The organism is Streptomyces aculeolatus (assembly GCF_020400605.1).
GTDB classification, from domain to species: domain Bacteria; phylum Actinomycetota; class Actinomycetes; order Streptomycetales; family Streptomycetaceae; genus Streptomyces; species Streptomyces aculeolatus.
The window spans coordinates 1-57164 of the sequence record NZ_JAINRD010000015.1; the positions used below are offsets into that span (position 1 = coordinate 1).

Here is a 57164-nt window from a genome sequence, read left to right on the forward strand (position 1 = left end):
TCGTCGCACTCCGGAACCGAACCGGCCCCGTGGCAACCCGAAGAACTTTACGGATCCATGACGTCCTTGTCAAGCACCGTCGCGTGGACTCCGGTCATGGTCGGTTGTCCCCGCTCCCTCCAGCGTAACTCCGCGATACGGTGTGACGCATGACAGCACGTGCGCGTACCCAGCAGTGGTGGGCCGCCTGACGGCGGCCGACCTCGGGGGCGTGCGTGCGCACGACTTCAACGGCCGCCGGTTCGGCGGCCGTTTCGCGTGGCTCTCCTCCTCGCCGGCCGTCGATGCGGCGGTCCTCGGCAGCGGATGAGAGGGACGACGATGACGACGTACGGATCGCGGGGCTCGCGGGTACGGATCTTCAGCGGGGTGAAGCCCACCGGGCACCTGACGCTCGGGAACTACCTGGGTGCCGTGCGGCGCTGGGTCGAGGTGGACCAGCATCAGGCCGACGCGCTGTTCTGCGTCGTCGACCTGCATGCCATGACCGTGTCGTACGAGCCCGCGCGGCTGCGGCGGCTCAGTCGGCAGGCCGCGCAGCTGCTGCTGGCCGCCGGGCTCGACCCCGAGGTGTGCACCGTCTACGTGCAGAGTCACGTGGACGAGCACGCGCGGCTGTCGTACCTGCTGGAGTGCACCGCCGCGGACGGCGAGATGCGGCGGATGATCCAGTACAAGGAGAAGGCCGCGCGGGAGCGGGCCAAGGGCGGGAGCGTGCGGCTGTCGCTGCTGACGTACCCCGTGCTCATGGCCGCCGACATCCTCGCCTTCGACGCCGACGAGGTGCCCGTCGGCGACGACCAGGCGCAGCACGTGGAGCTGGCGCGGGACCTGGCGCAGCGGTTCAACCAGCGCTACGGGCGGGTGTTCACCGTGCCGCGCGTCACCCGTCCGTCCGTCGCCGCGCGGGTGATGAACCTCCAGGACCCCGCCGCCAAGATGGGCAAGTCCGACGACGGGCCGTCGGCCCAGGCCGGCATCGTGCATCTCCTCGACGAGCCCGACACCGTGCGGCGGAAGGTGATGCGGGCCGTGACGGACAGCGGGAGCGAGGTGGCCTACGACCGGGAGGCGCAGCCCGGGGTGGCGAACCTGCTGGAGATCCTGGCCGGGTGCAGCGGGCGGAAGCCGGCGGAGCTGGCCGGCGAATACACGTCGTACGGGCAGCTCAAGCGCGATACGGCAGAGGCCGTGGTGGAGGCGCTGCGGCCGGTGCGGGAGCGGCACGCGGAGCTGAGTGCCGACCCGGCGTACGTCGAGGACGTGCTGCGGCGCGGGGCGGAGCGGGCCCGGGGGATGGCGCGGCCGCGGGTGGACGCGGCGTACGAGGCGGCCGGGCTGCTGCCCGCCTTCGGCGCGGTCAGTTCGCCGGGCGGATCGTGACGCTGCCGTCCGCGGTGGCGGCCTCGATGCGGTGCGGGCTGGCCGGGTCGCGGGGGACGGAGACGTCGGTGCTGCCGTCGCGTACGTCGGTGCTCACCCGGTACGGCGCCTTCGGCAGCTCCAGCGTCAGGCCGCCGTCGCGGGACTCGGCGGTGACCTGGTCCGGGGTTTCGGTGAAGCCCAGGTGGAGGCTGCCGTCGCCGAGTGAGGCGGTGACGCGGGCGGCGGTGAGGTCCGTGGCGCGGACGGAGCCGTCGCGGGCGTCGACGTCGACGGGGCCGGCTGCGCCGTCGATGCGTACGGAGCCGTCGCGGGCCTCGATGTTCAGGGGGCCGCCGGCGTCCGCGACCTCGACCGCGCCGTCGATGCTGGTGATGTCGAGGCGGGTGTCGAAGCCGGTCGCCTCGATGCGGCCGTCGCTGCTGTCGACCTTGACGTCGAGGTCCCGCGGGACCTCGACGCGGTAGCGGGAGTCGCAGCTCACGATGACGCCGCTGCACTTGGTGCGGAAGCGGAGGGTGTCACCCTCGACCGACCACTTGGTGCCGACGTCGCCGTTCCACTTCTCCGCCTTGAACCAGCGGGTGACGGCGATCTCCCCGCCCTCGCGGTCGACGGGCACCAGCTCCACGGCGGTGTCGTCGGCGTCGATCGTGAGAGTGGTGGCGTCGGCGCCTATCCGGAAGGTGCGGTTCTCGGCTTTGCCGTCGCCGACCGACTGGGTGCAGGCGGTCGCGGTGGCGGCGAGGGCCAGTGCGAGCGCGGGGAGGGCGAGGGTCGCGGGCTTCGGCTTCATGTCGTACGACGCTACGGACGCGGCGGCCCGCGCCCCATCCTGCGGGCCACCGGGCGCGGGTGGGGGTAACCCCCGGGTGGGCGGCGGTGCTTGCGGGGTGGGGTCAGGGGTCGGCGTCAACCTTGTCCTTGTGGGAGAGGCGGCCGTCGGTGAAGCAGAGGCGGTAGGACGGGTCGAGGGTGAAGGGGGTGGTGCGGTAGATGAGGCACTCGTCGGTGCCGGGCGGGTCGGCGGGGGCGGCGGCCGGGAGGGTGTTGACGTCGGCCTCGTAGGCGGGGAGGCGGGGCTCGACGGCGTCGCGCGACTGGCCGATGCGCAGCGTGTCGTACGTGTCCGCGTCGAGGACGGCGCGGTACGAGGTGTACAGGTCGGCGCCGAAGAGGAGCACGCCGAGGACGACGGTGCCGACGACCGGGACCCAGATCGCGTCGACGATGCCGCGGCGTACGCGGCGGCGCGCGGCGGCAAGTTCGCGCCGGGCCGCGTACTCGCGCGGCGGCGCGGGGGCGGCGCCGGGGGTGAGCGGGAGCCGGGCGGTGACGGCGAAACCGCCGTCCACAGGCTGTGCACGGAGCGTGCCGCCGGCGAGGCGGACGCGCTCGTCCAGGCCGACTAGCCCGTACCCGCCCGAGATTTGTGAGGCTTTCAGGGGTTTTGCGGCGCTGGCCGGTGGTGGCCCGTTGGCGACGGTGACCTCGGCGTGGTCGGTGTCCCGGCGGAGGCGGACGGTCACGGGGGCGCCCGGGGCGTGCTTCGCCGCGTTGGTCAGGGCCTCCTGGACGACGCGGTGGATCGCCCGGTCGGCCACCGGAGGCAGCGGAGCGGCTTCCGGCGGGGTGCGGGGCGCGTCCTCGCCGCGTACCAGCTCCACCTGCATCCCCGACGCCGCCGCGCGCTTGACCAGCTCCTCCACCCTGTCGTCCGCCGGGTGCACCGGCGCGCCCTCGCCGTCCTCCCGGAGCACGCCGATGACCTCGCGCAGCCGCTCGGTGGCGGTCGCCGCGGCCTCGCGCAGTTCGGCGGCCTCCTTGCGGGCGGCGGCGTCGAGGCCCGGGGAGACCTGGAGGGCCGCGGCGCGTACGGCGATGAGGGTCAGCTCGTGACCGAGGGAGTCGTGCATGTCGCCGGCGATACGGGAGCGCTCGCGCAGCCGGGTGCGGTCGGCGGCCAGCTCCTGCTCGCGCTCCAGCCGCTCGGCCAGCTCCCAGCCGGTGCTGATGAGCGCGGCGTGCTGGCGCGCGTACCGGCCGAGCAGCCACGGGAGCACCATCGCGAAGAGCACGGTGAGCACGAGGGTCGCCCAGCCGGAGAACGTCGCGTCGGGGACGGCGCGGGCGAGTACCAGGCCGGCCGCGGCGATCGCGCCGAAGAGCAGCAGCGCGCTGCGCGGGCGGTCCGTGCGGCGGCCGAGGAGGAAGGAGAGGGCGACCTGCGCGAGGACGAACTGGTTGGTGAACAGCTCGGGGGTCGCGGCCAGGGCCAGCCCGGCGGGGATCGCGGCGGCGAGCAGGGGCCGGGTGCGGCCGGCGGCGACGGCCAGGGCGAGGAGGGGGACGGCGGCGACGCGTATCCAGCGCAGGTCGACGCCGGCGGCCTGCTCGGCGCCGGGGAGGCCGCTCGCGGTGACGGCGGGGAGGGTGAGGACCAGCCAGAGGAGCAGGTCGGCGGCGCGCTCGCTGCGCAGGACGCGGCGGAGCGCCGGCGGGAGGGCGGGGCGGCGGCGCCCGGGGCGGTCGCCGCCGGAACGGTCGCCGTCGGGGCGGTCGCCCGCGGGGCCGGTTGTGCGGGGGCGGGCGGGGCGGAGGCGGTCGGGCAGCGTGCGACGCAGGGTGCCGGGCAGCCGGTCGGTGCCGGTCATGCGGCCACGGTACGGCGGGCGGGGGGCGCCGGGCACCTGACGAAAGTCATGGTGGGGTCCTGTCTTCCGTGCGCGGCGGAGGTGCGGGCCGCGTTCCTAGCGTGAGCCGCATGAATGACGCGATCATCCACGCCGTCGAGGGCGTGGTCAGTACTCCGTGGGTGTACCTGGCGCTCTTCGGCATCGCCGCGCTGGACGGCTTCTTCCCGGTGGTGCCGAGCGAGACGCTGGTGATCACGCTCGGGGTGTTCGCCGCGGCCGACGGACAGCCGGACGCGTTGCTGGTGGCGGTGGTGGCGGCCCTCGGGGCGCTGACGGGCGACCACATCTCGTACCTCATCGGCCGGCGCGCGGGGCCGCGGATCTTCGACCGGCTGCGGCCGGGGAGCCGGGCGCAGCGGGCGTACGAGCGGGTGGGGCGGATGCTGGCGGAGCGGGGCGGGCTGGTGCTCGTCGTGGCGCGCTACATCCCCGGCGGCCGGACGGCGGCCACGCTCACGACCGGGGCGACGGGCTTTCCGCGCCGGACGTTCACGCGCTACGCGATCCTCGCGGCGGTGACCTGGGCCGCGTACGGGACGACGCTCGGCTATGCCGGCGGCGCGGCCTTCGAGGACGAGCCGCTGCGGGGGGTGGCGCTGGGGCTGGGCCTCGCGTTCGGCATCACGCTGCTGCACGAAGGCGTACGGGCCCTGCGGATACGGCGGCGGGCGCGCGTGGACGCCGCGGCGGGCGTGCCGCACGGGACCGCGGCTCGGGTCGCCGACGACGCCGGGACCGCCGACGCGGACGGCACCGGGCGCGGCAGCGGCCGGGGTTACGCCGAGCCGTGCGCCGAGGGGTCCGCGTCCTCGGCGACCAGCCCCGCCTCGTAGGCGAGGATGGCGGCCTGGACCCGGTTCTTCAGCTCCAGGCGGGCCAGCACCTGGCTGACGTACGCCTTCACGGTGCCCTCCACCAGGTGCAGCCGCGCGGCTATCTCCGCGTTCGACAGCCCGGCGCCGACGAGCGCCAGCACCTCGCGCTCCCGCGGGGTGAGCGCCGCGGTCCGCTCGCGCGCCTCCTTCTCGCGGGTCAGCCGGCCGCCGCTGACCCGCTGGATGACGCGGCGGGCGACGTGCGGCGAGAGGTACGAGGCGCCGCCGGCGGCGGCGCGGACGGCGGCCATCAGCTCGTACGGATCACCGGACTTGAGCAGGAAGCCGGCGGCGCCGCTGTCGAGGGCGCCGGCGATGTACTCGTCCTCGGAGAACGTCGTGAGCATCACCACCGCCGTCTCCGGCGCCGCGCGGCGCAGCTCGGCGGCGGCGCCCAGGCCGTCGAGCACCGGCATGCGGATGTCGAGCAGGGCGACGTCGGGGCGGTGCCTCCGGGTCAGCTCGACCGCCTCGCGGCCGTCGCCGGCCTCGGCGACGACCTCGATGCCCTCCGCGGCGGTGAGGATGGCCCGCACGCCGCCGCGGACCATGGCCTCGTCGTCGGCGAGCAGGACGCGGATCGGTCCCCGTCCGGGCGGGGGCGGGTCGTGGGGCTGCGGTGTCATCGCCGGCTTCCCTACGCGCGCTTGCCGTCGGGCGCCGGACCCGTGCCCAGCTCCCTGCTGCGGTCGCGGGCCGCCTCGATCGCCGCGATCAGGGCCGCCCGTACGCCGTGGTTCTCCAGCTCACGGATCGCGTTGATCGTCGTCCCGGCCGGGGAGGTGACCGCCTCGCGCAGCTTGACCGGGTGCTCGCCGCTGTCGCGCAGCATGACCGCCGCGCCGATGGCGGCCTGCACGATGAGGTCGTGGGCCTTCTCGCGCGGCAGGCCCAGGAGGATCCCGGCGTCGGTCATGGCCTCGACGAGGAAGTAGAAATACGCCGGGCCGGAGCCGGACAGCGCCGTGGCCGCGTCCTGCTGCGCCTCGGGGACGCGCAGCGTCTTGCCCACGGGCTTGAAGATCTCCTCGGTCCGCACCAGGTGCTGCTCCACGGCGTGCTTCCCGGCGGAGATGACGCACATGCCCTCGTCCACGAGCACCGGCGTGTTCGGCATGACGCGCACCACGGGTGCGCCCTCCGGCAGCCGCTCCTCGAAGAAGGCCGTGGGGACGCCGGCGGCGGCGGAGACGACCAGGCGGTCCGCCGGCATGTGCGGCGCGAGGTCGTCCAGCAGCGTGCCCATGTCCTGCGGCTTGACCGTGAGGATGAGGGTGTCGGCGCGCTTGGCGGCGTCGCCGTTCGAGACGGGCTCGACGCCGTAGCGATTGCGGAGCTCTTCGGCGCGGTCCGGGCGGCGGGCGGTCACGAGCAGGTCGTCGGGCGACCAGCCGGCGCGGATCATGCCGGAGAGCAACGCCTCGCCGATCTTTCCGGCGCCGAGTACGGCGACTTTCTGGGTCATGCCGTCCATCCTCGCACCGCCGCCCGACACCCCGCGAAGTTATCCACAGGCCGGACCAGAGGCCGGACCGCGGGCCCGCGGCACCCCCGGCCGCGACCCCGGCCACGCCCGGCCGGACCCGGGGTGCGGCCGGGGCCCGCGGCCGCGGCGGTCTGCGGGCCCCGGCGGCTCAGGCCCGTACGCGATCCGCCTCCGGCAGCGCGGCCTCCCCCGCCCCGGGCGCCCCCGCCCGCCGGGTCTCGTGCCGGAACAGCGCGCCCGGCCACCACGTCCACCGGCCCAGGTCGAGCGCCAGCGCCGGCACCATGACCGTGCGGACCAGGAACGTGTCCAGCAGCACGCCCACCCCGACCAGCACGCCCATCTGCGCCATCGTCACCAGCGGCAGCCCGGCGAAGACCGAGAACGTCGCGGCGAGCACGATGCCGGCGGAGGTGATCACGCCGCCGGTCGACGTGAGCCCCGTCAGGACGCCCTTCGCGTGGCCGTGGAGCGCGACCTCCTCCCTGACCCGGGTCATGAGGAAGATGTTGTAGTCGATGCCGAGCGCGGTCAGGAAGACGAAGCCCATCAGGGGGATGGACCAGTCGACCGCGGCGAAGTCGAAGACGTGGTCGAAGAGCAGGTACGACGCGCCCAGCGCGGCCACGTTCGACAGCACCGCGGTGGCGAGCAGCAGCAGGGGCGCCACCAGCGCGCGGAGGAGCCCGATCAGCACCAGGAAGACCACCAGCAGCACGATCGGCACCACCACGCGCAGGTCGCGGTCCGCCGCCCGCTGGGTGTCCAGCGCCTCCGCCGTCGTGCCGCCGACCAGCGCGTCCGCGCCGTCGACGGCGCCCACGGCGGTGCGCAGGCCGTCGACGGTGTCCTTGGCCGCGTCGGAGTCGGGTTCGTCGTCGAGGGTGACGCGCAGGGCGGCGAGGCCGCCGGCCGTGTCGCCGTCCGCGACCCCCGCCACGCCGTCGACCTGCTCGACCGCCGCCCGTACGGCGTCCTTCGCGGCGGCGTTCGTGACGATGTCGGCCGGGTCGGAGGCCCCGGAGGGGTAGTGCGCGGAGATGCGTTCCTGGGCGACGACCGACTCGGGCTTGTCCTGGAACATCTCCGACTGCTTGAGACCGAAGTCCATGCCGACGACACCGAAGGCGAGCACGGCGGTCAGGCCGAGGGACATCAGCCACGACCAGCGCGGCCGGCGCGAGACCGCGCCGCCGATCCGGGACCACACCGTGCGGTGCCCGTGCACGGGGGTGCCGTGGCGCGGGACGAACGGCCAGAAGACCCAGCGGCCGACGATCACCAGCAGCGCCGGCAGCACCGTGACCAGCGCGAGGAACGCGCACACCGCGCCGACCGCGCCGACCAGGCCGAGCGAGCGGGAGGAGCTGATGTCGGCGAAGTACAGGCACGACAGGCCGGCCGCGATGGTGGCGGCGGAGGCGAGGATCGCGGGGAAGCAGCGGCGCAGCGCCAGCTGCATGGCCTCGTGGCGGTCCTCGTGGCGGTGCAGCTCCTCGCGGTAGCGGGCGATGAGCAGCAGCGCGTAGTCCGTACCGACGCCGAAGACGAGGACCATCAGGATGCCGGCCGACTGCGGGTCGACGGGCAGGGAGGCGTGCTTGGCCAGGAGGTACGTGCCGGCCTGGGTGAGGACGGCGGCGAAGCCGACGGCCAGCACGGGGAAGAGCCACAGCAGCGGGCTGCGGTACGTGATCAGCAGGAGAACGGTGACGACGGCCAGGGTCGCGAGCATCAGCGTCGCGTCGAGGGAGTCGAAGACGGCGACGGAGTCGGCGAGGGAGGCCGCCGGGCCGCCCACCTCCACGTCGACGCCGGGCGGCGCGCCGTCGGCGGCCACGCCGCGTACGGCCTCGATGGTGTCGCCGAGGCCGTCCTCGTCGGTGATCGGGACGATGGTCATCAGCGCGCCGCCGTCGTCGGACGCGACGGGCGGCGTCACGCGCTCGCCCGCGGCGACGTACGGCGCGAACGCCCGGACGTCCGCCGCCGCCTTCTGCCGGCCGGCCTCCGTCATGGCGCCGTCCGGCACGCTGTAGACGGCGACGGCGGGCATGACCTCGTCGTCGGGGTCGCCGCGGAACTTCTCCAGCTCCGTGTTCAGCTCGGCGGACTCCGCGCTGCGCGGCAGAAAGGCGTTCGGGCTGCTGTCCTCGACGTCGCCGAGCTTGCCGGCCAGCGGGCCGAGCGCGACGAGGAGGAGTATCCAGGCGGCCAGTACGAGCCATTTCGTCCGGCGTCCTCCGGGGGCAGCCACGAGCTGCTTGATCCGAGCGGACATGGGATGGTCTCCTTCAAGAGAAGTGAATCGGGCGCACGACCGGACCGCACCGCGGCCGCTGTGGTTTGCCGACCTGGCCGTGGCGCGGGAGTGTGCCGGGGATTGCTTCGTCCTCGTACGGGCCGGAAGTTGCCGCTTCCGGCCCGTACGCATACTGCTGCCGACCGTTGTCCGGCCGCTGCTACTCGATTTCGCGCATCATCTTCTCCATCGAGGTGATGGAGCGCCGCGCCTCGGTCAGCTCGTCGATGCTGCGGCGGTGCAGTTCGAGGTTGTCCTCCAGCAACTGCTGGTACTTGATGGCGAGTTGCCGGTACTGCTCTTCGCGGGCCGCGAGCATCTTCGCCCGCCAGGTGGCGGCGATCTGCCAGACCACCACGATCAGCAGCGCGAAGAACCCGGCGGCGCCCACCGCGCCGACCACGGCACCGACCGTGTCGGCACTGTCGGCGAGGTGCACCGTCTGCTCGTTCATGAGGCTTCCTCTTTCACCGTCTCGGACTTCCCGGTGCCTGTCCGGCCCTTCCCGGGGGGCTCGCCTGGGGGCTCGCCGTCACCGTCGCCGAGGGTGCGGGCGACCTCCTCGATCAGGCCGGGGGTCAGCTCGTACCGGAACGGGACCACCTCGTAGAACTTCATCGCCTTGCCGTCCTCGGACAGCTCCAGCGAGCCGGTGATGAGGCCCGCGGCCTCCAGCCGCTGCAGGTGCATGTGCAGCAGCGGGCGGCTCATGCCGATCTCGCGGGCCAGCCGGCTGACGTAGTTCCGGCCCTCGTGGAGCGCGGCGACGATCCGCAGGCGGTGCGGGTTGCCGAGTGCCGCGAGGACCTTGAGCAGTTCTTCTCCGGATGGGGCCGGAGCGGGCGTCCGTGCCATCTGCGGCCCCTTCGTGCGTCGGTGTGTAAGTCAAAGCTGACAGGTGTCCGAAGGACCTGTCAAAGAGTACTGACACATGTCCGGGTTGCCTGGGGGTGACCCCGGGCGGGCCTCAGGGTTTTCCCTGAGAGGCCTGGCGGGAGGCCAGGCCGAAGAGGGCGAGCGCCACGGCCTGCGCCGCCGCCGCGCCGACCGGGAGCGCGGCGCTGCCGAAGGCGTCGAGGAGGGCGCCGCCGACCGCGCCGCCGGCGGCGACGCCGAGGTAGACGGCGCTGCTGTTGAGCGCGAGGGCCTGGGCGCCGGCCGGTCCTGCGAGGCGCAGCAGCCGGGCGCTCGCGGCCGGCGGGATCCACCAGGCCGCCGCCGACCACAGCATCAGCAGCGGCACCACCAGCACCAGCGGCGCGGGGCGCAGCGGCCAGCAGGCCACGAGCCCGAGCATCACCAGCGCGAACGCCCCGCAGCCCATCAGCAGCGCGCGCTCCGCACCCCACCGGTCGGCGGCGGGACCGCCGAGCTGGCTGCCGACGATGCCGGAGACGCCGGCCAGCACGAAGATCACGCCGAGTCCCGTGGGGCCGAGGCCGGCGAGGTCGCGGAGGTAGACGGCGAGGTAGGTGACCACCATCAGGTTGCCGAGCACGGCCACGGCGGTGGCGGCGAGGCCGACGAGCAGCGCGGGGCGGGCGAGCGGGGCCAGCCGGTCGGCCAGCCGCAGGGCCTCGCCGCGGGGCGGCTCGGGCAGGGTCGCGTACAGGGCGGCGAGGGAGGCGACGCCGAGGAGGCCGCCGAGGACGAACGCGCCCTGCCAGCCGGCGACCGCGCCGATCCAGGTGCCCAGCGGCACGCCGAGCAGCAGCGACGTGGTGAGTCCTGCGAAGACCGTGCCCATGTAGCGGCCCTGCCGCTCGGGCGGGGCGAGGGCCGCGGCGGCGCCGAGTGCGCCGGGCACCACGACGGCGGCGGCGAGCGCGGCGACCACGCGCAGGGCCATGAGGACGGGGAAGGAGGCGACGAGGGGCATCGTGAAGTTCGCGACGGCGAACACCGCGAGGGCGGCGGTGAACAGGGGGCGGCGGGGCCAGGTGGCGGTGACCACGGAGGCGACGGGAGCGGCGAGCGCGAGCACCAGGGAGAAGACGGTGACGAGCTGCCCGACCGCGGCCTCGGACACGTCCAGGTCGTCGGCGATGCCCGGGAGCACGCCCGCGACCAGGTAGTCGTCGGTGGAGAATGTGAAGGTCGTCAGCGTGAGCGCGATCAGCCAGCCCGGCAGGGAGCGGCGGAGGGGGGATGCGGTTTTCTGCAGGGTGGGATTCTCGTCCATGCCGTTAAGGTAACAGTCGTTACCTTAACGGTGTCCACCGGTTTCCCGGCCGTGTGCGCGTCCGTGCGTGCCCCGCGGTGCGCACGTACGCGGGCGGCCGGGTGACACGTACCAGGAGTGCCATGCCCAGACCCGCCGACCCGGCCCGCAAGACCGCCCTGCTCGACTCGGTCGTTGACTACCTCGTGGACCACGGGCTCGCCACCCTGTCGATGCGGCCGCTCGCCAAGGAGCTGGGGCAGAGCACGCGGGTGCTCACCCACCACTTCGCCGACAAGGCCGACCTGCTGGCCGCCACGCTGACGCGGCTGGACGAGCGGCAGCGGGAGTGGCTGGCAGGGCTGCCCGGCGCGGACGGCGAGATGGGCATGGGCGAGGTCGTACGGGCCACGTGGGAGTACCACCTGACGCCCGAGCACCTGCCGCTCACCCGGCTCATCCACGAGATCGAAGGGCTCGCCGCCGGCGACCGGCTGGGCGGCGCGACGTCGCGGCTGCTGGCGGACCGGGTGGAGTTCGTCGCGGGCTGGTTCCGCGACCGGGGCGTGCCGGCGGAGGCGGCGACGGACTACGCGACGCTGCTCAACGCGGCGTTCGCGGGGCTGCAGATCGACATGCTCAACACGGGCGACCGGGAGCGCACCACGGCGGCCGCGCACCGGCTGGCGGACCTGGCGGACGGATGGGTCGCCGCGCACGCGGGGGCGCGGGAGGAGGCGTAAGCGCGGGTGCGCAGGCCGCGGGGGCCGGGGTGCGGCGGCCGGTCAGCGGCGCTTCTTGCGCTTCCGCTTCGCCGGGTTGCCCGTACGGGACGAGCGCCGCCGCGCGTGCTGCTCCAGGCGGTGCTCGTAGTCCTGGCGGAGCATCCCCTCGCCGGGGGCCTCGACGAAGCTGCGCACCGTGTACGCGAGCAGCACGCCGACGAAGCCGATGACCCGGATCGGCCGGAACGAGCTGTCGCCCGGTCCGGCTTCGTGCGCACGGCTGAAGCCGTTGAGGGTGCGGGTGAAGGCCAGCGAGCTGCAGACCGCGAAGGCGACGATCATCAGCAGCTGTATGAGGCCGCCGCTGTCGGCCAGCTGCAGGCCGTTGTAGGACAGCGCCAGCACGAACGCGCCGCCGCCGGCCAGCGCGAGGGCCAGGACGGCGAGGCCGGCGCGGCGCGCCCAGTAGCCGCCGGAGCGGTCGACCCAGGTCGTGCCGAAGAACCGCAGGGGCTCGGGCAGGGGCGCGCCGTCGGTGCTCTCGGGCTGCTGGTTGTCGCTCACGTACCCGATTATCCCGGAGCCCCGCACGGCCCGTCCCGCCCCCCTGCGCGACGGGCCCGCGCCGCGCTCAGCCCTCCAGCTTGGTGACGTCCCGCACGGCGCCCTTGTCGGCGCTGGTGGCCATGGCCGCGTACGCCCGCAGGGCCATGGAGACCTTGCGCTCGCGGTCCTTCGGCGCGTACCGCCCGCCGAGGGCCGCGCGGCGCTCCGCGAGCGTCTGCTCGTCGACCAGCAGCTCGATGCCGCGGTTCGGGATGTCGATACGGATCAGGTCGCCGTCCTCGACGAGCGCGATGGTGCCGCCGGCCGCCGCCTCCGGGGAGGCGTGGCCGATGGACAGCCCCGAGGTGCCGCCGGAGAAGCGGCCGTCGGTGACCAGCGCGCACGCCTTGCCCAGGCCGCGGCCCTTCAGGAACGACGTCGGGTACAGCATCTCCTGCATGCCGGGGCCGCCCTTGGGGCCCTCGTAGCGGATGACGACGACGTCGCCCTCCTTGACCTGCTTGCCGAGGATCTTGTCGCACGCCTCCTCCTGCGACTCGCAGACGACGGCGGGGCCCTGGAAGGTGAGGATGGAGGCGTCGACGCCCGCGGTCTTCACCACGGCGCCGTCCACGGCGATGTTGCCCTTGAGCACGGCCAGGCCGCCGTCCTTCGAGTACGCGTGCTCCAGCGAGCGGATGCAGCCGCCCTCGGCGTCGGTGTCCAGGGACTCCCAGCGCTCGGACTGCGAGAAGGCCGTCGCCGACCGCACGCAGCCGGGCGCCGCGTGCCACAGCTCGACGGCCTCGGGCGACGGGGAGCCGCCGCGGACGTCCCACCGCTTGAGCCAGTCCGCGAGCGAGTCGGAGTGCACCGCGTGCACGTCCTCGTTCAGCAGGCCGGCGCGGTACAGCTCGCCGAGGATGGCGGGGATGCCGCCCGCGCGGTGCACGTCCTCCATGTAGTACGTGCCGCCGGGGGCGACGTTCGGCGCCACCTTGGCCAGGCACGGCACCCGGCGGGAGACGGCGTCGATGTCCGCCAGGCCGTAGTCGAGGCCGGCCTCCTGGGCGGCGGCCAGCAGGTGCAGGATCGTGTTCGTCGAGCCGCCCATGGCGATGTCGAGGGCCATCGCGTTCTCGAAGGCGCTGCGGCTCGCCACGTTGCGCGGGAGGACGGTCTCGTCGTCCTGCTCGTAGTACCGCGTGGTCAGGTCGACGACCGTGCGGCCCGCGGCCTCGTAGAGCGCCTTGCGGGCGGTGTGGGTGGCCAGCACCGAGCCGTTCCCCGGCAGGGAGAGGCCCATGGCCTCCGTCAGGCAGTTCATCGAGTTGGCGGTGAACATGCCGGAACAGGAGCCGCAGGTGGGACAGGCGTTCTCCTCGATGCGCAGCACGTCGGCGTCGGAGACGCCGTCGTTCGCCGCGTCCACCATGGCGTCGATCAGGTCGAGCTTGCGGACCGTGCCGTCCACAAGGGTGGCGCGGCCCGCCTCCATGGGCCCGCCGGAGACGAAGACCGTGGGGATGTTCAGCCTCAGGGCTGCCATGAGCATCCCGGGGGTGATCTTGTCGCAGTTGGAGATGCAGACCAGGGCGTCGGCGCAGTGCGCCTCCACCATGTACTCCACGGAGTCGGCGATCAGATCGCGCGAGGGCAGGCTGTAGAGCATGCCGCCGTGGCCCATGGCGATGCCGTCGTCCACGGCGATCGTGTCGAACTCGCGCGGCACCGCGCCGGCGGCCTTGACGGCCTCGGAGACGATGCGGCCGACGGGCGCCAGGTGCGTGTGCCCCGGGACGAACTCCGTGAAGCTGTTGGCGACCGCGACGACGGGCTTGCCGATGTCCTCGTTCGCTACGCCCGAGGCGCGCATGAGGGCGCGGGCGCCCGCCATATTGCGGCCGTGGGTGACGGTACGGGACCTCAGCGCGGGCATGTTTCCCTCCCGGGGAAGCGGCACATCCGAATCTCCGAGCCTACGCCCCCTGCCCACGGTCCGGACCGTTTGTCCACAGTCCGGACGGCCGCGGGCCCGCCGCGGGCCTGCCACCGGGCCTGCCGACGGCCCGCTGCCCCACCCCGCCTGTGGACAACTCCCGGCGGTGTCAGCGGGTCCCGCTACGTTATGCGCATGGCTTCCCGTAAGAGCGGCGGCAGGGACCGCCCCGCGTACCGCTGCTCCGAGTGCGGCTGGTCCACCGTGAAGTGGCTCGGCCGCTGCCCCGAGTGCCAGGCGTGGGGCACGATCGAGGAGGTCGGGGCGCCCGCGGTGAAGACCACGGCCGCCGGCCGGGTCACGACGTCCGCCCTGCCCATCGCGCAGGTCGACGCCCGCCGCGTCGAGGCCCGCGGCACCGGGGTGCCGGAGCTGGACCGGGTGCTCGGCGGCGGGCTCGTGCCGGGCGCGGTGGTGCTGATGGCCGGCGAGCCCGGTGTGGGCAAGTCGACGCTGCTGCTCGACGTCGCCGCGAAGGCCGCGGTCGGCGGGGAGCGCACGCTGTACGTGACGGGAGAGGAGTCCGCCGGCCAGGTCCGGCTGCGGGCCGACCGCATCGGGGCGCTGAGCGACGGGCTGTACCTGGCCGCAGAGACCGACCTCGCCGCCGTCCTCGCCCACCTCGACGAGGTCAAGCCCGCGCTGCTCGTGCTGGACTCCGTGCAGACCGTCGCCTCCGGCGAGATCGACGGCGCCCCCGGCGGCATGGCGCAGGTGCGGGAGGTCGCCGGCGCGCTGATCCGGGCCTCCAAGGAGCGCGGGATGGCCACGATCCTCGTCGGGCACGTGACGAAGGACGGCGCCATCGCGGGGCCCCGCCTGCTGGAGCACCTGGTGGACGTCGTGCTGCACATCGAGGGCGACCGGCACGCCCGGCTGCGCCTGGTCCGCGGCATGAAGAACAGGTACGGCGCGACGGACGAGGTCGGCTGCTTCGAGCTGCACGACGAGGGCATCATCGGCCTCGCCGACCCCAGCGGCCTGTTCCTGACCCGGCGGGACGAGCCCGTGCCGGGCACCTGCCTGACGGTGACCCTGGAGGGCCGCCGGCCGCTGGTCGCGGAGGTGCAGGCGCTGACGGTCGACTCGCAGATCCCCTCCCCCCGGCGCACCACGTCCGGCCTGGAGACCTCCCGGGTCTCGATGATGCTGGCGGTGCTGGAGCAGCGCGGCGACATCCGCGCGCTGTCCAAGCGGGACATCTACAGCGCCACCGTCGGCGGTGTGAAGCTCTCCGAACCCGCCGCCGACCTGGCCGTCGCGCTCGCGCTGGCCAGCGCCGCGAGCGACACCCCGCTGCCGCAGAACCTGGTCGCGATCGGGGAGGTCGGCCTCGCCGGCGAGGTGCGGCGGGTGACGGGGGTGGCCCGGCGGCTGGCGGAGGCGGCCCGGCTCGGGTTCACGCAGGCGCTCGTGCCGGCGGATCCGGGCAAGATCCCGTCGGGCATGAAGGTACGGGAAGTCGCGAACATAGGAGACGCGTTGCGGGCGCTGCCGGCCGGCCGGCGGCGGGCGGGCGGCGAGTCCCGGGAGGCGGGTGGAGGGAAAGAGCCGAGGGAGTCCCGGCAGCCCGAGGAGGCTCGCCGGTAGACTTTGCCCCGGTCTCTTCCGTGCGGGGGAGCGCAGGGGGCTCGTGCGTGCGCCGCCCGGCGCACGCGTAGAGCACCGAAACGACGACCGGAGGATTCCGGAGGGTTCCAGTGGCAGCAGGCGACCGGGTGGGCGCCCCGGGCAGAGCCGGCGGCAGTTCCGGCTCCGATGCCGCGGTGAGGGCCGCGCTGAGCGCGGTCGCGCCCGGCACGGGGCTGCGCGACGGCCTGGAGCGGGTCCTCCGCGGCAACACCGGCGGGCTCATCGTGCTGGGCACGGACAAGATCATCGAGTCCATCTGCACCGGCGGCTTCGTGCTGGACGTCGAGTTCACCGCGACCCGGCTGCGGGAGCTGTGCAAGCTCGACGGCGCCGTGGTCCTCGACCAGGACATCACGCGGATCGAGCGCGCGGGCGTGCAGCTGCTGCCCGACGCCTCGATCCCCACCGAGGAGACCGGCACCCGCCACCGCACCGCGCAGCGGGTGTCGATCCAGAGCGGCTTCCCCGTCGTCTCCGTCAGCCAGTCGATGCGGCTCATCGCGCTGTACGTCGACGGCCAGCGGCGCGTGCTGGAGGACTCCGCCGCGATCCTCTCCCGGGCCAACCAGGCGCTGGCCACGCTGGAGCGGTACAAGCTGCGGCTGGACGAGGTCGCCGGCACGCTCTCCGCGCTGGAGATCGAGGACCTGGTGACCGTGCGGGACGTCTCCGCGGTCGCGCAGCGGCTGGAGATGGTGCGCCGGATCGCCACCGAGATCGCGGAGTACGTGGTCGAGCTGGGCACCGACGGCCGGCTGCTGTCCCTCCAGCTCGACGAGCTGATCGCGGGCGTCGAGCCGGAACGCCAGCTCGTCGTCAGGGACTACGTCCCGGAGCGCACCGGCCGCCGCCCGCACACCGTGGAGCGCGCCCTCACCGAGCTGGACCGGCTCTCCCACGGCGAGCTGCTGGAACTGCCCATCGTGGCCCGCTCGCTGGGCTACACGGGCGTGCCCGAGACCCTCGACGCGGCGGTCTCGCCGCGCGGTTACCGGCTGCTGGCCAAGGTGCCGCGCATCCCCAGCGCCGTCATCGACCGGCTGGTGGAGCACTTCGGCGGCCTGCAGAAGCTCCTCGCGGCCAGCGTCGACGACCTGCAGACGGTCGACGGCGTGGGCGAGGCGCGGGCGCGGTCGGTGCGCGAGGGGCTGTCGCGGCTGGCGGAGTCGTCGATCCTGGAGCGCTACGTCTGACGCGGGAGGGGTACGGCTGTCAACGTGCCGTGCGCGGGTTCCTCATCCGGACGTATGGCCGTCAACGCCCCGCCGCGCGGGGGTGGTTACGCCTTCTCCAGCACGAACGGCGCCGTCGCAGCCGCGAAGCCGGCCGCGCTGACCTCCGCCTCGTAGCTCCCGGCGCCCGCCGTGCCCGCCTTCGGCGTCGCGCAGCGCGGCTCGCTCGCCCGCATGTCCCACTCGTACGTCCGCGAGACCTCGCTGCCCGCCGGCACCGCCAGCAGGATCGGGTCGGTCGTCCACGGGCAGTCGTCCGACGCCCACCACTGGCTCTCGCCGCCGGTCGCCGTCGAGATCGTGAGCACCGTCGAGGTCGGCGAGAAGTCCAGCTTGCAGTCCTCGGCACCGGAGTTGACCGCGGTCAGCTCGAACACCGGCCGCTCCCCCGGCGCGTACGAGCGCTCCTCGCTGCGCAGCGTCAGCTCCACGTCGTCCGGGTCGCACGCGGCCATGGACGAGCCGGCCGGCACGCCGTCCGAGCCCACGCCGAAGCCGCCGCCCGCGGTGCCCGCGCCGCCCCCGGAACCGGCGCCGCCGGCGGAGCCGCCGTCCTCGCCGCCGGAGCCGTTGCCGCCGTCGCCGCCTTCGCCGTCGCCGGAGCCGCCCGAGCCCTCGGAGTCGCCGGAACCGCCGCCGTCCTCCTCGTCGGAGCCGCCGGAACCGCCGGAGCCACCCGAGCCGCCGCCGTCCTCCTCGCGGCCCCCGGGTGGGTTGTCGATCACCGACGAGTCGTCGGTCGGCCCCGGAGTGATCGACTCCGCAGGGTTCTTGCCCTCGTTGGCGGCGTTCTCGCTGCCGCCCCCGAGGTTGATGACGAGGATGGCGAAAATCGCGAGCACGGCGAGCAGGCCGATGAGGACCGCGCGGCGCCGCCAGTAGATGGCGGACGGCAGCGGACCGACAGGGCGGCGGAAAGATCCCACGCGGAAACCTTACGAGACTTGGGGCGCAAGGCGGTCCCGTACCCGCCGCGCGGTCTGACTTTCGTCAGGGGAGCGTACTGACTTTCGCCGGAAGTGGTGAACCGAACACGCTTCGTACCGTCCCGGCATGAACGACGAGTTGTACCGGGACGTCACCTCGCTCGCCCGCCGCACGCCCGACTGGCTGCACATGCTCGCCGAGTACGGCACGGACGCCGGACTGGTGCTGCTGGCCGCGCTCTTCGCCGCCGCGTGGTGGGCGGCGCCGCGGCGCGCGCCGGTCGTGGCGGGGGCGGTGGGCACGCTGGCGGCGTACGGGCTGAGCGAGTTGGTGAAGGTGTGGGTGGCACGGGAGCGGCCGTGCCGGGCGGTGGACGGGGCGGCGGAGCCGCTGGCGGACTGCCCGCCGCCGGGCGACTGGTCGTTCCCGAGCAACCACGCGACGATCGCCGGCGCCGCCGCCGTCGCGCTGGCGGTGGCGTGGCCGCGGATCACGGCGTGGGTGCTGCCGTTCGGCGTGCTGCTGGGGGCGTCACGGGTCTTCGTCGGCGTGCACTATCCGCTCGACGTGGCGGCCGGCCTCGCCCTCGGCGCGGCGGTCGCGGCGCCCTGCGCGGCCCTTGCGCGCATACGGATCGGGGCCACCGGAAGACGCCGCCGGCGGGGGGCGAACGCTCTCGCAAGGACGACGTCCCCCATTGAGTGACAACGTCACCCGTGGGAGTGAGAAGCGCCGAACCACCCCGATCCGTACGCGACTATGCGCCTACGTTCGCGGGGTGACGAGCAGCAGCCCCGACCCCGAACCCGCCCGGCAGCCGCCGCCACAGCACCCGCCCGAGCAGTACGAGCCCTACCTGGACGGCCTGTTCACCTACTGCATGTCGGTGCTGTGCGACCACGACGGCGCCGTCGCCGCCCTGGGCGACGTACTCGCGATCGCCGAACGCCAGCCGCGGCGGCGGCCCGCGACGCCCGCCGAGTGGCGGCCCTGGCTGTACTCGCTGGCCCGCTGGGCCTGCGTGCGCCGGCTGGACCAGAAGCCCGGCCACAGAGCGGCGCAGCGCTCGGCGCAGCGGGCCGCGCACAGGCCCGCCCAGCGGCCGGTCCCGAAGCACCCCGGCGAGGAGAAGCGATCCTCCGACGCCACGGCGCCGGCACCGGCGCCGGACGCCGGGCAGGCACCGGACGCAGCGGACGCCGAGGACGCCGCCGCGCAGCTGCACCGCAGCGAACTGGCCACGCTCGCCTGGCCCGAGGCCGCCGGCACCACCCCCGAGCAGCGCGAGGCGCTGGAGCTGGCCGTACGCCACCGGCTGCCCGCCGACGAGGTCGCCACCGTCCTCGGCCAGCACCCGGACGCGGCCCGCGTGCTGCTGTCCACCGCCGCCGCCGAGGTCGAAAGGACCCGGGCCGCGCTCGCCGTCCGCGACCAGCACGGCTGCGCGGCCATCGCACGCCTGGCCGGGGACGGCCGGGTGTTCCTCAGCGCCGCCCTGAGCCGCGAGCTGGTCCGGCACGTCGACGACTGCGCCGAGTGCCGTCGCGCCGCCGAGCGGGCGGGCGCCGGCTGGGCCTGGCCGGGCACGCTGCGCGCCGCGCGGCCCGAGGGCCCGCTGCCGGTGCTGGCGGCGCCCCGCGCGGCCGCGTACACGGCGATGCTGCACGCCCAGCGCATCCGCTTCGTGCACGCGCCGCGCTTCGACCGCCGCGGCTACCCGCGCGACCCCCGGCACCGCGCAGCCCGCCGCGGCCGGCTGCGCTCCCGCGCGGTGACGTCGACCGTCGTGGCCACCGTCCTCGCGGCGCCGGTGCTGGCGCTGTGGGCCGCGAACCGCGGCGCGCCGGCGACCGGCGAGGCGCAGTCCGGCTGGCCCCCGCCGAGCGCGGACGCCGACGAGCCGGAGTCGCTGGACGGCCGCCCGGTGGAGAAGGCCGGCAGCGCGCACGACGGCACCGGTCCCGGGGCGTCGCACGGGGGCAAGCGGCCGGACGTGTCGGTGGAGGTCGTCGACCGCGGCGGCCGGGTGCCGGGCCGGCCGGGGGTGGGCCCGGGCCGGCTGACGGTGGAGGCGTGGCCGGCCGGGGAGACCACGTACCTGCGGCTGCGGGCGTCCGGCGGCGAGCCGGTCGCGTGGCGGCTCGGTACGGACGCGGGGTGGCTGCGGTTCAGCGCGACCTACGGGGCGCTGCGGCCGGGCGAGGCGGCGACGGTCGCGGTGACGGTGGCGGAGGCGAGCGAGCCGCGGCAGGGCTGGCAGGCGCGGGTGTACGTGTCCCCGGGCGACGCGGCGATCCTGATCACGGGCGCGGGCAGCGGCCGCACGGGTACGGGGCCGGGGCCGGGGTCGCCCGGCCCGTCCCGGCCGCCGGCGTCGGACCCGCCGGACTCCCCGTCCCCGCCGGGTTCGCCGGACCCCTCGGACCCGGACCCGTCGCCGTCCGACCCGGATCCGTCGCCCTCGGATCCGGACCCGTCGCCGTCGGACCCGGACCCGGGCCCCTCGGACCCCGACCCGTCGCCCTCGGACCCGGATCCCACACCGACCGCGTCCGCCACGGACCCGGACCCGGACCCGGACCCGCCGGGCTCGTCCCCGGCGCGGACGCCGTAGCGGTCGGGCCCCGCGCCCCGTACGGCCGTCAGTCGGCAGTCGGAGTCCGCCCCTCAGTCCGCCGGGTGCGGTGCCGGGAGCGCTCCGTGCCCGGCGCCGCGCAGGCGCTCCTCGCACAGCTCCGCCAGCCGGGCGTATCCCTTCTCGCCCATCAGCTCCACCAGCTCCGGCCGGTACGACTCGTACACCGCCCGGCCGCCGCCGTGGGCGGACGGCGCGGACGTGCACCACCAGTGCAGGTCGTGGCCGCCCGGGCCCCAGCCGCGGCGGTCGTACTCGCCGATCGAGACCATCAGGACCTTGGTGTCGTCCGGGCGCGTGATCCAGTCGTAGGACCGGCGGACCGGCAGCTGCCAGCAGACGTCCGGCTTGGTCTCCAGCGGCTCGCGGCCCTCGCGGAGCGCCAGCAGGTGGAGCGCGCAGCCCGTGCCGCCGGGGAAGCCGGCGCGGTTGTGGAAGACGCAGGCGCCGTCCACGCGGCGCGTCTTGCGTTCGCCGTCCTCGTCGGTCTCGGTCCAGCCGGCCGGGCCGCGGCCCTCCGCGTGGTACTGCCACAGCTCGGGTGTGAGCCGCCGCACATGCCCGGCGACCCGTTTCTCGTCGTCCTTGTCGGAGAAGTGCGCGCCCAGCGTGCAGCAGCCGTCGTCGGGTCCTGCGGGGTCGATGCCCTGGCAGCCGCGGCCGAAGATGCACGACCAGCGTGACGTCAGCCACGTCAGGTCGCAGCGGAAGACCTGTTCGTCGTCGGCGGGGTCCGGAAACTCCACCCACGCGCGGGCGAAGTCGAGCCCGACCTCCTCGGCCCGCGCGTCCGCCCGCGGCTTCGCCCGGGCGGCACTCTCGCGTACGACGCCCGAACCGGCTTGCGTTTTGCCCTGTTTCTTCCTCTTGCTCACGGGACCCAGCGTACGGCCGCGCGGCAAGGCGCTAGCGTTTCCCGTTATGCGACTCGGCGTTCTCGATGTGGGCTCGAACACGGTGCACCTGCTGGTGGTGGACGCGCACCCCGGTGCCCGGCCGCTGCCCGCCTACTCGCACAAGGCGGAGCTGCGGCTCGCCGAACTCCTCGACGAGGAGGGTGCCATCGCCGACGACGGGGTCGAACGGCTGATAGCCACGATTCACGAGGCACTGCAGGTTTCGGAGGACAAGGGCGCAGAAGACGTGCTCCCGTTCGCGACCTCCGCCGTCCGCGAAGCGGCCAACGCCGAGTCCGTGCTCGCGCGGGTCGCCGACGAGACGGGCGTGAAGCTCACCGTCCTGACCGGCGAGGAGGAGGCGCGGCTCACGTTCCTGGCCGCGCGCCGCTGGTTCGGCTGGTCGGCCGGGAAGCTGCTGGTGCTGGACATCGGCGGCGGGTCGCTGGAGATCGCGTACGGGATCGACGAGGACCCCGACAAGGCGGTCTCCCTGCCGCTCGGGGCCGGCCGGCTGACCTCCGCCTGGCTGCCCGGGGACCCGCCGGACCCCGACGACGTACGGGCCCTGCGGCGGTACGTGCGCGCGCAGATCGCCCGGGTCGTCAGCGAGTTCAGCCGGCTCGGTGAGCCGGATCACGTGGTGGCGACGTCCAAGACGTACCGGCAGCTCGCCCGGATCTCGGGCGCGGCGCGCTCCGCGGAGGGGCTGTACACGCACCGGGCGCTGTCCGCGAAGGCCCTGGAGGAGTGGGTGCCGCGGCTGGCGGCGATGCCGGCGGCGGAGCGCGCGGAGTTGCCGGGGGTGTCGGAGGGCAGGGCGCGGCAGTTGCTCGCGGGGGCGCTGGTGGCGGAGGGGGCAATGGACCTGTTCGGGGTGGAAACGGTGGAAATCTGCCCGTGGGCGCTGCGCGAGGGGGTCATCCTGAAGCGGCTGGACCAGTTGTCGTGACGGGGGCGGGGCCCGCGTGCGGCCGCGTACCCTGTCCCCGTGGCAGGAGCATCCCGTTACCGCACCGACGAGCATGACGAAACCGGCGAAACCGGTAAGACCGGCCGTCCCCGGGAGCCCGGGCGGGCCGGCGAACCGGCCGGGCGCGGCGTGACCGGCGCGGGGAGCGAGAACGGCGCCGGCGGCGACCGCGGGGTCACCGTGCCCGACGCGCGGGTGACCCTCTCCACCGCCTCCGTCTACCCCGAGTCCACCGCCACCGCCTTCGAGACCGCCGCCCGCCTCGGCTACGACGGCGTGGAGGTCATGGTCTGGACCGACCCCGTCAGCCAGGACATCGAGGCGCTGCGCCGCCTCTCCGACCACCACGGCGTGCCCGTCCTCGCCATCCACGCACCGTGCCTGCTGATCACGCAGCGCGTCTGGTCGCGGGACCCGTGGGAGAAGCTGCGGCGCGCGCGGTCGGCCGCCGAGCGGCTGGGCGCCGAGACCGTCGTGGTGCACCCGCCGTTCCGCTGGCAGCGTGCGTACGCGCGCGAGTTCGTCCGCGGCATCTGGCGCATGGCCGACGAGACGGCGGTGCAGTTCGCGGTGGAGAACATGTACCCGTGGCGCTACCGGGAGAAGGAGATGCTCGCGTACGCCCCGGACTGGGACGTCACGAACGAGGACTACCGCCACCACACCCTGGACCTCTCGCACACCGCGACCGCCCGCAACGACGCGCTGGAGATGGCCGACCGCATGGGCGACCGGCTGTGCCACGTGCACCTGGCCGACGGCTCCGGCTCCGGCAAGGACGAGCACCTGGTGCCCGGGCGCGGCAACCAGCCGTGCGCCGAGATGCTGGAGCGGCTGGCGGCGCGCGGGTTCGGCGGGCAGGTGGTCGTGGAGATCAACACCCGGCGGGCGATGTCGGCGGCGGAGCGCGAGTCGGACCTCGCCGAGTCGCTGGCGTTCACCCGGCTCAACCTGGCGGCACCGGTCGCGCGGGGCGCGAAGTCATGACGTCCGGGAAGTCGGGGGACGACGCCCCGAAACGGGGCCGGGGCCGCCCGCGGCGCGACGCCGTCGAGGATGGGCCCGGCACCCGGGACCTGATACTGACGACGGCCCGTTCGGAGTTCGCCGAGCACGGCTACGAGAAGACGTCCATACGCGGCATCGCCAAGTCCGCGGGCGTCGACCCGGCGCTGGTCCACCACTACTTCGGCGGCAAGGAGCAGGTCTTCGAGGCCGCGCTCGAAATCACCTTCGCGCCGGCGATGACGGTGCCCGACCGCGTCGTCCACGGCCCGATGGACGGCGCGGGCGAGCGCATCACCCGCTTCTTCTTCAGCACCTGGGAGAACCCGGACTCGCGCGAGCCCCTCCTCGCCGTCCTGCGCTCCGCGGTCAGCAACGAGGCGGCCGTCTCCATCTTCCGCCGCATCGTCACGCGCAGCCTGCTGCACGGCATCACGCCGTTGCTGCCGCTGGAGGAGCGCCAGATGCGCGCGGAGCTGGCGGTGGCGCAGCTCGTCGGGACGGCGCTGCTGCGCTACGTCATCCTCCTCGAACCGATGGCCTCGGCCGACCCGGAGGAGCTGATCGGCCGGCTGGCGCCGATCGTGGAGTACCACCTGACGGGCGTACCCCCGGCGAAGGGCTGACGCCACCGCCGCCACCGCGGCCGGGCCCCCGCCGCCGGCCCGCGCCGCCGGGCCCGCGGCCCGGCCCCCGGTCCGGGCGCCGGCCCCGCCCCCGGGCGGGTCAGGAGTCCCAGCGCTCCCCCGTCAGGCGCTCGTACGCCTCCACGTACTTCTCGCGCGTACGCTCCACCACCTCGGCCGGCAGCTCCGGCGGCGGCTCCTCGCCGTGCCGGTCCCAGCCGGACGCGGCCGACGTCAGCCAGTCGCGCACGTACTGCTTGTCGAACGACGGCTGCGGCCGGCCGGGACGCCAGTCGGCGATGCCCCAGTAGCGCGAGGAGTCCGGGGTCAGCACCTCGTCGGCGAGGACCAGCTCGCCCTCGCCGACCGCGTCGCCGGTGTAGCCGAACTCGAACTTCGTGTCCGCCAGGATCAGCCCCCGCTCGCGCGCGACGTCCCGCCCGCGCCCGTACACCTCCAGCGTCACCCGCCGCAGCTCCGCCGCGACGAGCGGGCCGACGCGGCGGACCACCTCCTCGTACGTGACGTTCTCGTCGTGCTCCCCCACCTCCGCCTTCGTCGCCGGCGAGAAGACCGGCGCGGGCAGCGCGGAGGCGTCGGTCAGCCCCGGCGGCAGGTCGACGCCGCAGACGGCGCCCGACTCGGCGTACTCCACGAGGCCCGAGCCCGTCAGATAGCCGCGCGCCACGCACTCCACCGGCACCATCCGCAGCCGCCGGCACACCAGGGCGCGCCCCGCCCACCCGGCGGGGGCGCCCTCGGGCAGCTCGGTGGAGAGCACGTGGTGCGGCACGAGGTCGGCGACCCGCTCGAACCACCACAGGGACAGCTTCGTGAGGATCCGGCCCTTGTCGGGGATCTCGGTGGGGAGCACCCAGTCGTACGCGGAGATGCGGTCGCTGGCGACCATCACCAGGCGGCCGTCGGCGTCCTCGTACAGATCGCGGACCTTGCCGGTGTGCAGATGGACGAGGCCGGGCACTTGGACGGGCTGGGGCTTCTCCACGAAACCGGTCACGGACTTCCTCCGGGGTTTGCCGATGCGACAGCCGAATTGTCTCGCATCGGCACGGCGGCGCCCCGACCAGGCGGTCCTTCGGCCGCCCGGCCCGGCAGCGGGCGCCTCAGCCCGCCGCGGGCGCGAGCGGCGCGAGCGCCGGGTAGTCGGTGTAGCCGCGGTGGTCGCCGCCGTAGTACGTCGCCTCGTCGGCCTCGTTGTACGGGCCCCCCGCCCGTACCCGCGCGACCAGGTCCGGGTTGGCGAGCCAGCGCGCGCCGAGGGAGACGACGTCCGCCGTGCCCGCGGCGAGGAGCTGCCGGGCGTCCTCGACGGGGTCGCCGCCGCTGTGGTGCATCGAGTTCAGCATCAGCGGCCCCTGCCACGCGGCGCGCAGCCGCTCGACGACGGGCCGCTGCGCGGGCGTGGGCTCGACCACGTGCAGGTACGCCAGCGGGTACGGGGCCAGCGCGGCGACCAGCGCCGGGTACAGCTCGGCGGTGTCGGACTCGGTGATGCCGTTGAACGTGTTGCCGGGCGAGATCCGCAGCGCGGTCCGGTCCGCGCCCACCGCATCGGCGACGGCCCGTACCAGCTCGACGGCGAAGCGGATGCGGTTCGCGACCGGGCCGCCGTAGGCGTCGGTGCGGCGGTTGGCGCCGTCGGCGAGGAACTGGTGGACGAGGTAGCCGTTGGCGCCGTGCAGCTCCACGCCGTCGAACCCGGCGTCGATCGCGTTGCGCGCCCCGGCGGCGAAGTCCCGGACGACCCCGGCGATGTCGTCTGCGGTCAGCTCGCGCGGCACCGGGTGCGGCAGCAGCCCCTGGTCGGCGGTGTAGAGCGCCTCGCCGGACGCCACCGCCGACGGCGCCTCCGGAAGCCCGCCGTCCGGGTAGAGGTAGGGGTGGCCGACCCGGCCGGTGTGCAGCAGCTGGAGGAAGATCCGGCCCCCCGCCGCGTGCACCCGCCCGGTCACCTGCCGCCAGGCGTCGACCTGTTCCGCGGTGTGGATGCCGGGCGTCTGGATGTAGCCCTGGCCGCGCACGCCGGGCTGGGTGCCCTCGGCGACGATCAGGGCGGCGGCGGCCCGCTGCTCGTAGTACTCGGCCGTCAGCCCCGTCACCAGGCCGCCGTCCGCGGTGGCCCGGGAGCGGGTCATCGGGGCCATCGCCAGCCGGTGCGGGAGGTCGAGGCGGCCGATCCGTACGGGTGCGAAGATCTCGTTCGTCATGTCCTCGACGCTAGATACGGGGGAATGCCCGCCGGATCCGTAGCGCTGCGGTACTGGGATACGTAATCCGTGCCGCCGACCCGCCCCGTAGGTGTGACTGGATGAATCTGTACGGGCGTCAGAAGGAGCTCGCCGAACTCGACGCGCTGATCGGCGCCGCCGCCGACTGCCGCGGGCAGAGCCTCGTGCTGCGCGGCGAGGCCGGCATCGGCAAGTCGTCGCTGCTCGCGTACGCCGAGGGCGAGGCGCGGCGGCGCGGGTTCACCGTGCTGCGCGCGGTGGGCTGGGAGGCCGAGCGGGCGCTCGCGTTCGCGGGGCTGCACCAGTTGCTGCGCCCCGTCCTCGACCGCGCCGGGGCGCTGCCGCAGCCGCAGGCCGACGCGCTGGACGCCGCGGTCGGGGCCGGCGCCGCCGAGGGGCACGACCGGTTCCGCGTCGGGCTCGCGGTGCTGTCGCTGCTCGCCGAGGCCGCCGAGGACGCGCCGGTGCTGTGCCTGGTGGACGACGCGCAGTGGCTCGACGAACCGTCCGTCGACGCGCTGCTGTTCGCCGCCCGCCGGCTGGGCGTGGAGCGCGTCGCCCTGCTCTTCGCCGCCCGCGGCGACACCGACCTCCCCGGCGCCTTCCCCGCCGCCGGGCTGCCGCAGACGGCGCTCTCGCGGCTCGGCCGCGACGACGCGCTGGCGCTGCTCGCGGGCCTCGACGTGCCCGCGGCGGTACGCAGCCGGGTGCTGGGCGAATCCTTCGGCAACCCGCTCGCGCTGCGCGAGCTGGGCGCCGCGGGCCCCGCGTCCGGCGGCCGGCCGCCCGGCCCCGGGCAGCCGCTGCCGGCCGCCGACCGGGTGCTCGCCGCGTACCGCGGCAGGGTGGAGGCGCTGCCGGAGCGGACCCGGCTGATGCTGCTCATCGCCGCCTCCGACGGGCGCAGCACCCTGCGGTACGTGATGGCCGCGGCGGAGCGGCTCGACGTCGGGCTCGCGGACCTGGCGGCGGCGGAGCGGCAGGGGCTGGTCGCCGTGGTCGGGGATGTCATCGAGTTCCGCCACCCCCTGATCCGTACCGCCGCCTACACCGCCGCGCCGCTCGCCCTCCGCGTCGCCGTGCACGAGACGATGGCCGCCACCTCCGGCGACGCCGACTGCCGCGCCCGGCACCTGGCGTCGGCGGCGACGGGCCCCGACGAGGCCGTCGCCGCCGAACTGGAGGAGTGCGGGCGGCGGGCGCTGACCCGCGGCGGCCCCGCGGCGGCGGCGGACACGTACGCGGAGGCCGCCCGCCTCACCCCGGACGCGGCGCCGCGCGTACGCCGGCTGACGGCGGCGGCGTGGGCGGCGCAGCAGGCGGGGCACGCGGAGCGGGCGGCGGAGCTGGCGGAGGAGGCGTACAAGCAGACGGAGGACGGGGACCGGCGCGCGGAGCTGGCGTACGTGCGCTCGTTCTGGCTCTTCGAGAAGGACGCCGCGCAGGAGGCCGGCGCGCTGCTCATCTCGCACGCCCCGCTGTCGCGCGCGTACGGGCGGGAGATGCTGCGCGCGGCGGCGACGTACGCGTGGTTCGGCGGGGACGTCGCGGCGCTGCACCGGGCGGCGGACCTGCTGGAGGAGTACGGGGACGCGGCCGGCGGCGACGCCCGGCGCGCGGACCGCGCGGTGCGCGGGCTCGCGCACATGGCGGCCGACGACTTCGCGCGCGGGCTGCCGCTGGTCGCCGACCTGCTCGACGACGCCCCCGTGGGCAGCACGGCGCGCATGCAGGCGATCTCCTCCGCGTCGCTGCTGCCCGACGACGTCCAACTGCCCGTGATCACCGAGGAGATCGACCACGCCCGCGCCGACGGCATCATCGGCCGGCTGCCGTACCTGCTGCACATACTGGCCCGCCAGCAGCTCTACGCGGGCGAGCACCGCGAGGCGGAGCGCACGGTGGCCGAGGCCGCCGAGATCGCCCGCGACACCGGGCTGGCGATGCGCGTCGGCCGGCTGCACAACCTGCTGGCGCGCATCCCCGCGATCGAGGGCGACGAGGAGCGCGTACGGGACCTCGTGGCGCCCGGCATGAACGCGGGCGGCAACTACGGCATCACCGCCCTGGCCCTCCTCGACCTGGGCCTCGGCCGCCACGAGGACGTGCTGGCGCGGCTGGCGGAGGCGCGCGCGGGGACGGCCCGGTACAGCGCGGCGCTGCTGTTCGCGACGGCGGACGAGGTGGAGGCGGCGGTACGCCTCGGCGCCCCCGACCGGGCGCTGCTGCCGGCCCGCCGCTTCGCGGCGTGGGCGGCGGCGGGCGGGCAGCCGTGGGCGCGGGCGGTGGCGCTGCGCAACGAGGCGCTGCTGGCGCCGTCGGCGGGCGCCGCGGCGGCGTACGCCGAGGCCGTACGCCTCCACGCCGACTCCCCCGGCCGCCCCTTCGAACGGGCCCGCACGGAGCTGCTGTTCGGCGAGCACCTGCGCCGCGAACGCCGCCGCACCGAGGCCCGCACCCACCTGCGTACCGCGCTCCAGCTCTTCGACGCCCTCGCCGCCGCCCCCTGGTCGGACCGCGCCCGCGCGGAGCTCCGCGCGGCGGGCGAGGCCCAGGCGACGGCGCGCGCCACCGCCCCGGACCCGGCGGACCGCCTGACGCCGCAGGAACTCCAGGTGGTCCGCCTGGCGGCGGAGGGCACCAGCAGCCGCGACATCGCGGCCCGGCTGTTCCTGTCCCCGCGCACGGTGGAGTACCACCTGTACAAGGCGTACCCGAAGCTGGGCGTCACCTCCCGCCGCGAACTCCCCGCCGCACTGGCCCCGCCCACGTCCCCCGAGCCGTAGTCACGGCCGCAGGCCCGCGAAGAGCACGGTCAGCAGGCGCTCGGCCCGGGTCTCGTCGCGGGTGCGGGCGCGGAGCCAGGACGCGGCGCTGACGAGCGCGAAGACGTCGTCGGGGGTGATGTCGGGGCGGATGGCCCCGGCGGCGTGGGCACGGGCGGTGAGGGCGCTGCCGGCGGCGGAGAGGCGTGCGCAGGCGGCGTGGAGTTCGGAGTCCTTGTCCTCGTGGCTGCCGAGGAGTTCCTCGGCGAGCCCGCTGTAGCCGGCGCCGTGTTCGGCGACGGCGCGCATCCAGCGGGTGAGCTGGTCGAAGGCCGGCGGGGGCGGGGCAGCGGCCAGAAGTTCGTCGCCGAGGGCGAAGAGGGCGTCGTGACGGTCGCGCAGCAGGGCGCTGAGCAGGGCGCGGCGGGTGGGGAAGTGGGCGTAGAGAGTGCCGATGGCGACGCCCGCGCCACGGGCGATCTTCTCCAGCGAGGCTTCCGTGCCCTGCTCCCGGAACGCCCGGTCCGCTTCCGCGAGCAGGCGCGCGCGGTTGCGCTGGGCGTCGGCGCGTTGGCGGCGGGGGCGGGGCGCGTGGGACGGCTGGGCGGGGGCGGTGTCCGACATAACTTGAGGGGTCCTCGAATAAGCGTGGTAGGTTTTCTTGAGACCACCTCAGGTTAACGTGGAGGAGCGGATGATAGTCGTCATGGGCGCCACCGGCACCATCGGCCGGCACCTGGTCCGGATGCTCGGCGAGACGGGCACGCCCTTCCGGGCGCTGGTGCGGAACGAGGCCAAGGGCCGCGCCCTGGGGTGCGACTTCGTCGTCGGCGACCTCGACCACCCCGCCTCCCTCGCGCCCGTCCTCGACGGCGCCGACCGCCTCCTGCTGAACAGCGGCGGCGCGCTCCCGGTGGCCGGGCGGCAGCCGATGGTGCGGCAGCAGACCGCGGCCGTCGACGCGGCGCGGGCCGCGGGGGTGTCGCGGATCGTGAAGGTGTCGGCTTGGCGGCCGGCGCCGGAGGCGAAGCTGTCGGTGCGGGCGCACTGGGAGATCGAGCAGCACCTCAAGTCCTCGGGCGTCCCGTGGTCGCTGCTGCGGCCGACCGGCTACATGCAGAACTTCTTCACCGGCGAGGGCGGCTTCAGCGCGGAGCGCGCGGTCTCCGGACCGTACGGGCAGGGGCGGGTCGCGTACATCGACGCGTACGACATCGCCGCCTGCGCGGCCGCGCTGCTGACGGCACCGGACGGGGAGGGCCGGGCCCACGACCTCACCGGCCCCGAGGCGCTCACGCACGAGGAGATCGCCGCGAAGCTGGGCGTCCCGTTCCACGACCAGTCGCCGGCGGAGGCGGGCGCGGAGCTGCGCGCCCGGGGGCTGCCCGGCTGGTTCGTGGACGATCTCCTGTGGCTCTACGCGGACATGGCGTCGGGAGGTTCCTCCGAGGTGACGACGGCGGTGCAGGACCTGACCGGGCGCGCACCCCGCGGCTTCGACGAGTTCCTGGCCGCCCAGTCCCTGTGACCGGCACGGACCGCGCTCGACCGCGGACATGACCGGCCGGACAGAACACCTAGGTGAAGGAGTACTCCAGCTCGGGCAGCTCGAATCCCTGATCGAACACGCAGGTCCGCTCGTCGGTACGGACCGCGCCGTGGCGCTCGTAGAAGGAGACCGCGCGTGTGTTGGCGCGGAGCACCTCCAGGTAGACCGTCCGCCCGGGGTGCGCCGCGGCGGCCCACGCGCGGGCGTGCCGCAGCAGCCCGCTCCCGATGCCGCCGCCGGTGCGGCCGGGCCGGGCGTGCAGGTTGTCCAGGAGGAGGCGGCCGTCGGGCCGCGGGATCAGGTACGCGAACCCGAGCAGGTCGACGCCGTCCACGGCCACGAACAGCCCCGCCCCGCGCGGCGGCTCTTCGAGCCGGCCGCGCCAGACCGCCAGCCGCTCGTCGTCCAGCGGCCCGCTCAGGAAGGCGTCCGGCATGATCCCCGCGTACGCGGTACGCCAGCTCTCGGCGTGCAGCGCCGCGATCCCGTCGGCGTCGTCCCGTACGCCCGCTCTGATCTCCATGCCGTCCAGTCTCGCGCAGTCCGGGACGGCGGCGGAGGTCAGTAGGACCTGCCGCTCCGCTCGAAGACGGTGCTCCCGTAGAGCCCCACGACGGTGGCGATGATCACCGCGGCCACTCCCGAGCCGGTCTCGTCCATCTCCTCCAGCGCGTCCTTGATGACGAGGAGCGTGCCGATGCAGGCCACCAGGAGTCCAGCCGTCGCGTACCTGCCGACCCGCCGCCAGCGGGCGAGCACCTCGGAGTGCGTCGCGACCAGGCCGACGACGCCGCAGAGCATGCACAACACCCCGCAGACGACCAGGGACGTCGCGGCGGTGTTGACGCTGTAGAGCGGCCCGGCGTCCGGCTCCGAGAACACCCGCTCCAGGGTGTCGAGATCCCACAGGGACAGGCCGGCGACCCACGGCATCAGGGTCGACGTGAACGCCAGGATGCCGCTGATCAGGAGTAGCAACGGCCCTGTGGCCCCTGCCGAGTTGTCCGGCGGGCCGGGCGGGGACGAGGGCGGCGGATGGGGTGGCGGATGGGGTGGCGGCGACCACGACGGCGGTGGCGCCCAGCCCGGTGGCGTCGCGGGGGGCGGCGGGGGCGGCGGTGAGGGGGGCGGCGCGGGGGGTGGGGCGGGGGGTGGGGCGGCTGACGCCGACGGGGGCGGCACAGGCGGTGGGGGGCGGTGCCAGGGCCGTTGGGGGCGGGGCCGTTTCCCGCGTGGCTGTGGTGCTTCCGGCGGATCGCCCATACGGCACCTCACGAGATTGCGGCCACGGCTGTGTCGCACTGCCCGTACCGTTGGTTCGTACCCGGTTGCGGAGCGGTCGATCCCGGGAACCCGCCTAGGCTCCCCTCATGAGTGCGTCACCGGACGGCAGCATCCGTCCGTTCCGGATCTCCGTCCCCGACCGCGACCTCGACGACCTGCACCACCGCCTCGACCGCACCCGGTGGCCCGACGAACTGCCCGGGGCAGGCTGGGACTACGGCGTACCGCGGGACTACCTGCGGGAGCTGGTGCGCTACTGGCGGCACGAGTACGACTGGCGGGCGGCGGAGGCCCGGCTGAACCGGTGGCCGCAGTTCATGACCACCATCGACGGGGCGGACGTGCACTTCGCGCACATCCGGTCGCCCGAGCCCGGGGCCACGCCGCTGATCGTCACGCACGGCTGGCCGGGGTCCTTCGTCGAGTTCGAGCGGATCGCCGGACCGCTCACCGACCCGCGCGCGTACGGTGCCGATTCCGCGGACGCCTTCCACCTGGTGCTGCCGAGCATTCCCGGGTTCGGGTTCTCCGGGCCCACGCGGGAGAAGGGCTGGGAGCACCTGCGGGTGGCCGGGGCGTTCGGGGAGCTGATGCGGCGGCTCGGCTACCGGCGGTACGGGGCGCAGGGAGGCGACTGGGGTGCCGCCGTCTCCCGCGAGTTGGGGCGGCTGTACGCCGGGGACGTCGTCGGCGTCCACCTGAACATCATCCCCGGGGCCGGGGCGACGGCCGAGCCGGCCGAGGCCGAACTCGCCGCCCTCGGCCCCGCGGAGCGCGCGCGCACCCTCGCCTCCTGGCAGCGGTTCCAGCACTGGAGCCGCGAGAAGCAGGGCTACGCGGACATCCAGTCCACCCGTCCGCAGACCCTCGCCTACGCGCTCACCGACTCACCGGTCGGCCAGCTCGCGTGGATCGCCGAGAAGTTCAAGGAGTGGACGGACTCCGCCGACCGGCCGGAGGACGCCGTCGACCGCGACCACCTCCTGACCAACGTGATGATCTACTGGCTGACCGGCACCGCCGGCTCCGCCGCCCGCCTCTACTACGAGCGCGCCCACGCCGCCTACCGGGGCCGGCCGCCGGAGCGCTCGGCCACCCCCACCGCGTACGCCGCCTTCCCGCAGGAGAACTTCGTCGTCCTGCGGCACCTCGCGGAACGCACGGAGAACATCGTGCGCTGGACGGAGTTCGACCGCGGCGGCCACTTCGCGGCGATGGAACAGCCGGAGTTGCTCGTCGGCGACGTCCGCGCCTTCTTCCGCGGCCTCGGAGAGACGGGCTGAGACCTCAGCCCCCGCCCGGCCGACGGCCGATCCGCATGCCCGGACGGCGGCGGTGCACCGTGACGTAGGCCAGACCCTCCGGGCCCGCCGCGAGGCTGCGGACAGAGCCGTGGGGCAGCCACACGAGCGCGCCTTCGGCCAGGGGCAGGGGGCCGTCGGGGGTGTCCATCACGCCGGTGCCGGTGACGACGAGGAGCAGGACGTCGAGGTCGGGCTCGGCGTGGGTGTCGACGCGCGCGTCCGCGGGCAGGCGGACCAGGTTGGCGTCGAGCTGGCGGCCGGGCTCGGCCAGCTTCCACAGGACATGGGCGGGGGCGGGGGGTTCGCCCGCGAGGGCCCGTACGTCGCACAGCACGCGGGCGACGGCGGCCGTGTCCTGCGGGGGCTCGCTCGGGGAGGCCATGGCCCGAGCCTAGGGCCTGTCGTTTGGATCTTCGCCGGGCTCGCGACGCCTGGCACCGCACCTCGCCGCGTTGTCGTCGGTCAACGACGCTCCGCGTCGCCTCCCTCCTCCGCCTTGCGATGCACGGCACCAGCCGCCGCTCCCTGATCCGACAAGATCCAAACGACAGACCCTAGCCCGCACCGGCCCCCGCCCCCTCTCCCCCGCCGTCGTAGACGAGCAGGCCGTCCTCGCGCAGCCGCGCCCCCGGCGTCACCCGGTGGGGGGTCAGCCGGCCGTCGTGGGCCAGGTGGAGGACCGGCGTGCCGTGGGCCAGGACGGCGGCGTCGGCGATGAGGCGGCGGTGGCAGCGCCACCAGAGCGACTCGGCGCACATCACCGCGGTACGCGCCGTCGCCGCCTCGCGCAGGAGGTCGGTCAGCGCCGCGGTGAAGCGCGGGTCGCGGGTGTAGCCGGCGTAGCCGCGGAAGGAGGCGTTCTCCCAGAACGTGTCCGGGGAGTCCGGCGCCGCCCTGCGGAAGCCGCCGAGGCGGGGCTCCCAGCGGTACGCGATGTCCGTACGCGGCAGCCACGCCGCCAGCGCGTCGCGGGCCACGTACGGGTTGCGGCGGCTGCCGGGTGCGGTCCGTACGTCGACGACCGACCGCACGTCCGCACCGTGCAGCAACCCGGCGAGCCGGTCCCGGTCGGCCGTGCCGTGGCCCACGGTCAGCAGCGGCGCGGGGGCCCCGGCGCCGCCGGGCACCTCCGTCACGTCCGTGCGGCGACCGTGCGCGGCTCACGGTCCCGGACGCCGGGGAAGAGCTTCTGCATCCCCCCAGTCTTCGGCAACCCACCCCCCTCCGCCCGGCGAGCGGGTCAGTCGCGTTTGCAGATTCGGTCCAGGAGGTTTGCCGTTGCGCGCTGGATCACGCTGTTCACGTGGTCCGGCCGGTCCAGGGCCGGGGACCAGGCGAACGTGCCGGCCGCGAACACCAGTCCGCCCGCCGGGGTCTCGTACAGCGACGTCTCCTGGTAGCGGCGCATTCCGCGGCCGTCCGGGTACGGGGAGTGGGCGAGGAGTTTGCGTTCGGTGTGCTTCGGCTGCGGGGCGCGGGGGAAGTAGCGGTCCGCCTCGCCCGCGACCAGGCCCGGGAGTTCGTCGCCCTCCAGGGCGCCCGTCGCCTCCCACAGCCAGTGGTCCGCGTTCCGGACGACCAGCGGGCGCGGCTCCGGCACCCGGCCCACGTACTGCACGCCCAGCAACTCCTGCTCCGGCGCGCCCTGTTCGCGCCAGAGCGCCGGGCGGCCCGGGCCCTGGCGCTTGGTGCAGTGCAGCAGCCGGTCCGGCTCGCCGGACGCGGAGGGGGCGAGGGAGACCTGCCAGTACATGGTGTTGGCGGAGAGGAACACCAGGGACGTGCCCGCGTCCCGCGCGCGCTCGGCGGCCCGGCGCATGGGCACCGACCAGTACTCGTCGTGGCCGGGGAAGACGATGCCGCGGTAGCGCGTCGGGTCGACGCGGCCGGCGTGCAGGTCGCGGGCGTCGGCGTACGCCAGGTCGTAGCCGTAGCGCTCCGCCCAGCGGATGAAGTCGTAGGCGTGGCCGGCGTGCAGGGGCAGTCCGGCGCCCGCGTAGGGGCGGTCGAAGGAGACCGTGGTGGCCGCCTCCGGCTCGCCGAGGAGGCAGCCGTCGTCGTCCCAGGCGTGGTAGAGGCTGGCGCCCGTGCGGCCGTCCTCGGGGTAGAGGTTGTACGCCTGCCACGTGACGTCCGGCAGCAGCAGGAGCAGGTCGGCCGGCTCGGTGGAGCGGACGGTGAACGGCGCGTGCGAGCGGTGGCCGTCGGCGGTGGTGAGCACGGCGACGTACGCGCCCGGGGAGAAGTACGACGGGATCTGCAGCCGCCAGGAGAGCCACCAGTGGTGGCAGGAGACCGTGCGCCCGGCGGCCAGCGGCACGGGCTGCACGATGCCGGCGAGCCGCGGGCTGCTCGTCACCTTCGCGGCGCCGTCGCCGGCGTAGTGGCCGATGCGGTAGATGTCGACGCCGAACTCCTGCGGCGGGTCGACGGAGATACGGAAGTCGACGGACTCGCCGGGCTCGGCGCACGAGGGCGCGGCGAAGCCCTTGATCTGCTGGCGTACGTCGTTCGCGAGGTGGACCCCGCCGTCGCCGGTGGTGGCCGCGTCGACGTACCAGGGGACGAGGCGGCCGTCCTCGAAGGACTCCTCGCCCGCGTGCAGCCACGGCAGCGGGCCCGCCGCGAACGGGTCGGAGACGGCGTGCGCGAGCGCCCCGGACTCCCACCGCCGGATGCTGTCGTGAACCACGGGCCGATTCCCTCCCTCGCCCCCGCGTGGGTCGGCGAGTCCAGGACATCACATAACGCGAACGGCTCCTCACGGAACGCCGACATTCGTTCGACATGACGCCCGTACGAGGCGGGCGGTTCCCGAACGCCTACGTCAGACCAGCAGAACCGGCTTTTCGGGGCGTACGCCGGCGGCTGTCAGCCAGGAGCGCAACTGGGTGTCGTCGCGGGTCTCGACCAGGGTCCGGACCGCCGCCGCCGGGCTGCCGCCGCGGCGGGTGCGCAGCACGGGGCCGTCCAGCCAGTCGAGTCCGGGGGCGGCGCCCGCGGTGTCGACGGCGGCGCAGCAGACCATCGCGAGGACGTGGTCCACGAGGAGTTCGCGGCCGGTACGGGGCGGCGTCAGCGGCGCCGCGGCGCCGGCCGGTGCGTGCTGCTGCTGGACGCGGGTGAGGGCGGCGCCGATCCGGTCGGCCTCCTCGGGGCCCGCGGTGAGCCGGTCCACGACGCGGGCGAGCGTGCCGCGGTCGGGGCGGCCGGCGGGCTCCGGGCTGTCCTCCAGCCGGTCCAGCACGGCGTGCAGCCGGGCGGCCTCCAGCCGCCACTTGCGGTCCACGACCTCGTCCGGGTACTGCTCCCAGCTCACCCCCGCGAACCCCGCCGCCGGCTCGCCGCCGACCACGGCGCCCACCGCCGCGCCGCCGGGGCCGCTGAACAGCTCCGCGGCCAGCAGCGACGCCGCTTCGTCGACCATGCCGGGCTCCTCCAGCAGGTCGCAGGCGGGGCGCTCGCCGAGCCGGGTGGCGAAGCCCTCGGCGAGGCGGTCGCGGCGGGACAGCTCGGTGAGGGCGGAGACGACGCCGGCGTTGAGGCGGGAGGGCCAGCGGCCCATCCGCCAGGCGGGCAGCGCGACCCGGGTCAGCAGCCGGTCCCAGCCGGCGTACGCGAGCCCCACCTGCTCCTGCGCGACGATCCGCAGGCCGTAGTCCACGGCCTGGGCGCGCTCGGCCGCGGCGGCGGCGACGGCGCGCTCCATCTCGACGGGGTGCTCGCCGCAGGCGCGCAGCAGCAGCCGGGCGACGCCGCCGGTGCACCGCCGCCAGAGCAGGGCGGCACGGGCGCGGGGACCGCGGCCGGCCGCGGGGGCGGCGGTGGTGGCTGTGGCGGCGTCCGCGGCGTACGGGCCGGGGGCGCCGAGCGCCGCGCCGGGACCCGGCTCGTACGGCCCCGCCGCCGTCTCGTACGGCCCCTGGGCCTCGCCGCCCCCCGGCGCCCCGCGCGACGGCAGCGCCGCCGCCGCGTCCAGGGCTCGTACGAAGCGGCGCGCCGCGGCGATGTCGGGCTGGGCCGAGGCCGCCGTGCCGGCGACGACGGGGGCGAGGACGGCACGCAGTTCGCCGACGCGCATCCACCACAGGAACGGCGAGCCGATGACGAGCACGGGGCCCTCGGGCTCCGCGGTGGCGCGCTCGACGACCTCGCGCCAGTTCGGCGCGTACGACGCCTCCGCCGACGCCTGCCGCCGGGCCGCGGCTGCGGCGGCGTGGCTCTCCGCGGCGGGCCCGCGGGGCGCGCCGTGGCCGTCGCCGAACACCGCGGCGTCGCCCGCTCCGTACGCACCGGGCGCCCCCGGGCCCGTACGGGAAGGGGAGCCGGCGCCGGACCCGGCGCCGCCGTGCCGGCGCGGCCGCAGGGCCCGTGCCAGCCGCCGGCCGAGGCGCCGCAGCCAGCTCCGCACCCCCGCGGGCGCCGGGCCGGGGTCCTCCAGCCAGCTGTCGCAGTCCGGGGTGAGCGCCACCGCGGCCGGCACCGGCACGCCGAGCCGCTCGGCGAGGTCGCCGACGAGGCGGTACAGGTCGGGGGCGGCCCGGCGCGGCACCGGGACGGTCAGCGTGGCCGCGGGCTCCGCACGGGAGATGGACCGCGCGACGGCGGCGGCCAGCGCGGGCACCAGGACGGCGAGCACGACGACGGGCCAGCGCAGCGCCGCGAGCACCCCGTCCACCCGCCCCATCGCCGAGCCGGCCAGCAGCACGACGGCCACCGCCGCAGGCAGCATGACGGCGCCGAGGGCCGCCCCCCGCACGCGCAGGACGGCGAGAGCCCGGGAGCGGGCGGCTTGCGCACCCGCCTCCGTACCGGTCGCTGTGGACACGTCCGTACCTCACCCCCTCAACCGCCGACGGGTAGGGCAACGGCCGTAACGAGGCGAAACGGCCGTACTCCACCACTGTCGCACCGGCCACGGCCTGTGCAATGCCGGTAGGCCAGTTGGCCTGATCAGGCCCCCACCGCCCGGACGCGGCCGACCGGACGGCCGGTACGTCGGGCAGGTGCACCATAGTTGGGGGGCGCGGCCACGTCAGCAGGACCGCCGCCCGGTCACCCGATGGAATGGCCTTGGGCAAAGGTCGGGACGCCGTGAAATTTCAGTCGGCGGCGGTCTCCGCGGCGCGTGCGGCGATGTCCCCGCGGTAGTGCGCACCGTCCAGTCCGATCCGGCGAATCGCCTCGTAGGCGCGGTCGCGGGCGGCGGTGAGGTCCGCGCCGACGGCGGTGACGCACAGCACCCGGCCGCCGGCGCTGAGAACGCGGCCGGAGTCATCGAGCTTGGTACCGGCGTGCAGCACGTACGCGTCGGCCGAGACGGCGTCGGCCTCGTCCAGGCCGGTGATGACGTCGCCCGTACGGGGCTTCGCGGGGTAGTCCCGGGCGGCCAGGACCACGGTGACGGCCGCGTCGTCGCTCCACACCAGCGGCGGGAACGCGGCGAGCCGGCCCTGCGCGGCGGCCCGGAGCAGCCCGGCCAGCGGGGTGCGCAGCCGGGCCAGGACGGCCTGGGTCTCGGGGTCGCCGAAGCGGGCGTTGAACTCCACGACCCGTACGCCCCGCGAGGTCAGCGCGAGCCCCGCGTACAGCAGGCCGGAGAAGGGCGTGCCGCGGCGGCGCATCTCGTCGACGGTCGGCTGGAGCACCGTCTCGACGACCTCGTCGACGAGCTTCGGATCGGCCCACGGCAGCGGCGTGTACGCACCCATGCCGCCGGTGTTCGGGCCGGCGTCGCCGTCGTACGCGCGCTTGAAGTCCTGTGCGGGGGACAGCGGTACGACGCTCTCGCCGTCCGTGACGGCGAAGAGGGAGACCTCGGGGCCGTCGAGGAACTCCTCGATCACCACCTGGCCGGCGGCGGTGCAGGCGCGCGCGTGCGCGCGTGCCGCGTCGAGGTCCTCGGTGACCACGACGCCCTTGCCGGCCGCGAGCCCGTCGTCCTTGACCACGTACGGCGGGCCGAAGGCGTCGAGCGCGGCATCGGTCTCCTCGGGGGTGGTGCAGACGTAGGAGCGGGCGGTGGGGACGTCGGCCTCGGCCATCACGTCCTTCGCGAACGCCTTGGACCCCTCCAGCGTGGCCGCCTCGGCGCCCGGTCCGAAGCAGTCGATGCCGCGCGCCCGTACGGCGTCGGCGACACCGGCGACGAGGGGCGCCTCCGGGCCGACGACGACGAGGTCCGCGCCGAGACCGGCGGCGAGCGCGGCGACGGCTTCGCCGTCGAGCACGTCGACGGCGTGCAGGCGGGCGACCGCGGCGATGCCGGCGTTGCCCGGCGCGCAGTGCAGCTCGCGGACGTCGGGGTCGAGGGAGAGGGCACGGCACAGGGCGTGTTCGCGGGCGCCGCCGCCGATGACGAGGACCTTCACGGGATCAGCCTATCGGTCGGCTCCGGGGCCACCGGTCCGGGTGACGGCGCTTTCGCCCCCATACCCGATCAACCACTCCTTACGAGGGTAAATAACGGCATTTTCGGCTCGTGTCCCCTCGTTCGGCGGTAGGAAGGCCGCCGCGGGCGCACCATCCGATTGCCCAGTCATCACACGTCACGCCCGTCACACAGAGCACAGAGAGCACACAGAACCCGGAAGAAACAGGCGAGTTCGCGCACGTCGAGTTACGCCGAGCAAGGAGTCCCGTATGAACCCCTCGGAGGAGACCCGGACGACCGGCACCGCCACCGGCGCCGCCCGAGAAGGCCGCGGCGCGCGCGGGCGCTTCGGCCGCAGGAACCGGGCCGGGCGCGGCGGCAGCGGCGCGGCCGGCGCCGGCGGTGCCGGCGCCCCCGGCTCCGTGGCGCTGCCCGGTGAGCTGCTCGCCCGGCCGTTCCCCCTCGGCGACTGGGGCGACCCGGCCAAGCGGCTGGACGAGCTGTACCTGTGGGCGGAGGAAGGCGCGCTGCACACCGCGCGGTCGTACCTCGCCGCCCGCCGCGTCAAGCGCCGCGCGGCGCGGACGCTGCGGGCGTCGGCGGCGGTGTGCGCGGCGGCGGGCGCGGCGCTGCCGGTGCTCGACCTGACGGAGACGGTGCCGGACCGGTTCGCCGGGTGGGCGTTCGTGGCCCTGTTCGCGGCGCTGGCGTGCCTGGCGGCGGACCGGTTCTTCGGGCTGACGGCGGGCTGGATGCGCGACGTGGCGACGGCGCAGGCGGTGCAGCGGCGGCTGGAGGCGCTGCAGTTCGACTGGGCGTCGGAGTCGGTGCGGGAGGTGCTGGGCCCGACGGAGGGCACGGCGAGCGAGGCGGCGGAGCGGTGCCTGGTGGTGCTGCGGCGCTTCACGGAGGACGTGACCGAGCTGGTACGGGCCGAGACCGCGGACTGGATGGTGGCGTTCGGCGGCGGGCGCGCCGCGCTGGCGACGCAGTCGCTGGCGTGGGCCCGCTGCCCCGAGACCCAGCCCCAGGCCCGCGCCCCGCTCCCCCCGGCGGGCCTACGCCCCACGATGCCGCGCCAACGCCCCCCGGAACCCCCGGGGCGCTAGCGGCCACCCGGCCCCCCTCCTCCCGCAAGGGGCGGCCCGCGGACCCCGTTGCCGGTCAGGCACAGTGGTAAGGGGCATACGACAGGGGACGAGCGGGGGTTACACGTGAACGGGGCACGGGTCGTCGGGGCGGTGCGCGCGGCGCAGGCGGTGGCCACGGTGGTGCTGCTGGGCGCGGCGGTGACCGGCGTCGAGGCCGGCGCCACGGGGCGGGTGGTGCTCTGGGTCGCCGTCGCCGTCTGGGGCACCGCCGCGGCGGAGATCGCGGTGCGGCTGGCCCTCGGCGGCGTACGCGCCCTGCGGCGGCGCGGCGCGGCGGACGCGCCCGGCGCCGACGGGGCGCTCCCCGGCGCCGTCCGCGTCGACTCCCCCGTCGCCGGCCGGTGGCGCGCGTTCAACAGCCCCGCCGACAAGGTGCCCAGCCACGGCACCCGCTCCCTCGCCCAGACCTACGCCATCGACATCGTCCGCGCCCCCGGCGACGACCCCGACGGCACCCCCGGGAGCACCCCCGGCCTGCGCTGGTGGCCGCCGTTCCCCGCCAACAGGGACTTCCCCGCCTACGGCGCCCCCGTCCTCGCCCCCGCCGCGGGCCGCGTCGTCACCGCCGTCGGCTCCGCGCACCGCGACCACCGGGCCCGCAACACCGTCCCGGGGCTGGTCTACCTGATGGTCGTCGAGCAGATGGCCCGCTCCGTCGCCGCCGGCGCCGGCATCGGCGCGATCGTCGGCAACCACGTCGTGCTGGAGCTGGCGGACGGTTCGTACGCCCTCTTCGCGCACCTGCGCCGCGGCTCGACGACGGTGCGTCCGGGCGACGCCGTACGGGCCGGGCAGCAGCTCGCAGAGGTGGGCAACTCCGGCAACTCCAGCGAGCCGCACCTGCACTTCCAGCTCATGGACGGCCCGGACCCGCGGCGGGCCGCGGGCGTGCCGTTCGCCTGGCGGGGCGTCGGGGTGCCGCGCAACGGCACGGACTTCACCGCCGCCCCGGCCCGTACCCCGGAAGCCGGCGACCCCACCGCCGACGCCGCCGGCACACCTGGCACCGGCGACGCAGCCGCCGGCACCGGCACCACCGGCACCGCCGTCAGCTGAAGACGATCATCGACCCCTGCGCCAGGCTCCGCGTCGCCGCCGCGTGCAGCCCCAGCCACACGTGCCGCTCCTGCGCGAACTCCCCGCCGTCCGCCGGCGCCGTCGCCGCCGGCTCCGACAGCTCCGTCGGCCCCGGCGGCGGGGCCGGGGCGGGGGGCGGGTTGTCCGGGTCGATGCCGATCGCCGGGGCGACGGCGACGAGTTCGCGTACGAGACCCTGCGCCGAGCCCAGCGGCCCGCCGCCCGCGAGCAGTTCCTCCGTCACCAGCGGGTGCGGGAAGTCGACGGGGACGTACGCGCCGGCGTGGTCGTAGTGCCAGACCAGATGCGACTGCTGCGCCGTGGACTCGAACATCTCCAGCAGCTGCTCGTAGTCCCCGCCCAGCTCGCCGACCGGCGTCACTTCCAGGCCGCACAACTGCAGCAGGTACGCGCGCCGCAGGAAGTGCAGCGCGTCGTAGTCGAAGCCGGCGACCGGGGCGACATCCCCGGACAGGCCCGGCATATAGCTCTGCACGGGCACCGGCGGCAGCCCCGCCTGCGCCAGCGCGGCGTCGTAGGCGGCGATCTCCTCGGCGAAGGGGTTGTCGGGGCTGTGGCACAGGACGTCGACGAGGGGCACCAGCCAGAGGTCGCAGGCCAAGCGGTACGCTCCTTAACTGCGCGGTCCGGCTCAGGGTAGCCGCTGACGGCGGCCCCGCAGCACCCCCCGGCCGGGTACCGCGCCCCCCTGCGCCGGGTCTCGGCCACCGGTCCCGCGGGCCGGGGCCGTCAGCCGCCCGCGAGCCGTTCGATCAATTCGAGCGAGTGCCGGTTGTACGTGCGTACGACCTCCTCGGCGGCGGCCACGTCGCGTCGCTCTATGGCCTCGACGAGTTGCATGTGCCCCTGCCAGAACGTGCCGGGCACGCAGGTCTCGCACTCCTCGCGCAGATACGGCACGGCGAAGACCCAGCAGTGGATCCGTACCCGCTCCAGGAACTCGGTGATGTAGTCGTTGCCGATCAGGCTGGTGATCTCGCGCCAGAAGCGCAGGTCGTAGTGGACGAGCACGTCGAGGTCGCCGGCCTTCGCCGCCCGTTCGGCCTCCTCGCCGCGGCGGCGCATCGCGGTCAGCGCGCCCGGCCGGGGGACGACGGTGTGCAGCGGGCTGGCGTGGAAGACGCCCATCTCCACGACGGTGCGGGCGTCGGCCATCGCGCGGAAGTCGTCGAGGGTGAAGGCGTGCACGCGGTAGCCGCGGTGCTGCTCGACGTCGAGGAGGCCCTGGGCGGCGAGGTCGACCAGGGCTTCGCGTACGGGGGTTGCGGAGACCCCGTACTGCTCCGCTATCTCGCCGACCGTGATGTGCTGCCCGGCCGCGAGCCGCCCGGCCAGGATCTCGTCGCGCAGGGCGTCGGCGATCTGTGCACGCAGCGTCTCGCGCCGGACCACGGCGCCTGCGGGGGTCATGCGGTGGGCCTTCCTGATGGGGGATGCCCCCACACGATAAGGGCACGCGGCGGCGGCGTTCGACAGCATGCTGTCCTTTTGACAGCATGCTGTCGTCACGGGAACGCGGGCGCCGCACCCGCAGAACCGTTTACCTGGCCGTCTGCGCGTAAGCGGCCGAAAAGCGACGGAGCGGAGGCGGCGGACCATGCGCAAGGGCACCGGCGGGGGCGCGGCGGACGAGGACGGCCCGGCGCCCCCCGGCGCCGCCGCGCTCCTCGACGCCGTCGCCACGGCCTCGTTCCGCCTCGGCGGCCAGTTCCTCGCGCGCGGCGACCTGTTGGCCGCGCCCGCGGGGCTGACCGCGGCCCGCTGGCAGGTGCTGTACGCCGTCCGCCGCGAGCCGTTGTCCGTCGCGGGCGCCGCGCGGGTGCTGGGGGTGGCCCGGCAGAGCGTGCAGCGGATCGCGGACGTGCTGGTGGAGCAGGGCCTCGCGGCGTACGAACCGAATCCCGCGCACCGCCGCGCCAAGCTGCTCCGGCCGACCCCCGCGGGGCGGCGCGCGATGGCGCGGCTGGGGCCCGGGCACACGGAGTTCGCCGGCCGGCTCGCGCACCGGCTGGGCGGGGAGGAGGGGTTCGGCGAGACGCTGGCGGCGCTGCGGCGGCTGTCGGGGGCGCTGGAGGCGCTGCGGGCGGAGGACGCCGAGGCGGCGGAGGAGGCCGGCGACAGGGGCCGCGGCCGGACAGCCGGAAACGGCCGCTGACGTGCCCGGGAACCCGGCGGCGCCGCGGCCGCGCGGGGCCCGTACCGGCCGCCGGTCCGCGCCGCGCCGAGATCACCGCCCCACGACGATGGTGTGACAGCACCGCAACGAGAATCCCGGCCCCCCTCATCCCCACCCCCGGTCACCGCCTACGCTCTCCGGGTAGACCACGGGGGTAGGGGAATGGAGAGCGTGGAACCGCTGGCGTCGCAGGATCCGCAGCAGATCGGCGCGTACCGGCTGCTCGGCAGGCTCGGCAGCGGCGGCATGGGCCGGGTCTTCCTGGGCCGGACCGCGGGCGGCAGGACGGTGGCCGTCAAGCTGGTCAAGCAGGAGCTGGCCGCCGAGGAGGAGTTCCGCGCCCGCTTCCGTACCGAGGTGCGCGCCGCGGCCCGCGTCGGCGGCAAGTGGACGGCGCCCGTGCTCGACGCCGACACCGAGGCGCCGGTGCCGTGGGTCGCCACGGGGTACGTCGCGGGGCCGACGCTGCAGGAGGTCGTCGAGCGGTACGGGCCGCTGCCGCCGGAGTCGCTGTTCACGCTCGCGTACGGGCTGGCCTGCGCGCTGCGCGACGTGCACGCCGCCGGACTGGTGCACCGCGACCTCAAGCCGTCCAACGTGCTGGTCACCATCGAGGGCCCGCGCGTCATCGACTTCGGCATCGCCCGCGCGCTGGACTCGCTGTCCGACGGCACCGTCACGCGCACCGGCATCGTCGTCGGCTCGCCGAGCTTCATGTCCCCGGAGCAGATCATCGGGGAGGACGTCTCGGCGGCGAGCGACGTGTTCTGCATGGGCGGGCTGCTGGCGTACGCGGCGACCGGGCGGGCGCCGTTCGGGTCGAGTTCGTCCGGGATGCACGCGGTGATGTTCCGCGTCGTCCAGGAGGAACCGGATCTGGCGGGCGTGACGGACCCGGCGCTGCACGGCCTCATATCCGGCTGCCTGGCCAAGCTCCCGGCGGACCGCCACGACACGACGGCGCTCGCGAAGCTGGCGGGCCCGCCGGACCCGGAGGCGGCGTGGCTGCCGGCGGCGCTGACCGCCGACCTGGGCCGCCAGGCGGTACGGCTGCTGGACACGGACACGCCTCCGGCGGGGGACCGCGACACGAGCCCGCTCCGCACGGTGCCCCCGGCGGACCCGACCCCGCCGACGGGGGGCCGCCCGGCGAAGGGCCCGGCGGGCACCGGGGGAACGGCCGGGGCGGGCGGCTACGCGGAAAGCGCGGCGACGGACCGGCAGTCCGGCGCACCGCACCTGGGCCCGGGCGCCGGAGCGACCAACGGAGCGGGCGGATACCCGGGAGCCGAGGCGGCCTACGGGCCGGGCACGGGCACCGGCGCGGGGGGCGAATCAGGCCACGCCGCCGGGGGCGGGGCGGCGGACCCGGAGTCCGGTGCGCAGCGCCAGGACCCTGGTGCCGGCACGACCGACGGGGCCGGCCACCACGCGCCCGGCGCGGACCGCCTCGGCGGTGGCGGCGAGACCGCCGGGGCGTGGCCGCGTGCCGCGGGTTCCGAGGACGTCACCGTCCAGCGCTCCGCGGGCGGCGCGGCCGGCGCGCGGCCGCGGGACGCGGAACGGGGCCCCGCGACGGAGCCCCGGGTTCCGGGAAGGCGCGGGGACGGGGAGGACTCCGGCTCCGACCCGCGGCTACGCCCCCACCCCACCCGCCCGTACGAGACCCCCGCCGCCTACACCACCGCCGCCCACGGCTCCGCGGCCCACCCCGCCGACGACACCACCGCAGGACCCGCCGCCCCCGCCTCCGGCAACGGCAACGGTGCCCCGCCCCGCCGCCGGCGCCCCCGCCGGGCCCGGCTGCTCACCGCCCTCGCCCTCCTCGTCGCCGTCGGCGTCGCCGTGCCCGTCGCCCTCGCCACCCAGCGCGACGACGACGGCGCCACCGCCCGCAGCTCCGACGTCCCCCACCGCTACCTCGGCGCCTGGCTCGGCACCCAGTACCGCGACGGCGAACCCACCGACACCTACCGCCAGTTCACGATCCGCCCCGGCGAGAAGGGGGAGATCGTGGCCACCAGCATCGTGCTCGACGGCCAGTCGCAGTGCACCAGCGAGGGCGAGCTGACCGGCACCGGCAAGGGCCTGCGCCTCGACACCGAGGTCGTCGAGGCCGCCCCCGCCGGCGAGTGTTCACCGGTCGACGGCCACGTGCTCACGTACGACGACGGCAAGCTGCTCTGGCGCGCCGCCGGCGGCCGCACCGCCGAGCTGACGAAGGTCGAGGCCCGCGACCGCCGCATGCCGCGCGAACTGCTGGGCCGCTGGCAGCGGCCCGCCGGCTCCGGTACCCAGGTGATGCAGGTCGTCCAGGCCGCGCCGGGGCAGATCGCCGTGCGCTTCACGACCCGTACCGGCGACGGGAACACCTGCCAGGCCAGGGCCGACTTCGTCGGCGTCGACCAGCGCGACGACCGCGTGCTGCTCGGCCCGTCGGAGATCACCTCGGTGACGGGCCCGGAGGACTCCGGCACCGGCGAGACCCCCGACGGCCTCGGCGACGACTCGGGCGAAGGCCGGTTGGGCGGCCCGTGCGTGCCCGGGTTCGCGTCCGCGATGCAGGCGACCGCCGACGGCTCCGTGCTGGACCGCCAGTTCCTCGGTGGGGAACAGCGCACCCGGCACTACACAAGGGCCGACGGCTCGGCTGCCGACCCGACACAATAGGCACGCCCGACGAGGGGGAAGGGGGCAGCATGGACAGCCTCGGACCGGATGATCCGCGCCGTGTCGGCTCGTACCAACTGCTCGGACGGCTCGGCGAAGGCGGCATGGGACGCGTCTACCTCGCCCGTTCGGAACGCGGCAGGACCGCCGCGGTGAAGCTGGTCAAGGCCGAGCTGGCGCGCGAGCCGGAGTTCCGGCGCCGGTTCACGCAGGAGATCACCGCCGCCCGCCTGGTCGGCGGCGAGTGGACCGCGCCCGTGCTCGACGCCGACACGCACGCCGCGACGCCGTGGGTCGCCACCGGATACGTCGCCGGCCCCTCGCTGCACGAGGTCGTCGCCCGGGACTTCGGCCCGCTGCCCGACGCCTCCGTACGCGCGCTCGCCGGCGGGCTGGCCCGCGCGCTGGAGGCGATCCACGCCGCCGGGCTCGTCCACCGCGACCTCAAGCCGTCCAACATCCTCGTCACCATCGACGGGCCGCGCGTCATCGACTTCGGCATCGCCCGCGCGCTGGACTCGGTCACGGCGGCCGGCGACGGGCTGACCCGTACCGGCGCGGTCATAGGCTCGCCCGGCTTCATGTCGCCCGAGCAGGTGCGCGGCGAGCGGGTCACGGCGGCGAGCGACGTGTTCTGCCTGGGCACGGTGCTGGCGTTCGCGGCGACCGGGCGGATGCCGTTCGGCACGGAGGACAGCGGCGCGCACGCGCTGATGTTCCGGATCGCCGCGGAGGAGCCGGAACTGTCGGGCATCGACGGCGAGTTGCGCACGCTGATCGAGCGCTGCCTCGCCAAGGAGCCGACCGCGCGGCCGCAGGTCGCGGAGCTGGTGGCGCTGACGGAGCAGGCGGCGCAGCTCAAGCCGTGGCTGCCGGGGGCGCTGCTGGAGCTGCTGGCGCGGCGGGCGGTGGAACTGCTCGACGCGGAGACGCCGCAGGTCGCGGGCGCCACCGGGGCGGCCGCCCCGGCATACGGGCCGCCGCTCACCGGCGCCGGCCCGGGCCCGTACGGGCAGACCGGCCTGCGGCCGGGGCACCCGCAGCCGTACGGCACCCCGCCGCACACGCCCCCGCACACCCCGCCCCACACGCCGCCGCAGCAGCACCGCCCCGCCTACGGCACCGCGCCCACCGCGCACCCGCCGCCCTACGGCGCCCCGGCGCCCCCCTACGGCCAGACCGGCTGGCAGACGCCGCGCCCGCCGGTGCCGGGCCGCCCGCGCGCGGTGCGGCCCATCGCCACGGCGCTCCAGGTGCTGCTGGGCGTGTACGCGGCGTACGTCTGCCTCCAGGTCATCCAGGAGATCAACCTCCTGGTCCTGCTGAGCGAGGACGGCGCCGACACCTGGTACATGGCCGAGGACCTCGACCGGATGGAGAACTTCACCGCCGGCAACTTCCTCCTCTTCGCGGTGTGCGCCGTGCTGTGGTCGGTCTGGTTCTACCGGCTGCGTACGAACTCCGAGGCGTTCGCCCCGGGCCAGGTGCGCTACTCCAGCGGGCTGGCCATCGGCTCCTGGTACATCCCGGTCGTCCAGCTCTGGTTCCCCATGCAGATCGCCAACGACATGTTCCGGATCAACAGCCCCTTCCCGCACCACGCGCGCCCGCCCGCCGGCTACGGCCCGCGGCCCGTGTCGTACGGGAAGGGCGTGCTGAACTTCTGGTGGGCCGCCTGGGTCACCACCATGGTGCTCGCCCTGGTCACGGCGGAGAACTGGGAGGTCGGCATGGCGATCGGCTCCGCGATGCGGATCGTGCTGTTCGACCTGCTGTTCTCGTTCGTGCTCATCGTGACGAGCGTGCTGGCGCTGCTCGCGGTGCAGCAGCTGACGACGCTGCAGGACCAGCGCCTCAAGGGCACGGTCTGACGGCTGACGGACTTGCTGACCGACTTAGAGGCAGGCTCAGAGGAACGAGTTGATCTGGATCGTCTCGTCCCGCCCCGGGCCGACACCGATCGCCGAGATCTGTGCGCCGGACATCTCCTCCAGCGCCTTGACGTATCCCTGCGCGTTCTTCGGCAGCTCCTCGAAGGACTTGGCCTTCGAGATGTCCTCGGACCAGCCGGGGAGCATCTCGTACACGGGCGTGGCGTGGTGGAAGTCGGTCTGGCTGTACGGCAGTTCCGTGACGCGGCGGCCGTCGATGTCGTACGCGACGCAGACCGGGATGCGCTCCCAGCCGGTGAGCACGTCGAGCTTCGTGAGGAAGAAGTCCGTCAGGCCGTTGACGCGGGTCGCGTAGCGGGCGATGACGGCGTCGAACCAGCCGCAGCGCCGGTCCCGGCCGGTGGTCACACCGCGCTCGCCGCCGATGGTGCGCAGCCGGTCGCCGTCCTCGTCGAACAGCTCGGTCGGGAACGGTCCGGCACCGACGCGCGTTGTGTACGCCTTGAGGATGCCGATGACCCGGCTGATCCGGGTGGGGCCGACGCCGGCTCCCGTGCAGGCGCCCCCCGCGGTCGGATTGGACGAGGTGACGAAGGGGTACGTGCCGTGGTCGACGTCGAGGAGCGTGCCCTGCCCGCCCTCGAAGAGGACGACCTGGCCGGCGTCGATGGCCTCGTTGAGCACGAGGGTGGTGTCGGCGACGTACGGGCGCAGCTGCTCCGCGTAGCCGAGGAGCTGCTCGACGACGGCGTCGGGGCGGATGGCGCGGCGGTTGTAGAGCTTGGCGAGGACCTGGTTCTTCTGGTCGAGCGCGGCGTCGACCTTCTGCCGCAGGATCGACTCGTCGAAGAGGTCCTGCACCCGGATCCCGACGCGGTTGATCTTGTCGGCATAGGCCGGGCCGATGCCGCGTCCGGTGGTGCCGATCTTGCGCGTACCGAGGAACCGTTCCGTCACCTTGTCGAGGTCGGTGTGGTACGCGGTGATGAGGTGCGCGTTGCCGCTGATGAGCAGCTTGGACGTGTCCACGCCCCGCTGCTGCAGCGCGCTCAGCTCACCGAGCAGCACCTCGGGGTCGACGACCACGCCGTTGCCGATCACCGGCGTGCAGCTCGGCGACAGGATGCCCGACGGCAGCAGGTGCAGCGCGTACTTCTGATCGCCGACCACCACCGTGTGCCCGGCGTTGTTCCCGCCCTGGAAGCGCACCACGTAGTCCACCGAGCCGCCGAGCAGATCGGTGGCCTTCCCCTTGCCTTCGTCACCCCACTGAGCACCGAGCAGCACAAGTGCGGGCACAGGCGTACACCCCTTCCGGGCGGGGCATGTCCAACGTGCGGTGCGCCGTGCACCGGGGATCGGACCGGGCCCCGGATAGACGAAGCCCCTGGCACAAGTGCGACAGGGGCTCTTGCACCGAGAGATTACCTGAGGAAGGACCGTGGTGTCGGCTCCAGACCCCACCGGGCGCTCACTGCTCGTGCTCATCGACCCCGCTGCACGGCGGGCGGACGGGGAAGCCGTACGGATCGCGAGGGACGTGCTCTCCGCGGCGGCGGCGACGAAGATCTGCCTGCCGGAGACCGCGCCGGAACTGGCCCGCGCCCTGGCCCGCCGGGGCGGCCGCCGGCCGGTGGTCATCGGTGACGACCGGGCGTTCCTCCGGGTGGTGAGCGAGCTGAGCCGCCAGGAGACGCTGGCGGACGCGCCGCTGTCGCTGGTCCCGGTCGGCACGGCGAGAACGCTGGCGGCGACGCTGGGGGTCCCGACGGGGACGGTGGACGCGGCCCGGACGGTGCTGGACGGCGAGGAGCGCCGGCTGGGACTGCTGGTGGACGACGGCGGCGGGGTGGTCCTGGACGCGCTGCGCCTGCCGGCGGAGGGCGCGGGCCCGCCGGCCGAGGGGCGGAACGGAGCGCCGGAGGGCCGGCCGGACGGCGGCCCGGGCAGCGGCGGACAGGCGGGCGGCGGGGCTGACGGCGTCGGCCCGGCAGCCGGCGGACAGGCAGGCGGCGGGCCGGCGGGCGGCGGGCCTGCCGCCGGAGGGCCGGTCGCCGGCGGGCTGGCGGGGCTGACGCAGCGGGTGGGTGCGGGGGCGGGCGCGGCGGCCCGGCGCTGGACCCCGGCGGCGGGCCTGCGCGCACTGGCGGCACGGGCGGTGGGCCAGCGAAACGGCACGGGCGCGGTCCCGGGCGCGGTCCCGGCCCAGACCCCCGGCCGCGAGCCGGAGCCGGTCCCGCAGCCGGGAGTGGTCACGGAGTGGGGCGCGGAGGACGCGACGGGTGGCTGGGAGTCGGGCGGCGCGGAGCCGTACACCCCGGAGCCGGCCGTCGACGCGACGGACGCAGACCCGCAGGAGCCGGGCTTCCGTCTGCGCGTAGAGGCGGACGGGGTGCTGCTGGCGGACCTGGACGGCCCGGCGGCGCAGGTCAGGGTGGTGACGGACCCGACGAGCGGCCTGGCCCAGGTGGTGATCCGCCCCCGCGGCGCGGGCGACCCCCTGCACGCGGAGGCCCGCAGCGTACGCGTCTGGGGCAGCGACTTCCGCTACCGCGCCGACGCCCTCCTCAGCCCTCCGGTCCGCCAACGCACCTGGACCGCCCACCCCAACGCCTGGCGCCTCATCACGGCCCCGACGCGGTAGCCGCACGACAGCGCCCCGAACCCGCCCGTCACCTCAAGAGGCAGTAGCGGTGGGGCAGTCGGGGGTGGTGGGGTAGTGAGGATCTTCGATAGCGTCGTCACACGGAGTATCCCTTCATCACTCGGAGTTGATCGTGACCCGCCGTCCCCTGCCCACCGCCCCCGCGTCCGTTGCCGGTACCGACCCCGCCGCCAGCACTGGCAGACGCGCGCTCGGCCGCACGGGACCGGCGCTCCTGGGCATCGCGACGCTGCTGCTGCTCACCGCCTGCGGCGGCAGCGACGACGGCGAGAGCGACGACAAGATCGAGTCATCGAAACCGTCGTCCACGCCCTCCGAATCCCCGACGGACACGGCAGCCCCGGGCCGCCCGGAGATCAAACTGCCGGCCGACGCAAAGAACGTCTTCGAGGGCTGGGAGGCGGACGACCCGAAGATAGACGCCGTCCTCGCCGACACCGCCGAGTCCGTCAACTCCGTCGACGAAGCCATCCTTCAGGGTTCGACGCAGACAGAGGCGCTGCCCTTCTACAACAGTGGCACCGCGCTCCAGGACGCGTTCGACTACATCAAGCGGTGGACCGGCGACGGCGACACGTGGGTGGGAACTGCGCGCTACTTCGACCAAAAGGTCAGCTTCCTTGACGACGGATCTGCGGTGGTCATCTACTGCATCGACCAGAGCAAGGCGTTCATCAAGGACGGAAAGTCCGGAGACGTCGACAGGTCCCCCGCGTCGAGCGATTCGTACGCCCTCACCAACAAGCGACTCGTCAAGAACAAGAAGGACGTATGGCAGACGGTCGAGGTGGAGGCAAAGAGGGGGGCACAAGAATGCCAGCCGTAATCCGGTACACACGAGGCTTAGCGGTGGTGGCCGCGTTAGGGATCGCCTTGCTGCCCGGCACCGCCTATGCGGAGGGTTGGGGCGACAAGGGAGCGCATGGCGACTCCAAGGAGGAAGGGGACCTTGCCGGCGACACGGCCTCGGCCAGGGTCGAGGTGGAGGTCACCACCAGCGGGGGCACCGAGGGCGGCGGCTCCGGTCGGCTGACCCCGGTCGGTGACTGGTCGCCGCCGGCTTGCTGGTACGCGCCCAAGTGGACCGCCGAGGAGGCCGCGCAGACCCGGCTCGACGGCATGGTCGACCTGAGCCCGCAGCACGACGCGGACAACGCGGAATCCATGAAGGACAAGTACATCGACGGCAAGCACGGGGCCTTCAACGTCGAGAAGAACGGCAAGGGCTACTGGTGGGGCGCGTACAAGAATCCCGCCCGCTTGGACGACTCGGCATCGATGGAATGCACCGAAATGCCGTTCTGGGTCGACAACGGTGACGATCCCCCGGCGGATATCCAGAACGTCATCACGCCGGAGATCCTGGCCCAGCTCGCCTACGAGGAGATCCGCATCCCCGAGGGCACCGCGACCCTCCAGCCCGCCGACGACAGGCTCGTCGTGAACCTGGCCACCTGGGTGTCGCTGGACGACGCGACCTTCCACCCGGTGTCGGCGACCGCCTCCGTCGACGCACTCGGCATCTCCGCCACCACCACCGCCCGGCCCGTCAGCGTACGCATCGACCCCGGCACCGACGACGCAGTCACCCACCCCGACTCGGGCGAATGCACCCTCGGCGACGGCGGCATCGGCCAGAAGCGACCCCCCGGGGCCGAGGGCACACCGCCGTGCGGAGTCACGTACCTGCGCTCCTCCGAGGCCACCGGGCCGTACCCCTTCCAGGCCACGGTCACCTGGGAGGTCAGCTGGACCGGGACCAACAACCCCGACCCCACCGACCTGCCGTCGGGCACCTTCGGCACACCGCAGGAAGTCACGGTCAAGGAAGTCCAGTCCGTAGTCCGCTGACCCAACCGCAGGCACCGTTCTCAGCCGACCCACCCCGCACACGTCACTGCGGCCGGGCCGAGGCCGCGGAAGGGACATCCGTGAGTGACTTATACGTCGATGGCGAGATGCTCGATCGCACCAGGCACGACCTCCTGCACATCGTGACGGTGCTGAAGAAGCCCGGCGAGGAGATGGAGCAGCTCGATGGCGCGGATATGGGCGTGGAGAAGCTCGCCTCGCGGATGGACGACTTCGGTGACGAGTGGTCCTACGGCATCAAGCAGCTCACCAAGTTCTCCGACAGAGCGGCCGACGCGCTGCTTGAGATCAAGAAGTCCTTCGCCGGCCTGGACGAAGACCTCGCCAAGGCTCTGCGCGAGGGCGGCAACGCCAAAGAGGCGAAGTCCGCATGACCTCGTGGCACCAGATCGGCCCCGGCCACACCGAAGAGGCCAGGGCCCGCTTCCCCGCGATCGGCTTCGACCCGTGCCCGGGCGATCAGCGTGCCGCCGAGTACGTCGCCGGCGTCGTCCGCCGTGCGGCCCGCTCGCTGGACGAGATATCGCAGGTGCTCAACGGCCGCGGTGACGGCGAGTGGCGGGGCAAGGCCGCCGAGGAGTTCCGCCGGCAGTTCAACGACGACTTCAGACCGAAGATCGACAAGGCCCGCGACTCGTTCGACCGCTCGGCCACCGCGCTGGAGGACTGGGCCGCGTACATGCCGCCCAAGCAGTTACAGGCCCGCGCACTGGAGGACGAGGCGGGAGCCGCGAAGGCGCGGGCCGAGACGGCGAGGACCCATCTGTCAGGGCTGCCGCCCGAGCCCAAGTGGCACGACGTCCCCAAGAACGACCGGGAGGAGCGGGAGGCCAAGCAGGAGGCGAAGGAACGCTCCCGTGCGGAGACGGCCGCCAGCAACGCCGACAGCGCCCTCGAAGAGATCCGGGACCGCGCGGCAAGACTGGCCGACCGCTACCGGGCGGAGGGCGAGGCCATCGCCGACCGCCTGAAGCGCGCCATGGACATCGCCCCCAACGAACCGGGCCTGTTCGACAAGATCGCAAGTGCGGTAGCCGCGATGGACGATGTCCTCTGCGCGGCACTCGACAACGCTCTGGGCGAATTGAAGAAGTTCCTCAAGGAGCACGCCTGGGTTTTCAAAATGATCGGTGACATTGCGGGCACAGTCGGCGCTGTCTTGGGACTGCTGTCTCTCGTCATCCCCGCCATGGCACCGTTCGCTCTCGGATTCGGGGCACTCGCACTGACCAGCCATTATCTCCTGGCCGTGGGAACGACGGGGAGCTTCCAGGCCGCGCTTACAGACCAGACGGTGCTCATTGATGCGGCAGGTCTCGCTTTCGGCGGTGGCGCTTTCGCGGCCGGGAAAGCGCTCACAAGGTTTGCCGGGTCGGGGACCTCCGGGTTGTTCAAGGCTGCACTCACCCAACCTGGCCGGGCCGTGGGAGGCACGGAACTCGCAGCCTCGACCCTGCAGTTCACCGGAAACTGGATGGGTAATTCGGTGGCAGTGCTCCCGGGCGGAGGAGCACTGAACACCTATGAGTTCTCGAAATGGGCGCCCCGCAAGCTGATTGGCTTGGAGGCGGGCAGGACTCCTACATTCCTTGACAAAGAAAAGGCGAAGGAGGCGACCCAGTGACGCACATGAGGACGTTCGACTCAAGTTCTGCAGCCCTCGGAAAGCACTCCTCATGAGTGATTCCGCACCCAGCAAGGCGTCGGCCGCATGGGGATGAAGATGTACTGGCCGAGATGGCTCATCCGACTTTCTCAACGCACTACGGCCAGCCGCTTCAACGCAACAGCCTTACTCGCCGCAGCCACTGCGGGAATAATGATCTCCGGGGTGCTGGCGCAATTATCAGATACGCTCGACGCCTGGTGCAGACTTTTCGGCGTACTCTTGGGAATCGTATTGATCTGGTTCGTCGCCGTAGGCACCGCGCCGAAGGGCTGGATCGTCTCGTCCTACGTCGTCGCGCTATTCATGCTGGTGATATGGGCCATGTTCACCGAGCAGGACCGGCTACTCAGCCAGCGTGGCGAGTGGACCACTGCGACCGTCGTTTCCCGGGAAGATACTCCGAAAAATTCCTACTGCACGCTACGTTTCAAAGACGGGGTGAAGAGTAACGGACCCTTGGGCGGCTGCCGAAATGCCCAGCCAGGGGACACACTCCGGGTCTTCTACGATCCCCTGCATGAGATTCAGCCAAGCCATGGTTCACCTAAGGTCATTCTCTGGCTCGGACTTTCCGCGGTTTCTACGGCCGCCATGGCTTCATCCACCTTTGTCGCGGCAAAGCGAGGGCAGCGGCGATACGCACAGCCGCCCCCTCCGCAACCGCCGCCTCCACCACCTCCGCCGCCTCCTTCTCCGCCGCCGCCGCATCCGCCGACATATCCGCCCGGACCCCATGGAATGCCTCCCGGCACAGCTCCGCACTAGGCGAGTAGGCCAGCCTACGAAAGGGATCACGCAATTGAACTCCGCCCCCTCCGAAGGCAAGGCGACCACCATCCCCGACGCCGGCCCGCCACTCGGGCACGTCAACTTCTTCGCCCCGACGGATTGGTTTGACATTCTCAGCGATCCGGCCGGCGAGAATGTCACGAAGGAGCGGTTCGCGGAGCTGACTCGGCGTTCTTTCCCTGGCCACTCACAAGATTTCCAGGACCAGCTGGTCGAGGCATTGGCTCACACTCGACGAATATTTCTCGCAGACGGCATGCTTTCATGCGGCTTGGTGGCGTTACCGGAGACCGAGAGCGGCCCGGCGCTCTGGCAGATCTGTAGCGGGGTCGTTGAAATCGGGCCGGTCGAGACGGATCTCGATATAGGGTCCGCCTTCACCCGGTTCCTGGGTGAGCGCATCGCCGGCGATGGGGTCTACGTCGAGGACTTCCCGACTGCGATCGGTACCGGCGTCGGACTGATCAGTACACCGCAGGTCTTCGAGGACGGCTCAGTTTCGCTATTCCCACCGTCCACCGTTTCCACCGAAAATTCCGAGGCTCGCGCCGTGGTGAATCTTGGCCTGGCCGCGGCACTCGCAGTTCCGCCGGGCGGTGGCCGAGGCTTGGTCGTCGTCGGTCAGTCTCTCGACGCCGGACAGGTACGGGAGCTCGCAAGTGTCGTCGCACTGATCGCCGGAAAGTCCACCATCGAGGTCTACGAAGAAGCGGCAGAAGGAGCCGGCCGTTGAGGTCGGCCAGGCCTCCGGCGAGTTGAGCAAGAGAGAGGCGGACGTTGCCGGTTGATGAGTACGTTCCGGAGCCGACTTGGTCGTACCGCATCGATCACTTCGAGCAGGCAGCCCCCAAGAGCCGTTTGATCTGGACAGCGGTCATCCTCGGGCTACTGATCTGCGGTCTGTTCGCCCTGCTCGTCTTCGGCGGGTTCACGCGAGAGGACTGGCAAGCCTACACCTTAGGCGTTCCGCTCTTTTTCCTTCTGTACTTCACAGGGAGGCGCCAGAACCGTTTCGCCAGGAGTCCGTTTCCCATCCTGCTTCTAGCCATCCCCTCCGCCGCTCTCGTGGTGATCTTCGTTATCGCCGGTGAGGACACTGTGCGGAGTGACAGGGGGTACAAGACGGACACGGTCGTAACGGAAGTGGAGAAGCACGCGCGCAGATTTCCCACCTGCAAGCTTGAGGAGCCCGACGGCGATCCCATCCACGGCTCCATAAGCTGCGGAAACCTCAAGGTGGGCGACCGCGTCACCGTGATCGCCGACCCTTCCGGGCGGGTCGATCCCAGCCGGGGGTTCGTGAGCCGGACACGGATATACGTGGGCTTCGCGGTTTGTGCATTTCTCGTCATGCTTTCCACCGTGCTCGGTGCCGTCCTGGGCATTCGCAGGCGCGGGTCGGTTCTGCGGTGGTGGCCGCCCGCGTCGCCTCCCCGCAACTACGGGCAGCCCTCTTCCCCGTTTCCCCCGCCGCCCCCGCCTCCGCCGCCCGGCGGGCCCTCGGGTGGGCCGCGCGGGTAGGGCCCGGGGACCCGGTTGCTTTGTTCGGGAGGCGGGAG

General features: G+C 74.2%; 51 protein-coding genes. 26 read left to right on the forward strand and 25 right to left on the reverse strand.

The window, feature by feature from the left end; genetic code table 11:
• Positions 1–178: 178 nt before the first annotated feature.
• Together LG396_RS39375 and trpS are read left to right on the forward strand one after the other, a co-directional pair.
• Entirely contained in the window at positions 179–310 is a 132-nt protein-coding gene (locus LG396_RS39375) for a hypothetical protein (protein WP_263979513.1), read from the forward strand.
• An 11-nt stretch (positions 311–321) separates the two neighbouring features.
• Positions 322–1383: a tryptophan--tRNA ligase gene (gene trpS / locus LG396_RS23265; protein ID WP_225796228.1), complete on the forward strand. Its 1062-nt coding sequence runs from the start codon at positions 322–324 to the stop codon at positions 1381–1383.
• Here trpS and LG396_RS23270 read toward each other — a convergent pair.
• Entirely contained in the window at positions 1361–2179 is an 819-nt protein-coding gene (locus LG396_RS23270) for a DUF4097 family beta strand repeat-containing protein (RefSeq protein WP_225796229.1), read from the reverse strand. The genes trpS and LG396_RS23270 overlap by 23 nt on opposite strands.
• 103 nt (positions 2180–2282) lie before the next feature.
• Positions 2283–4037, reverse strand: coding sequence for a sensor histidine kinase (locus LG396_RS23275; RefSeq protein WP_225796230.1), 1755 nt, complete (start codon positions 4035–4037; stop codon positions 2283–2285).
• 110 nt (positions 4038–4147) lie between these two features.
• On the opposite strand from LG396_RS23275, the gene LG396_RS23280 reads away from it, so the two are divergent.
• Complete coding sequence (locus LG396_RS23280; protein WP_225796231.1) at positions 4148–4912, forward strand: DedA family protein; 765 nt, start codon at positions 4148–4150, stop codon at positions 4910–4912.
• Here LG396_RS23280 and LG396_RS23285 read toward each other — a convergent pair.
• The 6 genes from LG396_RS23285 to LG396_RS23310 form a co-directional block, all read right to left on the reverse strand.
• Entirely contained in the window at positions 4855–5580 is a 726-nt protein-coding gene (locus LG396_RS23285; protein WP_225796232.1) for a response regulator, read from the reverse strand. The genes LG396_RS23280 and LG396_RS23285 overlap by 58 nt on opposite strands.
• Positions 5581–5591: 11 nt before the next feature.
• Positions 5592–6419 (reverse strand): pyrroline-5-carboxylate reductase, encoded by an 828-nt coding sequence (gene proC / locus LG396_RS23290; RefSeq protein WP_225796233.1) that lies wholly within the window; start codon positions 6417–6419, stop codon positions 5592–5594.
• A 169-nt stretch (positions 6420–6588) separates the two neighbouring features.
• A complete protein-coding gene (locus LG396_RS23295) occupies positions 6589–8721 on the reverse strand; it encodes an MMPL family transporter (RefSeq protein WP_225796234.1) in 2133 nt (710 codons plus the stop codon).
• Positions 8722–8902: 181 nt separating this feature from the next.
• Positions 8903–9196: a hypothetical protein gene (locus LG396_RS23300; protein WP_018839890.1), complete on the reverse strand. Its 294-nt coding sequence runs from the start codon at positions 9194–9196 to the stop codon at positions 8903–8905.
• A complete protein-coding gene (locus LG396_RS23305; protein WP_225796235.1) occupies positions 9193–9597 on the reverse strand; it encodes an ArsR/SmtB family transcription factor in 405 nt (134 codons plus the stop codon). Before LG396_RS23305 ends, LG396_RS23300 begins: the two co-directional genes overlap by 4 nt.
• A 112-nt stretch (positions 9598–9709) precedes the next feature.
• Complete coding sequence (locus tag LG396_RS23310; RefSeq protein ID WP_225796236.1) at positions 9710–10924, reverse strand: MFS transporter; 1215 nt, start codon at positions 10922–10924, stop codon at positions 9710–9712.
• Between the two features lie 122 nt (positions 10925–11046).
• Between LG396_RS23310 and LG396_RS23315 the strand changes: the two genes are divergently transcribed.
• On the forward strand, positions 11047–11646 hold the full coding sequence (locus LG396_RS23315; protein ID WP_018839893.1) for a TetR/AcrR family transcriptional regulator: 600 nt from the start codon (positions 11047–11049) through the stop codon (positions 11644–11646).
• A gap of 42 nt (positions 11647–11688) precedes the next feature.
• Here LG396_RS23315 and LG396_RS23320 read toward each other — a convergent pair whose 3' ends face one another.
• Both LG396_RS23320 and ilvD read right to left on the reverse strand, forming a co-directional pair.
• Positions 11689–12192 carry a hypothetical protein gene (locus tag LG396_RS23320; protein ID WP_018843170.1) on the reverse strand — a complete coding sequence of 168 codons (504 nt, stop codon included), beginning with the start codon at positions 12190–12192 and terminating at the stop codon, positions 11689–11691.
• A 67-nt stretch (positions 12193–12259) separates the two neighbouring features.
• Complete coding sequence (gene ilvD / locus LG396_RS23325; RefSeq protein ID WP_225796237.1) at positions 12260–14113, reverse strand: dihydroxy-acid dehydratase; 1854 nt, start codon at positions 14111–14113, stop codon at positions 12260–12262.
• 195 nt (positions 14114–14308) lie between these two features.
• Between ilvD and radA the strand changes: the two genes are divergently transcribed.
• Together radA and disA are read left to right on the forward strand one after the other, a co-directional pair.
• Entirely contained in the window at positions 14309–15763 is a 1455-nt protein-coding gene (radA, locus tag LG396_RS23330) for a DNA repair protein RadA (protein WP_225796238.1), read from the forward strand.
• Positions 15764–15873: 110 nt separating this feature from the next.
• Entirely contained in the window at positions 15874–16998 is a 1125-nt protein-coding gene (disA, locus tag LG396_RS23335) for a DNA integrity scanning diadenylate cyclase DisA (RefSeq protein ID WP_026276630.1), read from the forward strand.
• Between the two features lie 86 nt (positions 16999–17084).
• Here disA and LG396_RS23340 read toward each other — a convergent pair whose 3' ends face one another.
• Positions 17085–17963: a hypothetical protein gene (locus LG396_RS23340; protein WP_225796239.1), complete on the reverse strand. Its 879-nt coding sequence runs from the start codon at positions 17961–17963 to the stop codon at positions 17085–17087.
• Between the two features lie 127 nt (positions 17964–18090).
• Between LG396_RS23340 and LG396_RS23345 the strand changes: the two genes are divergently transcribed.
• On the forward strand, positions 18091–18669 hold the full coding sequence (locus LG396_RS23345) for a phosphatase PAP2 family protein (protein ID WP_225796240.1): 579 nt from the start codon (positions 18091–18093) through the stop codon (positions 18667–18669).
• 73 nt (positions 18670–18742) lie between these two features.
• Complete coding sequence (locus LG396_RS23350; RefSeq protein ID WP_225796241.1) at positions 18743–20578, forward strand: sigma-70 family RNA polymerase sigma factor; 1836 nt, start codon at positions 18743–18745, stop codon at positions 20576–20578.
• Positions 20579–20631: 53 nt separating this feature from the next.
• On the opposite strand, the gene LG396_RS23355 is transcribed toward LG396_RS23350, so the two are convergent.
• On the reverse strand, positions 20632–21501 hold the full coding sequence (locus tag LG396_RS23355) for a DUF3109 family protein (RefSeq protein ID WP_225796242.1): 870 nt from the start codon (positions 21499–21501) through the stop codon (positions 20632–20634).
• Positions 21502–21520: 19 nt separating this feature from the next.
• On the opposite strand from LG396_RS23355, the gene LG396_RS23360 reads away from it, so the two are divergent.
• The 3 genes from LG396_RS23360 (at position 21521) to LG396_RS23370 (ending at position 24099) form a co-directional block, all read left to right on the forward strand.
• Positions 21521–22447 (forward strand): Ppx/GppA family phosphatase, encoded by a 927-nt coding sequence (locus tag LG396_RS23360; RefSeq protein ID WP_225796243.1) that lies wholly within the window; start codon positions 21521–21523, stop codon positions 22445–22447.
• Between the two features lie 150 nt (positions 22448–22597).
• Positions 22598–23455, forward strand: a complete 858-nt coding sequence (locus LG396_RS23365) for a sugar phosphate isomerase/epimerase family protein (RefSeq protein WP_051642703.1) — start codon at positions 22598–22600, stop codon at positions 23453–23455.
• Positions 23452–24099 carry a TetR/AcrR family transcriptional regulator gene (locus LG396_RS23370; protein ID WP_018839904.1) on the forward strand — a complete coding sequence of 216 codons (648 nt, stop codon included), beginning with the start codon at positions 23452–23454 and terminating at the stop codon, positions 24097–24099. The genes LG396_RS23365 and LG396_RS23370 overlap by 4 nt, the downstream gene beginning before the upstream one ends.
• A gap of 100 nt (positions 24100–24199) precedes the next feature.
• On the opposite strand, the gene LG396_RS23375 is transcribed toward LG396_RS23370, so the two are convergent.
• Positions 24200–25117: a phosphoribosylaminoimidazolesuccinocarboxamide synthase gene (locus tag LG396_RS23375; protein WP_225796244.1), complete on the reverse strand. Its 918-nt coding sequence runs from the start codon at positions 25115–25117 to the stop codon at positions 24200–24202.
• Positions 25118–25223: 106 nt separating this feature from the next.
• Positions 25224–26327, reverse strand: a complete 1104-nt coding sequence (locus LG396_RS23380; protein ID WP_225796245.1) for an alkene reductase — start codon at positions 26325–26327, stop codon at positions 25224–25226.
• 101 nt (positions 26328–26428) lie between these two features.
• On the opposite strand from LG396_RS23380, the gene LG396_RS23385 reads away from it, so the two are divergent.
• Positions 26429–29134 (forward strand): helix-turn-helix transcriptional regulator, encoded by a 2706-nt coding sequence (locus LG396_RS23385; RefSeq protein WP_225796246.1) that lies wholly within the window; start codon positions 26429–26431, stop codon positions 29132–29134.
• Here the strand turns inward: LG396_RS23385 and LG396_RS23390 are convergent, their stop codons facing one another.
• Entirely contained in the window at positions 29135–29737 is a 603-nt protein-coding gene (locus tag LG396_RS23390) for a TetR/AcrR family transcriptional regulator (protein ID WP_037750443.1), read from the reverse strand.
• Between the two features lie 70 nt (positions 29738–29807).
• Here LG396_RS23390 and LG396_RS23395 point away from each other — a divergent pair, with 70 nt between their 5' ends.
• Positions 29808–30641, forward strand: coding sequence for an NmrA family NAD(P)-binding protein (locus tag LG396_RS23395; RefSeq protein ID WP_026278470.1), 834 nt, complete (start codon positions 29808–29810; stop codon positions 30639–30641).
• 49 nt (positions 30642–30690) lie between these two features.
• On the opposite strand, the gene LG396_RS23400 is transcribed toward LG396_RS23395, so the two are convergent.
• On the reverse strand, positions 30691–31185 hold the full coding sequence (locus LG396_RS23400; protein WP_225796247.1) for a GNAT family N-acetyltransferase: 495 nt from the start codon (positions 31183–31185) through the stop codon (positions 30691–30693).
• A 38-nt stretch (positions 31186–31223) separates the two neighbouring features.
• Positions 31224–31640 carry a hypothetical protein gene (locus tag LG396_RS23405; RefSeq protein WP_037750437.1) on the reverse strand — a complete coding sequence of 139 codons (417 nt, stop codon included), beginning with the start codon at positions 31638–31640 and terminating at the stop codon, positions 31224–31226.
• Between the two features lie 392 nt (positions 31641–32032).
• Between LG396_RS23405 and LG396_RS23410 the strand changes: the two genes are divergently transcribed.
• The gene (locus tag LG396_RS23410; protein WP_225796248.1) at positions 32033–33229 is read left to right on the forward strand and encodes an epoxide hydrolase family protein; all 1197 of its coding nucleotides are present in this window, start codon (positions 32033–32035) and stop codon (positions 33227–33229) included.
• A gap of 4 nt (positions 33230–33233) precedes the next feature.
• Here LG396_RS23410 and LG396_RS23415 read toward each other — a convergent pair whose 3' ends face one another.
• From LG396_RS23415 to purD, 5 genes are all read right to left on the reverse strand, one after another.
• Positions 33234–33632, reverse strand: coding sequence for a cupin domain-containing protein (locus LG396_RS23415; RefSeq protein WP_225796249.1), 399 nt, complete (start codon positions 33630–33632; stop codon positions 33234–33236).
• 172 nt (positions 33633–33804) lie between these two features.
• Positions 33805–34386, reverse strand: a complete 582-nt coding sequence (locus LG396_RS23420) for a DUF488 domain-containing protein (RefSeq protein ID WP_225796250.1) — start codon at positions 34384–34386, stop codon at positions 33805–33807.
• Positions 34387–34490: 104 nt separating this feature from the next.
• A complete protein-coding gene (locus LG396_RS23425) occupies positions 34491–35942 on the reverse strand; it encodes a N,N-dimethylformamidase beta subunit family domain-containing protein (protein WP_018839915.1) in 1452 nt (483 codons plus the stop codon).
• A 135-nt stretch (positions 35943–36077) separates the two neighbouring features.
• Positions 36078–38078 (reverse strand): hypothetical protein, encoded by a 2001-nt coding sequence (locus tag LG396_RS23430; protein ID WP_225796251.1) that lies wholly within the window; start codon positions 38076–38078, stop codon positions 36078–36080.
• Between the two features lie 274 nt (positions 38079–38352).
• Entirely contained in the window at positions 38353–39621 is a 1269-nt protein-coding gene (purD, locus tag LG396_RS23435; RefSeq protein WP_225796252.1) for a phosphoribosylamine--glycine ligase, read from the reverse strand.
• A gap of 271 nt (positions 39622–39892) precedes the next feature.
• Here purD and LG396_RS23440 point away from each other — a divergent pair, with 271 nt between their 5' ends.
• Entirely contained in the window at positions 39893–40732 is an 840-nt protein-coding gene (locus LG396_RS23440) for an SLATT domain-containing protein (RefSeq protein ID WP_225796253.1), read from the forward strand.
• Positions 40733–40837: 105 nt separating this feature from the next.
• A complete protein-coding gene (locus tag LG396_RS23445; RefSeq protein ID WP_225796254.1) occupies positions 40838–41830 on the forward strand; it encodes a M23 family metallopeptidase in 993 nt (330 codons plus the stop codon).
• Here the strand turns inward: LG396_RS23445 and LG396_RS23450 are convergent.
• The gene (locus LG396_RS23450; RefSeq protein WP_018839920.1) at positions 41823–42473 is read right to left on the reverse strand and encodes a putative DNA-mimic protein; all 651 of its coding nucleotides are present in this window, start codon (positions 42471–42473) and stop codon (positions 41823–41825) included. The genes LG396_RS23445 and LG396_RS23450 overlap by 8 nt on opposite strands.
• Positions 42474–42601: 128 nt before the next feature.
• Positions 42602–43282: a GntR family transcriptional regulator gene (locus LG396_RS23455; RefSeq protein ID WP_018839921.1), complete on the reverse strand. Its 681-nt coding sequence runs from the start codon at positions 43280–43282 to the stop codon at positions 42602–42604.
• A gap of 187 nt (positions 43283–43469) precedes the next feature.
• Between LG396_RS23455 and LG396_RS23460 the strand changes: the two genes are divergently transcribed.
• From LG396_RS23460 to LG396_RS23470, 3 genes are all read left to right on the forward strand, one after another.
• Positions 43470–44027, forward strand: coding sequence for a MarR family winged helix-turn-helix transcriptional regulator (locus LG396_RS23460; protein WP_225796255.1), 558 nt, complete (start codon positions 43470–43472; stop codon positions 44025–44027).
• A 183-nt stretch (positions 44028–44210) separates the two neighbouring features.
• Positions 44211–46718: a serine/threonine-protein kinase gene (locus LG396_RS23465; protein ID WP_225796256.1), complete on the forward strand. Its 2508-nt coding sequence runs from the start codon at positions 44211–44213 to the stop codon at positions 46716–46718.
• A gap of 29 nt (positions 46719–46747) precedes the next feature.
• Positions 46748–48589: a protein kinase domain-containing protein gene (locus LG396_RS23470; protein ID WP_225796257.1), complete on the forward strand. Its 1842-nt coding sequence runs from the start codon at positions 46748–46750 to the stop codon at positions 48587–48589.
• A gap of 36 nt (positions 48590–48625) precedes the next feature.
• Here LG396_RS23470 and LG396_RS23475 read toward each other — a convergent pair whose 3' ends face one another.
• Entirely contained in the window at positions 48626–49909 is a 1284-nt protein-coding gene (locus tag LG396_RS23475; protein WP_027744112.1) for an adenylosuccinate synthase, read from the reverse strand.
• Between the two features lie 142 nt (positions 49910–50051).
• Between LG396_RS23475 and LG396_RS23480 the strand changes: the two genes are divergently transcribed.
• The 7 genes from LG396_RS23480 (at position 50052) to LG396_RS23510 (ending at position 57126) form a co-directional block, all read left to right on the forward strand.
• Positions 50052–51254 carry a diacylglycerol kinase family protein gene (locus tag LG396_RS23480; protein ID WP_372483555.1) on the forward strand — a complete coding sequence of 401 codons (1203 nt, stop codon included), beginning with the start codon at positions 50052–50054 and terminating at the stop codon, positions 51252–51254.
• Positions 51255–51387: 133 nt separating this feature from the next.
• Positions 51388–52101: a hypothetical protein gene (locus LG396_RS23485; RefSeq protein WP_225796258.1), complete on the forward strand. Its 714-nt coding sequence runs from the start codon at positions 51388–51390 to the stop codon at positions 52099–52101.
• Between the two features lie 47 nt (positions 52102–52148).
• Positions 52149–53126, forward strand: coding sequence for a hypothetical protein (locus tag LG396_RS39380; RefSeq protein ID WP_372483557.1), 978 nt, complete (start codon positions 52149–52151; stop codon positions 53124–53126).
• 80 nt (positions 53127–53206) lie between these two features.
• Positions 53207–53521, forward strand: coding sequence for a hypothetical protein (locus LG396_RS23495; protein WP_225796259.1), 315 nt, complete (start codon positions 53207–53209; stop codon positions 53519–53521).
• Positions 53518–54771, forward strand: coding sequence for a hypothetical protein (locus LG396_RS23500; RefSeq protein WP_225796260.1), 1254 nt, complete (start codon positions 53518–53520; stop codon positions 54769–54771). The genes LG396_RS23495 and LG396_RS23500 overlap by 4 nt, the downstream gene beginning before the upstream one ends.
• 844 nt (positions 54772–55615) lie before the next feature.
• Positions 55616–56338 carry a hypothetical protein gene (locus tag LG396_RS23505; protein ID WP_225796261.1) on the forward strand — a complete coding sequence of 241 codons (723 nt, stop codon included), beginning with the start codon at positions 55616–55618 and terminating at the stop codon, positions 56336–56338.
• A gap of 44 nt (positions 56339–56382) precedes the next feature.
• Entirely contained in the window at positions 56383–57126 is a 744-nt protein-coding gene (locus LG396_RS23510; RefSeq protein ID WP_225796262.1) for a hypothetical protein, read from the forward strand.
• Positions 57127–57164 lie beyond the last annotated feature (38 nt).

Bases quoted from the DNA above. Each gene is read 5' to 3' on its own strand.
- LG396_RS23380 (WP_225796245.1), bottom strand. From the start codon at position 26,327: ATGACGAACGAGATCTTCGCACCCGTACGGATCGGCCGCCTCGACCTC.
- LG396_RS23285 (WP_225796232.1), bottom strand. From the start codon at position 5,580: ATGACACCGCAGCCCCACGACCCGCCCCCGCCCGGACGGGGACCGATC.
- LG396_RS23360 (WP_225796243.1), top strand. From the start codon at position 21,521: ATGCGACTCGGCGTTCTCGATGTGGGCTCGAACACGGTGCACCTGCTG.
- radA (WP_225796238.1), top strand. From the start codon at position 14,309: ATGGCTTCCCGTAAGAGCGGCGGCAGGGACCGCCCCGCGTACCGCTGC.
- LG396_RS23385 (WP_225796246.1), top strand. From the start codon at position 26,429: ATGAATCTGTACGGGCGTCAGAAGGAGCTCGCCGAACTCGACGCGCTG.
- LG396_RS23460 (WP_225796255.1), top strand. From the start codon at position 43,470: ATGCGCAAGGGCACCGGCGGGGGCGCGGCGGACGAGGACGGCCCGGCG.
- LG396_RS23500 (WP_225796260.1), top strand. From the start codon at position 53,518: ATGACCTCGTGGCACCAGATCGGCCCCGGCCACACCGAAGAGGCCAGG.
- LG396_RS23345 (WP_225796240.1), top strand. From the start codon at position 18,091: ATGAACGACGAGTTGTACCGGGACGTCACCTCGCTCGCCCGCCGCACG.
- LG396_RS23455 (WP_018839921.1), bottom strand. From the start codon at position 43,282: ATGACCCCCGCAGGCGCCGTGGTCCGGCGCGAGACGCTGCGTGCACAG.
- LG396_RS23395 (WP_026278470.1), top strand. From the start codon at position 29,808: ATGATAGTCGTCATGGGCGCCACCGGCACCATCGGCCGGCACCTGGTC.
- LG396_RS23305 (WP_225796235.1), bottom strand. From the start codon at position 9,597: ATGGCACGGACGCCCGCTCCGGCCCCATCCGGAGAAGAACTGCTCAAG.
- LG396_RS23410 (WP_225796248.1), top strand. From the start codon at position 32,033: ATGAGTGCGTCACCGGACGGCAGCATCCGTCCGTTCCGGATCTCCGTC.
- LG396_RS23295 (WP_225796234.1), bottom strand. From the start codon at position 8,721: ATGTCCGCTCGGATCAAGCAGCTCGTGGCTGCCCCCGGAGGACGCCGG.
- ilvD (WP_225796237.1), bottom strand. From the start codon at position 14,113: ATGCCCGCGCTGAGGTCCCGTACCGTCACCCACGGCCGCAATATGGCG.
- LG396_RS23415 (WP_225796249.1), bottom strand. From the start codon at position 33,632: ATGGCCTCCCCGAGCGAGCCCCCGCAGGACACGGCCGCCGTCGCCCGC.
- LG396_RS23310 (WP_225796236.1), bottom strand. From the start codon at position 10,924: ATGGACGAGAATCCCACCCTGCAGAAAACCGCATCCCCCCTCCGCCGC.
- LG396_RS23370 (WP_018839904.1), top strand. From the start codon at position 23,452: ATGACGTCCGGGAAGTCGGGGGACGACGCCCCGAAACGGGGCCGGGGC.
- LG396_RS23275 (WP_225796230.1), bottom strand. From the start codon at position 4,037: ATGACCGGCACCGACCGGCTGCCCGGCACCCTGCGTCGCACGCTGCCC.
- LG396_RS23270 (WP_225796229.1), bottom strand. From the start codon at position 2,179: ATGAAGCCGAAGCCCGCGACCCTCGCCCTCCCCGCGCTCGCACTGGCC.
- proC (WP_225796233.1), bottom strand. From the start codon at position 6,419: ATGACCCAGAAAGTCGCCGTACTCGGCGCCGGAAAGATCGGCGAGGCG.
- LG396_RS23300 (WP_018839890.1), bottom strand. From the start codon at position 9,196: ATGAACGAGCAGACGGTGCACCTCGCCGACAGTGCCGACACGGTCGGT.
- LG396_RS23400 (WP_225796247.1), bottom strand. From the start codon at position 31,185: ATGGAGATCAGAGCGGGCGTACGGGACGACGCCGACGGGATCGCGGCG.
- LG396_RS23470 (WP_225796257.1), top strand. From the start codon at position 46,748: ATGGACAGCCTCGGACCGGATGATCCGCGCCGTGTCGGCTCGTACCAA.
- LG396_RS23390 (WP_037750443.1), bottom strand. From the start codon at position 29,737: ATGTCGGACACCGCCCCCGCCCAGCCGTCCCACGCGCCCCGCCCCCGC.
- LG396_RS23280 (WP_225796231.1), top strand. From the start codon at position 4,148: ATGAATGACGCGATCATCCACGCCGTCGAGGGCGTGGTCAGTACTCCG.
- LG396_RS23440 (WP_225796253.1), top strand. From the start codon at position 39,893: ATGAACCCCTCGGAGGAGACCCGGACGACCGGCACCGCCACCGGCGCC.
- trpS (WP_225796228.1), top strand. From the start codon at position 322: ATGACGACGTACGGATCGCGGGGCTCGCGGGTACGGATCTTCAGCGGG.
- LG396_RS23315 (WP_018839893.1), top strand. From the start codon at position 11,047: ATGCCCAGACCCGCCGACCCGGCCCGCAAGACCGCCCTGCTCGACTCG.
- LG396_RS23465 (WP_225796256.1), top strand. From the start codon at position 44,211: ATGGAGAGCGTGGAACCGCTGGCGTCGCAGGATCCGCAGCAGATCGGC.